51 protein-coding genes (2 of these 51 running past the window's edge) are annotated in these 57,671 nt (G+C 63.2%); 26 read left to right on the top strand and 25 right to left on the bottom strand.

All coding sequences use genetic code 11. From position 1 onward, the window contains the following. From BN2694_RS10195 to hjc, 5 genes are all read left to right on the top strand, one after another. Positions 1-1,241, top strand: the 3' portion of a protein-coding gene (locus BN2694_RS10195) for a hypothetical protein (protein ID WP_135664787.1). The gene continues 172 nt to the left of window position 1, outside the view; the window shows 1,241 of its 1,413 coding nt (coding positions 173-1,413); the start codon falls outside the window, past its left edge; it ends in the stop codon at positions 1,239-1,241. 34 nt (positions 1,242-1,275) lie between these two features. Then, a complete protein-coding gene (locus BN2694_RS10190; protein ID WP_135664784.1) occupies positions 1,276-1,707 on the top strand; it encodes a hypothetical protein in 432 nt (143 codons plus the stop codon). Between the two features lie 25 nt (positions 1,708-1,732). Beyond that, positions 1,733-2,176 (top strand): hypothetical protein, encoded by a 444-nt coding sequence (locus BN2694_RS10185; RefSeq protein WP_135664781.1) that lies wholly within the window; start codon positions 1,733-1,735, stop codon positions 2,174-2,176. Between the two features lie 184 nt (positions 2,177-2,360). Then, complete coding sequence (locus tag BN2694_RS10180) at positions 2,361-3,233, top strand: universal stress protein (RefSeq protein WP_135664778.1); 873 nt, start codon at positions 2,361-2,363, stop codon at positions 3,231-3,233. 69 nt (positions 3,234-3,302) lie between these two features. Beyond that, the gene (hjc, locus tag BN2694_RS10175; protein ID WP_135664775.1) at positions 3,303-3,743 is read left to right on the top strand and encodes a Holliday junction resolvase Hjc; all 441 of its coding nucleotides are present in this window, start codon (positions 3,303-3,305) and stop codon (positions 3,741-3,743) included. Positions 3,744-3,747: 4 nt separating this feature from the next. On the opposite strand, the gene BN2694_RS10170 is transcribed toward hjc, so the two are convergent. Then, complete coding sequence (locus BN2694_RS10170; RefSeq protein WP_244605400.1) at positions 3,748-4,458, bottom strand: SWIM zinc finger family protein; 711 nt, start codon at positions 4,456-4,458, stop codon at positions 3,748-3,750. Between the two features lie 169 nt (positions 4,459-4,627). Here BN2694_RS10170 and BN2694_RS10165 point away from each other — a divergent pair, with 169 nt between their 5' ends. Continuing rightward, positions 4,628-4,873: a DUF7472 family protein gene (locus BN2694_RS10165; protein ID WP_135664772.1), complete on the top strand. Its 246-nt coding sequence runs from the start codon at positions 4,628-4,630 to the stop codon at positions 4,871-4,873. Here the strand turns inward: BN2694_RS10165 and priL are convergent. The 7 genes from priL to BN2694_RS10130 form a co-directional block, all read right to left on the bottom strand. Continuing rightward, positions 4,870-5,958: a DNA primase regulatory subunit PriL gene (priL, locus tag BN2694_RS10160; protein ID WP_135664769.1), complete on the bottom strand. Its 1,089-nt coding sequence runs from the start codon at positions 5,956-5,958 to the stop codon at positions 4,870-4,872. The two genes, BN2694_RS10165 and priL, sit on opposite strands and share 4 nt — an antisense overlap. Before the next feature lie 64 nt (positions 5,959-6,022). After that, positions 6,023-6,628, bottom strand: coding sequence for a DUF7139 domain-containing protein (locus tag BN2694_RS10155; RefSeq protein ID WP_135664766.1), 606 nt, complete (start codon positions 6,626-6,628; stop codon positions 6,023-6,025). 162 nt (positions 6,629-6,790) lie between these two features. After that, positions 6,791-7,534 carry a DNA polymerase sliding clamp gene (locus BN2694_RS10150; protein ID WP_135664763.1) on the bottom strand — a complete coding sequence of 248 codons (744 nt, stop codon included), beginning with the start codon at positions 7,532-7,534 and terminating at the stop codon, positions 6,791-6,793. Positions 7,535-7,735: 201 nt separating this feature from the next. After that, positions 7,736-8,878 carry a sensor histidine kinase gene (locus BN2694_RS10145; protein WP_135664760.1) on the bottom strand — a complete coding sequence of 381 codons (1,143 nt, stop codon included), beginning with the start codon at positions 8,876-8,878 and terminating at the stop codon, positions 7,736-7,738. A gap of 23 nt (positions 8,879-8,901) precedes the next feature. Beyond that, on the bottom strand, positions 8,902-10,329 hold the full coding sequence (locus BN2694_RS10140; RefSeq protein WP_135664757.1) for a glycosyltransferase family 2 protein: 1,428 nt from the start codon (positions 10,327-10,329) through the stop codon (positions 8,902-8,904). A gap of 1 nt (position 10,330) precedes the next feature. Then, the gene (locus tag BN2694_RS10135; protein ID WP_135664754.1) at positions 10,331-11,455 is read right to left on the bottom strand and encodes a HEAT repeat domain-containing protein; all 1,125 of its coding nucleotides are present in this window, start codon (positions 11,453-11,455) and stop codon (positions 10,331-10,333) included. A 99-nt stretch (positions 11,456-11,554) separates the two neighbouring features. Further along, complete coding sequence (locus tag BN2694_RS10130; protein WP_135664751.1) at positions 11,555-11,932, bottom strand: response regulator transcription factor; 378 nt, start codon at positions 11,930-11,932, stop codon at positions 11,555-11,557. A 92-nt stretch (positions 11,933-12,024) separates the two neighbouring features. Between BN2694_RS10130 and BN2694_RS10125 the strand changes: the two genes are divergently transcribed. Next, the gene (locus BN2694_RS10125) at positions 12,025-14,283 is read left to right on the top strand and encodes a hypothetical protein (RefSeq protein WP_244605399.1); all 2,259 of its coding nucleotides are present in this window, start codon (positions 12,025-12,027) and stop codon (positions 14,281-14,283) included. A gap of 301 nt (positions 14,284-14,584) precedes the next feature. On the opposite strand, the gene BN2694_RS10120 is transcribed toward BN2694_RS10125, so the two are convergent. After that, complete coding sequence (locus BN2694_RS10120) at positions 14,585-15,967, bottom strand: ATP-binding protein (protein WP_135664747.1); 1,383 nt, start codon at positions 15,965-15,967, stop codon at positions 14,585-14,587. A gap of 428 nt (positions 15,968-16,395) precedes the next feature. Here BN2694_RS10120 and BN2694_RS10115 point away from each other — a divergent pair, with 428 nt between their 5' ends. After that, positions 16,396-17,166, top strand: a complete 771-nt coding sequence (locus tag BN2694_RS10115; protein ID WP_135664744.1) for a 23S rRNA (uridine(2552)-2'-O)-methyltransferase — start codon at positions 16,396-16,398, stop codon at positions 17,164-17,166. 22 nt (positions 17,167-17,188) lie between these two features. Here BN2694_RS10115 and BN2694_RS10110 read toward each other — a convergent pair whose 3' ends face one another. Both BN2694_RS10110 and BN2694_RS10105 read right to left on the bottom strand, forming a co-directional pair. Then, positions 17,189-17,890 carry a queuosine precursor transporter gene (locus tag BN2694_RS10110; RefSeq protein ID WP_135664742.1) on the bottom strand — a complete coding sequence of 234 codons (702 nt, stop codon included), beginning with the start codon at positions 17,888-17,890 and terminating at the stop codon, positions 17,189-17,191. Next, a complete protein-coding gene (locus tag BN2694_RS10105) occupies positions 17,880-18,056 on the bottom strand; it encodes a ribbon-helix-helix domain-containing protein (RefSeq protein WP_135664739.1) in 177 nt (58 codons plus the stop codon). Before BN2694_RS10105 ends, BN2694_RS10110 begins: the two co-directional genes overlap by 11 nt. Positions 18,057-18,298: 242 nt before the next feature. Here BN2694_RS10105 and BN2694_RS10100 point away from each other — a divergent pair, with 242 nt between their 5' ends. Further along, a complete protein-coding gene (locus tag BN2694_RS10100; protein ID WP_135664736.1) occupies positions 18,299-19,510 on the top strand; it encodes an inorganic phosphate transporter in 1,212 nt (403 codons plus the stop codon). 16 nt (positions 19,511-19,526) lie between these two features. Here the strand turns inward: BN2694_RS10100 and BN2694_RS10095 are convergent, their stop codons facing one another. Beyond that, positions 19,527-21,704 carry a twin-arginine translocase subunit TatC gene (locus BN2694_RS10095; protein WP_135664732.1) on the bottom strand — a complete coding sequence of 726 codons (2,178 nt, stop codon included), beginning with the start codon at positions 21,702-21,704 and terminating at the stop codon, positions 19,527-19,529. Between the two features lie 108 nt (positions 21,705-21,812). Between BN2694_RS10095 and BN2694_RS10090 the strand changes: the two genes are divergently transcribed. After that, positions 21,813-23,987 carry a twin-arginine translocase subunit TatC gene (locus BN2694_RS10090; RefSeq protein ID WP_135664730.1) on the top strand — a complete coding sequence of 725 codons (2,175 nt, stop codon included), beginning with the start codon at positions 21,813-21,815 and terminating at the stop codon, positions 23,985-23,987. A gap of 19 nt (positions 23,988-24,006) precedes the next feature. Here BN2694_RS10090 and larE read toward each other — a convergent pair whose 3' ends face one another. Next, the gene (larE, locus tag BN2694_RS10085) at positions 24,007-24,957 is read right to left on the bottom strand and encodes an ATP-dependent sacrificial sulfur transferase LarE (protein WP_135664725.1); all 951 of its coding nucleotides are present in this window, start codon (positions 24,955-24,957) and stop codon (positions 24,007-24,009) included. A 145-nt stretch (positions 24,958-25,102) separates the two neighbouring features. Between larE and BN2694_RS10080 the strand changes: the two genes are divergently transcribed. The 4 genes from BN2694_RS10080 (at position 25,103) to BN2694_RS10065 (ending at position 30,438) form a co-directional block, all read left to right on the top strand. Then, positions 25,103-26,131, top strand: coding sequence for an LLM class flavin-dependent oxidoreductase (locus tag BN2694_RS10080; RefSeq protein ID WP_135664722.1), 1,029 nt, complete (start codon positions 25,103-25,105; stop codon positions 26,129-26,131). A gap of 66 nt (positions 26,132-26,197) precedes the next feature. Continuing rightward, a complete protein-coding gene (locus BN2694_RS10075) occupies positions 26,198-27,985 on the top strand; it encodes a PAS domain S-box protein (protein ID WP_135664719.1) in 1,788 nt (595 codons plus the stop codon). Positions 27,986-28,118: 133 nt separating this feature from the next. Then, positions 28,119-28,334, top strand: coding sequence for a YgaP family membrane protein (locus BN2694_RS10070; RefSeq protein ID WP_135664716.1), 216 nt, complete (start codon positions 28,119-28,121; stop codon positions 28,332-28,334). 109 nt (positions 28,335-28,443) lie between these two features. After that, a complete protein-coding gene (locus BN2694_RS10065) occupies positions 28,444-30,438 on the top strand; it encodes a MutS-related protein (protein ID WP_135664713.1) in 1,995 nt (664 codons plus the stop codon). 16 nt (positions 30,439-30,454) lie between these two features. On the opposite strand, the gene BN2694_RS10060 is transcribed toward BN2694_RS10065, so the two are convergent. From BN2694_RS10060 to BN2694_RS10040, 5 genes are all read right to left on the bottom strand, one after another. After that, positions 30,455-30,850 carry a DUF7268 family protein gene (locus BN2694_RS10060; protein ID WP_210408938.1) on the bottom strand — a complete coding sequence of 132 codons (396 nt, stop codon included), beginning with the start codon at positions 30,848-30,850 and terminating at the stop codon, positions 30,455-30,457. After that, on the bottom strand, positions 30,843-31,766 hold the full coding sequence (locus BN2694_RS10055) for an ABC transporter permease (RefSeq protein WP_135664710.1): 924 nt from the start codon (positions 31,764-31,766) through the stop codon (positions 30,843-30,845). The genes BN2694_RS10060 and BN2694_RS10055 overlap by 8 nt, the downstream gene beginning before the upstream one ends. Further along, positions 31,763-32,776, bottom strand: a complete 1,014-nt coding sequence (locus tag BN2694_RS10050) for an ABC transporter permease (protein WP_135664707.1) — start codon at positions 32,774-32,776, stop codon at positions 31,763-31,765. The genes BN2694_RS10055 and BN2694_RS10050 overlap by 4 nt, the downstream gene beginning before the upstream one ends. A gap of 76 nt (positions 32,777-32,852) precedes the next feature. Continuing rightward, positions 32,853-34,583: an ABC transporter substrate-binding protein gene (locus BN2694_RS10045; RefSeq protein ID WP_135664704.1), complete on the bottom strand. Its 1,731-nt coding sequence runs from the start codon at positions 34,581-34,583 to the stop codon at positions 32,853-32,855. A gap of 120 nt (positions 34,584-34,703) precedes the next feature. Next, complete coding sequence (locus BN2694_RS10040) at positions 34,704-37,448, bottom strand: ABC transporter ATP-binding protein (RefSeq protein WP_135664701.1); 2,745 nt, start codon at positions 37,446-37,448, stop codon at positions 34,704-34,706. Positions 37,449-37,532: 84 nt separating this feature from the next. Here BN2694_RS10040 and BN2694_RS10035 point away from each other — a divergent pair, with 84 nt between their 5' ends. Then, positions 37,533-38,081, top strand: a complete 549-nt coding sequence (locus BN2694_RS10035; protein WP_244605398.1) for a DUF7529 family protein — start codon at positions 37,533-37,535, stop codon at positions 38,079-38,081. A gap of 89 nt (positions 38,082-38,170) precedes the next feature. On the opposite strand, the gene BN2694_RS10030 is transcribed toward BN2694_RS10035, so the two are convergent. Beyond that, positions 38,171-38,851, bottom strand: coding sequence for a TOBE domain-containing protein (locus BN2694_RS10030; protein ID WP_135664698.1), 681 nt, complete (start codon positions 38,849-38,851; stop codon positions 38,171-38,173). A gap of 157 nt (positions 38,852-39,008) precedes the next feature. Between BN2694_RS10030 and BN2694_RS10025 the strand changes: the two genes are divergently transcribed. The 3 genes from BN2694_RS10025 to BN2694_RS10015 are packed head-to-tail and all read left to right on the top strand — an operon-like array spanning position 39,009 to position 41,852. Further along, positions 39,009-39,968 (top strand): extracellular solute-binding protein, encoded by a 960-nt coding sequence (locus BN2694_RS10025; RefSeq protein ID WP_135664695.1) that lies wholly within the window; start codon positions 39,009-39,011, stop codon positions 39,966-39,968. A 28-nt stretch (positions 39,969-39,996) separates the two neighbouring features. Then, positions 39,997-40,830, top strand: a complete 834-nt coding sequence (locus BN2694_RS10020) for an ABC transporter permease (RefSeq protein ID WP_210408937.1) — start codon at positions 39,997-39,999, stop codon at positions 40,828-40,830. Continuing rightward, the gene (locus BN2694_RS10015; RefSeq protein WP_135664692.1) at positions 40,827-41,852 is read left to right on the top strand and encodes an ABC transporter ATP-binding protein; all 1,026 of its coding nucleotides are present in this window, start codon (positions 40,827-40,829) and stop codon (positions 41,850-41,852) included. Before BN2694_RS10020 ends, BN2694_RS10015 begins: the two co-directional genes overlap by 4 nt. A gap of 100 nt (positions 41,853-41,952) precedes the next feature. Here BN2694_RS10015 and BN2694_RS10010 read toward each other — a convergent pair whose 3' ends face one another. After that, positions 41,953-42,690, bottom strand: coding sequence for a beta-ketoacyl-ACP reductase (locus BN2694_RS10010; RefSeq protein WP_135664690.1), 738 nt, complete (start codon positions 42,688-42,690; stop codon positions 41,953-41,955). Between the two features lie 221 nt (positions 42,691-42,911). Between BN2694_RS10010 and serB the strand changes: the two genes are divergently transcribed. Both serB and BN2694_RS10000 read left to right on the top strand, forming a co-directional pair. Continuing rightward, positions 42,912-43,544: a phosphoserine phosphatase SerB gene (serB, locus tag BN2694_RS10005; RefSeq protein ID WP_135665544.1), complete on the top strand. Its 633-nt coding sequence runs from the start codon at positions 42,912-42,914 to the stop codon at positions 43,542-43,544. Beyond that, a complete protein-coding gene (locus BN2694_RS10000) occupies positions 43,541-44,551 on the top strand; it encodes an alpha/beta hydrolase (RefSeq protein ID WP_244605397.1) in 1,011 nt (336 codons plus the stop codon). The genes serB and BN2694_RS10000 overlap by 4 nt, the downstream gene beginning before the upstream one ends. A gap of 54 nt (positions 44,552-44,605) precedes the next feature. On the opposite strand, the gene BN2694_RS09995 is transcribed toward BN2694_RS10000, so the two are convergent. The 4 genes from BN2694_RS09995 to BN2694_RS09980 all read right to left on the bottom strand — a co-directional run bounded on the left by BN2694_RS09995 (position 44,606) and on the right by BN2694_RS09980 (position 49,284). After that, complete coding sequence (locus BN2694_RS09995; RefSeq protein WP_244605396.1) at positions 44,606-44,938, bottom strand: fibronectin type III-like domain-contianing protein; 333 nt, start codon at positions 44,936-44,938, stop codon at positions 44,606-44,608. A gap of 184 nt (positions 44,939-45,122) precedes the next feature. After that, positions 45,123-46,013 carry a class 1 fructose-bisphosphatase gene (locus tag BN2694_RS09990; RefSeq protein ID WP_135664687.1) on the bottom strand — a complete coding sequence of 297 codons (891 nt, stop codon included), beginning with the start codon at positions 46,011-46,013 and terminating at the stop codon, positions 45,123-45,125. 242 nt (positions 46,014-46,255) lie between these two features. Next, positions 46,256-47,551: an O-acetylhomoserine aminocarboxypropyltransferase/cysteine synthase family protein gene (locus BN2694_RS09985; RefSeq protein WP_135664684.1), complete on the bottom strand. Its 1,296-nt coding sequence runs from the start codon at positions 47,549-47,551 to the stop codon at positions 46,256-46,258. A 128-nt stretch (positions 47,552-47,679) separates the two neighbouring features. Then, the gene (locus BN2694_RS09980) at positions 47,680-49,284 is read right to left on the bottom strand and encodes a DNA-directed DNA polymerase II small subunit (RefSeq protein WP_135664680.1); all 1,605 of its coding nucleotides are present in this window, start codon (positions 49,282-49,284) and stop codon (positions 47,680-47,682) included. Positions 49,285-49,511: 227 nt separating this feature from the next. Here BN2694_RS09980 and BN2694_RS09975 point away from each other — a divergent pair, with 227 nt between their 5' ends. Beyond that, a complete protein-coding gene (locus BN2694_RS09975) occupies positions 49,512-50,534 on the top strand; it encodes a S26 family signal peptidase (RefSeq protein WP_135664677.1) in 1,023 nt (340 codons plus the stop codon). Here BN2694_RS09975 and BN2694_RS09970 read toward each other — a convergent pair. Then, positions 50,506-52,056 (bottom strand): Cdc6/Cdc18 family protein, encoded by a 1,551-nt coding sequence (locus BN2694_RS09970; RefSeq protein WP_135664674.1) that lies wholly within the window; start codon positions 52,054-52,056, stop codon positions 50,506-50,508. The two genes, BN2694_RS09975 and BN2694_RS09970, sit on opposite strands and share 29 nt — an antisense overlap. A gap of 1,533 nt (positions 52,057-53,589) precedes the next feature. Between BN2694_RS09970 and BN2694_RS09965 the strand changes: the two genes are divergently transcribed. The 5 genes from BN2694_RS09965 to BN2694_RS09945 all read left to right on the top strand — a co-directional run. Next, positions 53,590-54,231 (top strand): GTP-binding protein, encoded by a 642-nt coding sequence (locus BN2694_RS09965; RefSeq protein ID WP_135664671.1) that lies wholly within the window; start codon positions 53,590-53,592, stop codon positions 54,229-54,231. Positions 54,232-54,237: 6 nt separating this feature from the next. Continuing rightward, positions 54,238-54,624, top strand: coding sequence for a DUF2073 domain-containing protein (locus tag BN2694_RS09960; protein ID WP_135664668.1), 387 nt, complete (start codon positions 54,238-54,240; stop codon positions 54,622-54,624). Then, entirely contained in the window at positions 54,624-55,439 is an 816-nt protein-coding gene (locus BN2694_RS09955) for an OapC/ArvC family zinc-ribbon domain-containing protein (protein ID WP_135664666.1), read from the top strand. The genes BN2694_RS09960 and BN2694_RS09955 overlap by 1 nt, the downstream gene beginning before the upstream one ends. 63 nt (positions 55,440-55,502) lie before the next feature. Continuing rightward, on the top strand, positions 55,503-55,925 hold the full coding sequence (locus BN2694_RS09950) for a PPC domain-containing DNA-binding protein (RefSeq protein WP_135664663.1): 423 nt from the start codon (positions 55,503-55,505) through the stop codon (positions 55,923-55,925). Between the two features lie 63 nt (positions 55,926-55,988). Further along, on the top strand, positions 55,989-57,671 hold the beginning of the coding sequence (locus BN2694_RS09945) for a DNA-directed DNA polymerase II large subunit (protein WP_135664660.1). 2,448 nt of this gene lie beyond the right edge of the window; 1,683 of the gene's 4,131 nt are visible here — the first part of the coding sequence; the start codon lies at positions 55,989-55,991; the stop codon falls past the right edge of the window.

Genomic DNA, 57,671 nt, shown 5'->3' with positions numbered 1-57,671 from the left:
ATCTCTACATCGGGTCCAACCTCAAGAAGTTCAACTGGCTCGTGCTGTTGGGCAACGAGCGGGAATCAATGGCCGACGCACTCACCGGGTATGTCGAGGAAGCGACAGTCGATCGAAAGCAAAAGCGTGCGGCTCGCGAGTCGCTGAAAGATATCTGGTCAACGATCGAGGTCACATCGGAAACGAAAGCCTGGGAAGAAATCCGGAAGCAACAGGAAAAGCGAAAACGAGAGCGAGAGGACGATCGCTGGCAAACGCACAGTGGTGGTCGGCGGAGAAAACAGGAGCGTGAGAACGGACCGAAACACGAGAAAGAGGGGAAAACCACGTATTATGCGCTCGAAAGCGACAAATCGGCCGTTAAACGGACGTTGAAGGGTGCCGAGTCGAGGGTACGCAAATCGAAGGGCGTCCGAACGACCAGTGTGAGCGAGGAAGACGCGGCCACTCTATCAGAATTGTCGGATGTTATTGGCTCCGGCATGAAAGACGACGATACGGGCGAAACCGAGGAGGTTGAGCCAATGTGGCATCCGGATTCAACTCATGAGAAAATCACCGAGATCGCAGTGAACAGTGGGGCAAAACCAGGATCACTAGATAATGTGACCGCTTCTGACATTGGAGAGTGGTCAAAAATACCAGATAACGAGGAAAGAATGGATTACGATCCGGCTCCAGAGATCTTCCCAGACGATATATTTCCTGAAGAGAAAGCCCAGGCTTATGCTCACGCCTGGAATCCAGACCCAGTAGGACTACAGGCAGTAACTGGACCTGTGGGAGGTGGGCCAAAGTATACACAGAAATTTATGAAAAATGCGGAGGATAACTCTGGGGAAGATAGGTTCAAACAACTAGCGTTCGCAATGCATATCATCGAAGATCTAGCCAATCCGTTACATACCGGAGCGTGGTTTACTGAGACTGCCTGGCACAGATCGATACATAGAACATACGAGAAGAAAGTTGACAGCAGATTTGACGAATTATTCAAGGAAGACCTTGAAGACATTGAGAACCTCGAAGTCGTCACAGATCCGTGGTACGTGCTATCGAAGTACGATTATCACGCTAGAAAGCTTGGATCCGATACACACCCCTACGCGTCAGAAGTTGCGGTAGCAGTGCATGAGAACTCTCATCCATTGGAGCATGTGGGTGATAAAACGAAACAATGCATGGAATGGGCCGAGATGTACGCAGCTGGACTTGCTGCCGAGTTGACCGGATACACTTGAGGAATCAATAACAAAGCCATCATTCAAGGTGCCAATGGTAGAGAAATCAGTTCTTTTGGTGTTGGCAGTCGTGATAGCAGTGCCTATCACCACTGGCTGTCTTGGCCAAGACGCCCAGTCCCCGTCTGATTGGAGCGTTTCGTTCTCTGAGCCGAAAACGGGTATCGGGTTCTCCGACATGTACTACGGCGGATCGGAAGGTGGGCAATTAATCTACGGACTCCCAAACGTCACTGAAGAGAGCAATATATCGGAGATACTTGTGACACGTTACACGGAGAATAATGGAGAGTACAACAAGCACTCTGCAACAAAGGGGGGCATATATGAGAACTTTTCGCAGATCTATCTAGATGCACCCCTTAAATCATCAAAGGACCAGACATATCGATATTCGATTGTTGCGAAGAACGAAAGCGGCGCAGTCATTGACTCGATAAACGCCACAGTGACGCGGAACGAGTGATTGACGATAGACATCAATTCGACGGATGAAATTCAAATTCAGCTCGGTGTTGGTCTTGGTGGCCCTCGGAGTGACCATCGTTACCAGTGGCTGTTTAGGAGTCTTTACCAGTGACGGGCCGCCCAGTCAGTTCAACGTCACGTTCGAGGAGCCGACAACTGGCGTTGTCTTCTCGAACCTCTCTTATGCTGGACACACGCGCAACCAATTGTCATACCCGATCGAAAATATCTCAGGCGAAGAATCTCTTGATCGGATTCAGTATTACGAGAAACGGGACAATGAATGGGAGAAATTGCGTGAGAGAAATTATACAGTAGGATATTATTCTATTGGGCTCAATGGTCCTGTGAGCAAACCCTACACCCCGAGATGGTACCAAATCCAGGGATGGAACGAAACCGAGGGCGTCCTGGACACGATCAACGTCACGATCCGCAATGAAGGGAGCGGGGGACTGTTCTCTTGATGTCGTCATCGTGGACTGAAGTTCCGATGATCCGGTACAGGCCTTCTCGTAGTCCACGAACGGCGTGACCTCAGCGACGCAGGACCGCCGACGCGAAGATCCCAATGAAACGCGAACCACGAACGCGACTTCCACTGGCGGGATCGAATTTATCATGCTGCCGAGAAAACATCTACGGAGAGAGATGTACGACAAGATCCTCCTCCCCGTCGACGACACGACCGGCAACGCCGAGGTCCTCCATCACGCCGCCGAGATCGCCACCTACCTCGACAGCGAGATCCGACTGTTGCACGTCGCCGACACCGAACAGCACAGCGTCACCCTCACCGACCAGGGCGTCGTCGACGGCCTCGTCGGCCGTGGCGAGGGGATCGTCGCCGACGCGGGCGAGACCCTAGAGACCCTCGATGTCGAGTACAGTACCGACATCGTCCAGGGGGTCCCGGCCGAAACGATCGTCGAGTACGCCACCGAGTTCGGGTACGACCTGATCGTGATGCCGACCCACGGCCGAGAGGGGCTCTCGCGGTACCTGCTGGGCAGCGTCACCGAGAAGGTCGTCCGACTGGCGGACGTGCCGGTCCTGACCGCTCGGATGCAGGGGGAGGACACGTTCGTGTTCCCGTACGAACGGATCCTCGTCCCGACCGACGGCAGCGACCCCGCGGAGCGGGCTGGCGAGCATGCCCTGGCGTTGGCCGAACGAACCGATGCGGCGATCCACCTGCTGTCGGTCGCCGAAGTCCCGAGCGTCGGGCCGGACATGCAGTCGATGATGACTGACGAGGAGTTCCAGCGTGCCGAGCGAGCGGCCGTCGAGGCGATCGCCAGCAGGGCAGCCGAGCGCGGCGTCGAGGTTACGACCCACGTCGAGACGGGCGCGGTCGACGAGGGGATCCTCACAGCCATCGACGAACACGACTGTCAGGCGGTCGTGATGGGGACGACCGGCCGCCGCGGCGTCGACCGGGTCCTGCTGGGCAGCGTCGCCGAGAAGACGGTCAGGTCGGCTCCCGTCCCGGTCGTGACCGTCCGGGGCGACCGGGAAGCGTGACGGATAGACGACCCCCGACCGGGGATCAGAGCCGACGCGTTCAAGGTCGCAGCCAGCCAGACCCCGACAATGGTAGGATCGAACGCGAAGGGCGACCGCCGCGAGCGCGAACTCGTCAACGAACTCGACGATGCGGGCTTTGCGGTGATGCGCGCACCGGCCAGCGGATCGGCTACCGAACGGGAGTTACCCGATGTCCTCGCCGGCGACGGGGGAAACTTCTACGCGATCGAGGCCAAGTCCAGCGCCGGCGATCCGATCTATCTCGACGGGGAAGAGGTCGAGAACCTGGTCTATTTCGCGCGGAACTTCGGTGCCAAGCCGCGCATCGGCGTGCGCTTCGACCGCGAGGACTGGTACTTCTTTCACCCGGCAGACCTCTATACGACTGACGCCGGAAGCTATCGCGTCAAGAAGGAGACGGCACTCGCGGACGGGACCGACTTCGCGGAACTCGTCGGAGAGTCCGAACGGACGAGTCTGACGGAGTTCGACGGCGACGAGGAGTGACCGATCACTCGACGGGGAGGCGCATTCTCTCGTCGGTGGCCCCGCTGATCGGCGATTGTGCCGACCGCCCGCTCCGTTCTGCGTCCGAAAGCGTCCCGACCTGACGGCGTTCCAGCCGGGACAGCGGGAACGCGTAGCGCTTTGGATTCGTCTCCCGGGCCACGTCGGCGATGTAGACGGCCTCGACCACAAGGTCGTCGTCGGGATACGCGCGATTGGTGGGGTATTCCGCGACGGTACAGTCGGCCTCGGAGAGCCAGACTTCCTCGGCACGGTCGGCGCGGACGGCGACAACGTGTAACCAGTCGCCGGTCTCGCGGTCGACGACACGGTCACCGTGCTCCAGCCGGCAGTGGGGACAGAGGTGCGGTTCCGGGGCCTCCTCGTCGACGAACGTCTCCGTTCCACAGGCGTCACAGGCGACTCGACGCTGTCCGGGCGGCGGGACGCGGCCCAGAGTCACCTCAAGGGCGACCCTGCGGAGGTGTTTACAGCGTTGCTTGCGGATCTCGTGATCGGGACAGGAACACGTTCGACCGGGCAGGTCGACGACGTAAGTGGCACCGCTCGCACTGTCGACAGCGTAGCGGTCGTCGCCGAGCGATCGGACGGCCATCGCTTCGGTCCAGGCTCGCGCGGCCCGGTCATCCATCGAGCGAGGGTCCGGTGGGAGTGGAACTCTATCGCCCCGGACTGGATGGGCAATATCGGTCATAGGGGATCGGACGCTTGTCGTTTCTCATCTGCGTCCACCTGAAATTACGGTCTCGGGATGCCTAAATCACACGGCTGGCCGAGTCCGGAGTTCCGGTTTCGATAGTTTCGACGGTCGGGAACGCTTCGAAGCGCTTTTGCACCGGCCAACGGAACGATTAGCAACGATCATGGACAGGGAAACGCAGTTACAGGTTGTCGTCTCTTCCGTCGTCGTCGTGCTGTTTATCGGCGTGTTGGCCACGCTGAGTACGGTATTTTCGACGAGCGGCAATGTGACCCAGATCGGCGGGTACGCGCTGGTGACGGCGCTGTTCGGGTTCATCGTCACCATCTCCGCCGCGGGACTGCTGGTGACGCGCTACGGGGTCAACGATGACGAAAGCGGCAGTGACGACAAGGACGACGACAACTAGTCGTTACTCTCAGCCTCACGTTCGCGCCAGTCGGTCATCTCTTCTTCGTCCGCGTCTTCGAGTTTCGCCTCGTAGTAGCCCAGCGGATGAGAGATCTCCTCACAGAGATCGTCCATGTTGACGCAGTCGCCGTAGGACTGCATCGTGGCACAGGCGGGTGGAGAGTATTCCGTCGGCGAGGTCTCCCCGCGGATGTGGTCGGTCTGGTAGCGAGTCATCTCCTCGCCAAAGCCCGGGTTCACCTCGTAGAGATCGACGATCTCGTCAGTGGACATACCGATCGAGGCGAGGAAAGAGGTGATCGCAAAGCGGGAGTGATGAGCGAGGTGTTCGCCCTTCTGGACCTGATCGAGCAGCGCGGTCATACACGGTGGGAACAGCTCGGGGACGACCGCATCGATGTCCCGCGTCAGGTCGAGTTCGTCCAGGCGCCCCTCGATCGCCTCGACGTCTTCGGCCAGCGCCTCGGCGATCGTGTCGGGGACGGTCAGCGGCAGTCCCGAAAGGATCCGATTCTCGACGGCTTGCCGGAGGAGTTCGAGCAGTTCCTCGCGCTCGACCGGCACGCGACCGTCGGCCAGCGAGCGGTTGACTAACGCCCAGTCGTCGCCGTACTGGCCGGCGGCCAGTTCCAGATAGGGACCGACGGCCACCGAGAACCGGTCGGCCTCCGTGAGATCGACAGTCCCGACCGGTTCGACCGCGTCCTGACGGTCGAACTCGGCCAGCAACGTTGCGAGGTCGAGGCCGCGACGGTCGGTCGTTCTGAAATCGCTCGCTTCGAGGTCCTCCCGGAATCGCTCGTGGGCCGTCGCGGCCTCCCCCCGTGCGTAGCGGTGGGTGAGCGCCGGCTGGTCGATCAACGAGACGAGTACGCGCGCGACAGGATAGGAAAGCAATTCGACGCGTGGGCGTCGGTGTGTATCGCCGACCGAGCCCTCGAACAGCGCCGAGACGACCCGCTCGCGGCCGCGATCGACCGCGGGGCCTCGCTCGGCGACGACGGTCGCCAGGTCGACGTCGGCCGCCTCGACGGCCTCGCGGGCAGCCTCCAGGAACGGATAGCGCGCGTGCAACGGCTCCATCGACGCAGGGGTACCAACCGTGGGCGAATAAACCCTCGGGAGCAACGATGTCACGACGCCTGTGTCACTGCTCGTACTTCGATTCGATCTCCTGAATGACGCTTTCGTCCTCACCGCCGTCGCTGACCGCACGGGCGTAGCGCTGGTACTCGTCGCGACTCACCTCGACGGTCCGGGTTTCGCCCTGTCGGGTGAGACGTAGTCTGACCGTCCCGTGAGGGTTATTACGGACATGATAGCCCGCCAGCGCCGAGAAGACGAACCACAGTGCCAGACAGCCACCGAGGAAGTAGACCACAGCGGTGTGAAACGCCAGCGACGACTCGCTGGCCGTCCAGTGGGCGGGATAGGCGTGCCAGTACAGCGCGACGCCCGCGACGGCGACGAGCGCACCGATTCCGACACCGATCCGCTGGCGCCGTGAGGACGGCAGCCCGGCGACCACGCCCAGCAGCGCCGCGGGGACGCCCAGGCCGGCGATCACGCCAGCGATCCGGTACGTGCCGCTCTGCTCGAGGCCGAACGTGCCGGACAGCGGCGTCGCGACGAGGACGATCCCGGTGACGATGGCGATTGCGCCGGCAGCGAAGACAGCAATCCCCGCATAGACGGCACGTGGGTTGCGGTCGCCCCACCGGGAATCACCGTAGGCGTCACCGAGACTCGGCATACCCGGGAGTTGGGCATCATCACACAAAACGATACGTCAGACGAGCGCAAGACCAGTTGCGACAGCCAACCGAACTACCGTCGAAAACGAGCGGTGAGCGCGAGTCGTCGGGCGAGGTCGATCGCGGTCGGTCGAGACGGCTGACGGTCTCGAACGCGGGAGTCAGTCGCTCTGGACGCGCGGGGCGAGCATGTAGGTGACCGAACCCTGCCCCTCGGCGATGTCGAAGTGCATCTTCACGGGGAACTCCTCGCCCAGTTCCATCCGGACCTCGGCGTCGCTCGGGATCGCCTTGTTCATGTCCTTGAGATAATCCAGCGAGAACAGCGATCGGGCGGGTCCGGCCGTCAGGTCGATCAGATCACCGCGGTCGAGTTCGAGGTGGACGTCGTCAGTGTCGCCCTCGGCATCGACGTAGAACAGCTCGTCGGTCTCGTCGACCCCCAGTGCGATGTGGTCGCTCACCATGTCAGAGGCCGTGACGGCCCGATCGAGGTCACGGCCTTCGAGGACGATCTCGGCGGCGAGATCCAGGTCTGGCAGGTCGGGTTCCTGGCGGATCGAGTCGGGATCGATCAGCGCAAGCGTATATTCCAGACCGTCGATGGCGATCTCGAGTTTCCGGGTCTCCTCGTCGAGTTCGAGGTGGATCAACTGGTCGGTCTCGGCCATGCCAGCGATGTCTTCCAGTCGCGAGAGGTTGACGCCGATGACGCCGCCGTCGGTCTCGTAGGACTCGAAGGCCGCTGCCTCGAGGAAGAGGTCCACCATGCCCACGTTGGCCGGATCGACGGCCCGGATGTGCAACCCGTCGTCCTCGAGTCGTAGCTTGCACTCCTCGACCAGCACGCTGACCGAATCCAGCGCCGCCCGCAACGTATCCGCGCTCACGATGGCGTTAAACATCTTGACGCGGAGTACGATCGCATCATTTAAAAAGACTTCATGTTCCCGACGGCGACGGCCGCCCGTCTCCCGGCGGCACGGACGGCGATCACGGGCTGTTCGTCCAGCCTCGCGAACGGGACTCCGCCACGAGCAGAATGTGAATCAGGAAACCGGGTGTCACTGCCGATCTGTCACGGCCAACCAGTTCGCCTGGAGCGGTCACCGAGTCGGTGGGTTTGTCACGACCCCAACGTCTGAGAACTCGAATCGAGTGCCCGCCTCCGAGGAGTGGACCGAGCCACTCCAGCCATGGCCCGAGACGACGCGTTCGATAATCAGCAGACCCAGCCCCCGTCTCTGCTCGCCGTACGATCCACCGAACAACGAGTCGGCGATCGCCGGCGGGAGGCCCGGACCCGTATCTTCGACTGCGAACCCATCTTCGGTTCGTTCGACGGTCACTGCCACGTCAGTGCCGCAATGTTCGTCGACGTTGCGAAAGAGGTTCTCGAACAACTGCCGGAGACGAGACGCGTCTGCCTGGATGGTTCGGTCGTCGACGATTTCGAGTGACGCGGCGTCGGGTTCGACGGTGTCCCAGGCGGCACGGGCGATCACCGAGAGCTGTACCGATTCACGCTCCCCGACATCGACCCCCTCTCTGGCGAGCGAAAGCGTGTCTGTGATCAGCGTTTCCATCCGACCAAGCGAGTCCACGACGATATCGAGGTACTCCGCTTCGGGATCCGTGGCCGTCTCGGCCGCGAGTTCGGTGTACCCGAGTGCGCTGGTCAACGGGTTGCGCAGATCGTGTGCGAGCACCCCCGCAAACTCGTTCAAGCGCTCGTTCTGGGTGTCGAGGGCCTGGTAGTGTCGCTCGCGCTCGATCTCGTGGCTGATCCACTGGGTCAGCAGTTCGACGAACCGCTGTTCGTCTTCTGTGAACTCTACAGCACGCGGCTCCTCTCCCGAGAAACACAGCGTCCCGTAGGTGTCCCCGTCCACGGTGATCGGCGCGCCGATGTAACACTGCAGACCGGTCACTTCCCGTGCGATATCGTCGCTGTACGCCGAGTCTCCGGCGTCAGTGATTACCACCAACGCCTCCTGGCCGACGACGTGGCGACACCAGGTCGTCTCCAGTTCGTGGACAGAACCGGTCTGGTAGTCACCGCTCTGGATCGTCGATCCGATCACTTCGTACTCGCCTGCACCCGTATACGAGAGGACGCCGTAGTCGACGTCAAGCCGGTCCTGACCGACGGAGATGGCCCGTTCGATCTTCTCGTCCAGTGACGCCGTCTCATCCACCCCCAGTTCGTACAGATCCCGAAAGTAGTCCCGGACTTCCTGTTCGCTCATAATCTGCTATTCCACTGGAATTACTATTCGTCTTCGGTCGAAAACCCGGCTCGTTCCATCGCACCCCACGTATCGACGCCTCTGAGATACTCGAAGAGACCATGCCACGCGACGATTGTCTTCCACTGTCGGTAGCCGAAATTCTCCAGGACACCGTACCAGAGCAGACGGAGCACCTGCCAGGGGCTGTCGTAGCGGTTGAAGCTCCAGACCTCGCTGAAGACACCGAACCACGAGAGGAAGACACCGAACCCGGTCGTCAGCAAAAAGAACACGACGAAAAACTCGATGTCCAAAAACCCGAAGTACCACGCCAGCGGCAACAGGACGTATCCCAACCCTTCGAGCAGCGGACCGATAGCCTCTGCCGCGACGAAAAAGGGCATGACGAACGTGCCGACGTGGCCGTATCGCGGATTGAACAACATCCGCCGGTGGGTGACGACCGTCTCGACCATCCCGCGGTACCATCGACGGCGCTGGCGACCCAGCACGCGGCGGGTTGCCGGGACTTCCGTCCAGGCCACGGGCTCGGGGACGAAATCGACGGTGTACTCCCGGTCTGCCTCCTTCAGATAACGGTGGAGTCGGACCACGATGTCGAAGTCCTCCGTGATGGTGTCGTGTCTGTACCCGCCGATATCCCTGACTGCGTCAGTCTGAAAGAGGCCGAAAGCGCCGGAGATGAGGATGAGACCGTTGATCCGGTTGAGTCCCAGCCGACCAGAGTAAAACGCCCGAAGGTACTCCATGACCTGCAGGCCAGCCAAGCCGGTCTTCGGCAACTCGACATCTTTGACGACGCCGTCTTCGATCGTACACTCGTTGGCGACACGGATCACGCCACCAGAGGCGACGGCTGTCGTGGGCGCTTCGAGGAAGGGTCGAACCAGCGACAGCAGTGCGTCCCGATCGATAACCGTATCCGAGTCCACCGCACAGAACAGTCCCATTTCGGTCAGCCAGATGCCGGCGTTGAGAGCGTCGCTCTTTCCGCCGTTTTCCTTGTCGACGATCAGCAACTCCTCGTAGGTCGTCGATCGGTAGACGTCGTGGATCTCTTCTGTGGGGATGTCGAAGGGGATATCGGCGTCGACGACTTCGAGGTCGAAGTTCTCGATCAGACGGGAGAGCGTCGCGTCCGTTGAGCCGTCGTTGACCACGATCACCTCCAGCTCAGGATAGTTCAGCGACAGCATCGACTGGACACTCTCGACGATTGTCGCCTCCTCGTTGTACGCGGGGACGACGACACCGATACCGGGGTAAAAAGGACTGGCAAACTTCCTGAACGGCGGATCCCAGTGAGACTCCGCGACGTCCTCACGGAGTTCGAGCAACGCGAGGACGTGCAACAGTAGGTACCAGGTGTTGACCACGACGTAGTAACTGATGAGGAACAAGCCAAAGAGAGTCAGCCCGGTCGAGAGGACGTGTTCGATCGAGTGCATCTTATCCACCTACCTGTTCGCCGCCTGTCTCGCGAGCGAGGCGATCGTAGGTCGCGTGTTCGGCGCTCCAGTCCCAGGCATCGCCCAGTACTGCTCCGGCGTCGGTGTCGATCCGGTCGCGGCGTCCGACGAGCGCCGTCGTCCCCAGTGTGAGCGCTCGCGGGTGCTTCTCTTCGACGAGTGCGAACAGGAGTATCGAGAGCGCTTTCTGATCACCCCACGTCGCCAGCATCTGGTAGACGGCTGCTCGTACGCGTGGGGAGGGGTCGTCTGTCGCCCGCTCGAGGAACATCTGATCGCGGAGCGATGCTCGCCAGCCGAAGCTACCGAGTGCCTCGGCCGCGGCCGCGCGGATCGCCTCGTTTTCGGTCTCGAGGGCGGCCGTCAGCCAGTTCAGATCTCCATCGCGGACGCTCGTTTCCAGGTGTGCACACACCGCAAGCACCTGTGCCAGAAGGGGTTCCGGCCAGGCGTCGTACTCACTGCTTGCCGTCTGCAACAGCGGTCCCGGGTCGGCCCTCGCGACCCGATACAGCGTGTCCTGTCCGAACACGGTGAACTGCTCGTCGGTCCCGTCGAGCAGGATCGAGACGCCAGTTGCCGCGTCAGGCAGGCGATCACTTGACTGCAAGAGGGTCACCATCGCCGCCCGCTCGTTGGGCGTCGTCGGTTCGAACGACGACTCAAGGATGGGCTCCGGACGTTGCAGTATCGTCAGCCACGTGAGTGCGTCCAATCGCGTGTACATGTTTCTGTTTGAGAGCTGGCCAGCGGCACGCTCGGGTATGCCCAACGCCTCGCCGAGCCCGCGGAGCTGTGTGGCCTCCTGTCCGTCCAGTTCCCGGAGGTGTTCGTCGAGTAGGGACTCAGTGACCTCTCGCTCAACGTGGGATAACTCCTTGACCCACGCGCCCCAGTCGGGTTCTTCGGCGAACAGACGCTCGAACAGTTCCTCCCGGAGGACAGGGCGGACCCGATCACGCCGAGTTTCGTTGACCGACCGATAGACCGACAGCGAGATCGTGAGGAAAAACGAGATTCCGAGCGCGAGGCCGATGACCAGCGCGACAGCTACGAGGACCACCTCCAGCGGAACGGTATACCCGAACACGACCACGTCAGCCATCAATGGCCTCCCCAGTATGCGGACAGTCGGGTGTATGCAGGTGACACATAGCGGAGTCTAGGGGTGACAGATGCCAGGGTGAAGAGACAGCAAACAGGATTAACCATCGACGTGTCTCCGAATCCTGGCCAGTAGTTCCGTGCTCCGAAACGGTTTGGTGACATAATCATCGACGCCGGACTCGAACCCTTCGAGGACGTGTTCTTCCCGGCCTCGAGAGGTCAGCATCACGATCGGGAGATCTGACCTGACTGCGAGCTCTCCCCCGCGGATCATCCTCACGAGCCTGGTTCCGTCCAGCCGGGGCATCATCACGTCCAGAACAGCGAGATCCGGCTCGTACCCGCTGTCGAGCAGATCGGCAGCCTCGCGCCCGTCTTCACAGACGCACACGTCGTACCCGGCCGCGCTCAGGCGGTGGTCGACGAGCCGCCGAATCGTTTCGTCGTCGTCGACGACGAGGACGTTCCCTGTCATTAGCTTATAGATGATACCTAGTTGGATAAAAGCGCATCCCATAGCAACCCATCCCGCGAGGCGTTAATGGGGTTCGAGCCGCTCGATTGGATATGGATAGGCGTCGGTTTCTGGCGTCGGTCGGTGTCGGCGGGGTCACGGGTCTGGCCGGCTGTCCGGCAGGGTCGGAAGATGGGTCCCCGGACGAAACGAGCACAAAGACAGGGTCCGGGACGGGACGGACTCGTTCAACATCGACGGACCCAGATCCAGCGACGACAGCGCCACGAGAGGAGACTCACATCCCGTTTCGAGTCGGTGAAGAGGGCTTCGAACGGAGGACCGACGACGGCTACGTCCCGCTTACCGCCCGTGGGATCAATCTGGGAATGACGAAACCCGGCGCGTTCCCGGGTCAGGCGGCGATCACCCGCGAGGAGTACGACCGGTGGATCGCCGCGATGGGTGAGATCACAAACGTGGTTCGAACCTATACGATCCATCCACCCGAATTCTACCGTGCGCTTGCGGCCTACAACGAGTCGGCGACCGACCCGCTGCTGGTTTTGCAGGGAACGTGGGTCCCGACGCCCGCCCTCCTCGAAGCCGAGGACGCCAGTGAACTGTCTGCGACCGTCGATCGGGGGCTTCAGCGGACTGTCGACGTGCTCCACGGCGCGACGACACTCCCGGACCGACCAGGCCACGCAAGCGGGACATACGACGCCGATGTCAGTGACGCGACGCTCGGCCTGCTGTTCGGAATCGAGTGGCCGCCGGAGGTCGTCGTCGCAACCAACGAGGCCGACAGCGTCGAGTCGGCCGAGAGCCGCTACCTCCAGGCAGGAGGCGCGCCGGCGTTCGAGCGGTGGCTCGCAGGCCGGCTAGATCGGGCCATCGCCCACGAGATGGAGACGTACAACACCCAGCACCCGGCCGCGTTCGTCAACTGGGTGACGACCGATCCACTCTCCCATCCCTACGAACCGTTTCCTGACGAGGATCGAGTCGGTATCGACCCGGACGCGATCAGTGCCACCGACGACTTCAGCGCGGGGACATTTGCCGCGTATCACGCCTATCCGTACTATCCTGACCTGCTCAACGAGACGCCGAAATACGTCGAGTACGTCGACCACCGCGGCGAGCAGAACAGTTACGCGGGCTATCTGAACGATCTCGTGGACGCGACGGCCCATCCGCTCGTGGTCGCCGAGTTCGGCGTCCCGAGTTCCCGGGGTATCGCCCACCGACACGTTCACGGCCGCGATCAGGGCCGTCACACCGAGACCAGACAGGGCGAGATTGTCGCCGCGATGTACGAGGACATCCGCCACGCCGGTGCGGCCGGCGGGATCGCCTTCGCCTGGCAGAATGAGTGGTTCAAACGCACCTGGAATCTCGACGCCCGCTCGGTGTCGGGCCGTCGCCCCTTCTGGTCGAACATCGAGACGCCCGAGCAGCGATTCGGTTTGCTGGCGTTCGACCCGGTCGATGGCGTCTCCCTTGGCGGTACGGACGAGGAGTGGACCGACGCGAAGCGTGTCCCGGCGACCACGGTCACCGACGCCTCGGCCCGATCGCTCGAAGCCGTCCGCGTGACCCACGATTACGAAGGCTTGTGCGTCCGACTGGCGTTGGCCCGATCGGACGCGCCGATCGACTGGGCCGTGACCAACGCGATGGTGACCGTCGGGTTGACCGGTCGATCGACCACGCTTCCCTTCGGGACAGGTGTGACGGCACCAGCGGACTTCGTAGCTCAGTTGTCAGGCCCGGCCGATTCGAAACTCCTTGTCGAATCGTCCTACGACGCCTTCGCACGCGAGTTCGGCTCGCTGGCGGGGCTGGACATCGACGCCTATCGCAGCGGGGATGCCGGGTTCGTCCCGGTTCGTGAGCCGGTCAACCTCGGCTACACGGTCCCGGCGACCGACGAGCGGGTGCCGTTCGACGCGGTCGAGACGGGACAGCTGCGGTACGGCAACGGCGACCCGGACGCGGCCGCCTACGACTCGCTGACCGATGTCTACGCTGCCCCAGACGGCGCGGTAGTCGAACTCAAACTCCCGTGGACCCTGCTGAACGTTGCGGATCCATCGAGCAAGCGCCGGATCCAGACCGCCTGGGAGTCCGGGCTCGACCGCACGGCGTTCGATGGTGTCGAGATCGGCGTCGTGACCTATCAGACGGAAGCCGACTCCGCCCAGTCCGATGCCGTCGCCCTCGATAGCGCCGCCGCCGGGATCGACAGGGGGACACTCCGGACAACGACCTACGAGTGGGACACTTGGAATCAACCCAGCTACGACGAGCGACTCAAGGAGTCCTACGAGGTACTCCGCCGATCGGGATGGGCCGGGAGTCTGTAACCCCCAGAGAGCGGATATTGTGGTGTATTCCCCGATCCGGTACGGGCACAGGCGAACTCACGGACTCTCGCCGACGCTATGCGATGTCCCTTTCCGCTTTGACGGCGTCTCTTCGTGTATGAACGTCGATTCGCCCGCGATCTCCATCCAGCAGATGGGACGAATTCCGGTGAGCATCTCATGAGTGGCAGAGACGAGTACTACAACTACTCGGCCCGGTAACTACCAACTGAACGCGTCAAATCGACGCCGGCAGTCACTTTCCAGAAGGAACGAGTACCGACTACTCGTGGCCCCGGGATCAAAACGCGGTGACGATATCTTCTATCGAAAAGAGGCGGAGGTCGTCGCGCTCTTCTGCGGCCTCGATAAGACTCTGATTGAAGCCGTTCAGGGAGAACAAACAGAACTCGGAGGCGACGTCGCCCCCGCCCTGGGGCGTCCAACGGATGTCCGCCACGTCGTGTTCGAGGTTGGCCAGTACGTCGTACCCCATCGGCTGGCTAGTGAACTTGCACTCGCCAGCGACCATCGTTTCGCCAGTCGTCAGTCCGACCACGTCGATCTCCTGCTCCTGATACCACCAGCGGCCCACGCGATTGAACGTGTACCCGTCATAGAGGTTGTACACGGCGGCTCGACACAGTTCCTCGAACTTCGGACTGACCGCGTCCGCGAGGTACGGTTCGATCAGCTCCTCGTAGGCATCGGTGCCTGCCCGGTCGTACTTCTCACCCTGTCCGTAGACGAATCGGAACCAAAATCGGAACAGCGCATCCGTCAACACGTACTGCCCGCGCCGGGATTGCGCGGGGTTCTCGGTCACCGGCACCTCCCGGTCGACGATTTCTAAGTCCTGCAGGTTCTTCAGGTAGTGACTGATCTGGTCGGAGTCGATGCCAGCTGCCTGCGCGATCTCGTTCGGAGTCGCGTTCCCGGCGGCAATCGTCTTCAGAATCGAGAAATAGCGATTTGGATTCTCCAATTCGGTGCGCAGTACGTACTCGGGTTCGTCGTGGAGAAACCCCCGCTTGGAGAGGACGGCATCCCGAATGTTGTCCCGCAGTGGCCGGTCGTCGTCAACGGCCTGCAGGTAGTGTGGCGTCCCGCCAAAGACGCCCCACGCCAGCACCGTCTCTTCGAGGTCGTAGTCGGGGACGAACTCCGTGGCAGCATCGAACGGCAATTCCTCCAGCTGGAGGCGCATATCAAACCGGCCGTGAAGTGGGCTCCCGCCACTCATCACCGACTCCTTCATCATACTAATCGACGAGCCGACGAGCACCAGCGTGGCACTCCTGTCTTCGACCTCGTGATCCCACAGCCGCTGGATGACCGAAGGGAGGCCCTCGTCGCTTTCGATGAGGAACGGAAACTCGTCGAGGACGATCAGCGCGTCCTGCTCGAAAAGGTAACCGAGGACATCTTCCCACTCGCGGCGGATGCGCTCGATGCCCGAGAAGGTTCTCGCCGCCTCCGCCACGAAATCGTCGAGTTGCACCTGTTTCGTCGTTTCCGTGGCCTGGTAGTAGACGACATCGTCCCGGCCACGAATGGAGTGTTCGACCAGTTCCGTCTTTCCCACACGCCGGCGGCCCCAGACGGTGATCAGCGACGGCTCGTCGGTGTCGTACCGCTCTTTGAGAGCTGCAATGTCCGCACCGCGGTCGACGAACGCATCCATATCCCCACAATCTGGGGCCACCGCAATAACAGCGTCGGCTAAGGTAGATTAAGATAGGGTATTTTAGAATACCTTATTTTGAACTACCTAACCTGGAACTTCCGGTGAGTGGGGCGATAATTATCCGAAGCCACTGCCGTCGTCGCCATATGCCAGGTTCCCAGTTCGACTCCAGCAAGGACGGCAAAGGCGCGCTGGTCACAGTTCATGGAGTCAGACGATGAGAACGGCTGTGAGACAACTGTATTCACACAGGTGCAACGGTATTGTGATTTCACGATTCGGTCCTTGCGTGGCGGCGCGCCGAGGCTGTCGTCGCCGACGCTATCCGATGTCCCTTTCCGCTTCGACGGCGTTTCTTCGTGTATGAACGTCGATTCGCCCGCGATCTCCATCCAGCAGATGGGACGAATTCCGGTGAGCAGCTCATGAGTGGCAAAGACGAGTACTACAACCGCGCAAAGCAGGAAGGCTACCGCGCCCGCTCGGCGTACAAACTCCGGCAGCTCGACGAGACGGCAGACTTACTGGGAACCGAGCGGACCGTCGTCGACCTGGGGGCGGCCCCCGGCGGGTGGCTCCAGGTCGCCGCCGAGCGCCTCGGGGATGGCGGCCGCGTGGTCGGCGTCGACCGCCAGCGTATCGGCCCCCTCGAAGACCCAGACGTTCCCGTCGAGACGATCCGGGGGGACATCACCGAAGAATCGACAGTCGAGGCCATCACCGAGGCCGTGGGGTCGGCCAACCTCGTCCTCTCGGACATGGCCCCGAACGTCACCGGCGAGTACGATCTCGATCACGCCCGGTCGGTTCACCTGGCCCGGCAGGCGCTGGACGTGGCACTGGAAATCCTCGACGCGGGCGGCGATCTCGCAGTCAAGGTCTTCGACGGCCGGGACCTCCAGGACCTGAAAACGGATGTCGAAACGGAATTCGAGTACGTCCGGGAGGTGCGTCCGGACGCCTCGCGTGATTCGTCCTCGGAGCTGTATCTGGTCGGCAAGAGTCGTCTGACGGCACCCGTTCGAGAGGGCGACACGATAGAGGTCGAGATTGTCGACGAGGGGAGTGAAGGCGACGGCATCGCGAAGGTCGATGGGTTCACGCTGTTCGTCGCGGGCGCAAGTGAGGGCGAGACCGTAACGGTCCGGGTTGACGACGTCAAACCGCAGTATGCGTTTGCCCAGCTACTCGAGTGAGAGACAAAGTTCGGGGGGCCGATCAGTCGCCCATCACGGGGGAGGGCGAGCGGTCGTGACGGCGGACGAACCCGACGACGGTATAGACGAAGGGCGTATCAAGCAGCGCGACGCCGAGTTTGACGAGATACTGGCCGACCATCAGTCCGAGCGCGTCGCCGACGGGCATGCCTTGGAAGGCGATGAACGCGACCGTAATGAAGATCACCGTGTCCACGGCCTGGCTGGTCAACGTCGACCCGATATTGCGCAGCCACAAGAAGCGACCGTCCGTACGGTCCCGCAGCCAGTGGAAAGTGACGACATCGAGATTCTGACTGACGAGATATGCAAGCATACTCCCGACGGCGATGCCCGTACTCGAGCCCAGCACCTTTGCAAAGGCCGACTGGCCGACAGGAGACTCCGCAAAGATCGGGGCCTCGATCGCGAGCCAGACCAGCGCCAGCAGGACGAAGTTCATCGCGAACGCGACGTTGACCAGCCGCGTCGCGTCCCGGCGACCGTACAGTTCGGCGTAACAATCGGAGGCGAAAAACGTCACCGCGTAGGCAAAGGCCGCTGCGGGAACGAGTATTGTCGGCCCGGCGAGCGGGATCGAAACGGGGAGGTCGATCCCGACGATCTTGCTCGCAGTGACCTGTGACGTGACCAGGGCAGTGACGAACACCGCGATCAAGCCGAGCCGCGGGAGCGGTAGTGGTGAAGACCGATTAGTGCTCATCGTCGAACCTCCCCTGTCGTTCGTCGATCTCGTCGAGGATATCCAGTGTCTTGCGGATCGACGCCCGGATCGCCTCGCTGCGGTTGACGAACTTTCCGTCCTCGCCGACATGAGTATCCAGGTCCGCGATCAGTTCCGCGGGCACCTCGACGCTTATCTTGGGCATACCGAGAGATTATCCCTGGAATACTTCAGCGTCGCGTTTTCAGCTGAAAGACTTGCCGGCCAGACAATCTTTCGAATGGCTTGAAACGTGACGGATAACGAGATCTCTTGGACAGGAATGAACGAGAGCCAGAGCGTGAAGATGGCCAAGCGGTTCATCGAACGGGGCCACCGCCGTGACCGAGCGATTGATGGCATCGAGAGCAGTATCGACTGACGAAACGAACACTGAAAGGTGAGAGTATGGTCGAGACACTACTCGTCGTTGGGGTTCTGATCGCCAGTTTCGTCGCGTACAACGTCGGTGGCGCGACGACCGGGCCGGCGTTCGGGCCGGCCGTCGGCGCGGGTGCGATCGGAAAGGTCGCCGCCGCCGGGCTGATGTCGGTGAGTTTCTTCCTGGGTGCGTTCACCATCGGTCGCCGGGTCGTAGACACACTGGGGCGAGACCTGCTGACCGATCCGGGCGTGTTCACCCTGCCGGTCAGCATCGTCGTTCTCTTTTTCATCGGCGGGGCACTCTTGCTCGGCAACGTCTCGGGTGCGCCGGCCTCGACATCGATGACGGCCGTCGGTGCGATCGCCGGCCTGGGGGTGGCCTCCGGGACGCTCGACTGGGCGGTCGTCGGCGGGATCGTCTCCTGGTGGCTCGCCTCGCCGATACTCGGCTTCTGGATTTCGGCGGTGATCGGCCGGTACTTCTACCCGCGCTTGCGACGGTTGATCTCGATCGATCAGTCCGACGGGCCGCTCGTGGTCTTCGAACGAGAAGGTGTGCTCCCGCGCCCGGTCGCCGGACCAGGAACAAGTCGCCGGGAGTTCGTCGGGACACTCGTCCTCGTGGCGATCGGGTGTCTGATGGCCTTCTCCTCGGGGACGAGCAACATCGCCAACGCGGTCGCGCCACTGGTCGGGTCGGGCGAACTCGACATGGACGTCGCCATCGTCGTCGGGTCGGCAACGGTGGCGATCGGGGCGTTCACCATTGCCCGCCGGACGATGGAAACCCTGGGCAACGACATCACCGACCTGCCGCTGACGGCGGCGATCGTCGTCGCAGTCGTCGCGTCGTCGATCGTCATCGCGTTGTCGGCGGCGCGTATCCCCGCGAGTTTCGTGATGATCGCGACGACCTGCATCGTCGGACTGGGCTGGGGACGGGCGACCCGGGCTGTCGCACTCGAAGACGCCGTCAGGGGATCGGAAACGCCACAGGTGTCCGTGGGTGCGCTGGCCGCAGACGAGGACGAGGCCACCGTCGGCGAACCTGGCCTGTCCGACCCCGACCACGCGGAACCCGAGCCGATCGAGGAGGGAGATGGCGAGGATATTCCGGACGCCTCGGACCTGTTCGACCCGAAAACGACCGGGCGGGTCCTTCTCATGCAGAACATCGTCCCCGTACTCGCCACAGTCGCCTCGGTGGTGACGTTCGAACTCGTGTTCGCGCTGTGAGTCGGTCGGCGACGTCTCAGCCTGCGACGTCCGGCTGCCGGCCGCTGCCCCGACGGCCGCCGAGGGTGACGACCGAGAGGACGGCAAGTCCGAAGAGATATGCCAGGGAGGCCGGAACCGCCAGCAGTAGCATCGAGAACATCCCACCCGGCGTCATGAGCGCAGCCACTGCGAAGAACGCGAGCACGACCACGCGCCAGCGCTCACGCATGATCCGGTAGGGGACGATACCACCGCGGTCGAACAACAGCATCGTCACCGGAATCTCGGCAAGAATGCCGATCCCGACGGTCGTGAAGACGACCAGCCAGCCGAAACTGTTGATTCGGTAGGCGACGACCATGTGTGCCCCGAGAGCGTCGGCGGCCAGCCAGGAGATGACCGATGGAGCGACGTACGTATAGCCGACGTAACTCCCGGCCGTCAGGCCAAGGACGATCGAGCCACCCCAGACGAGCAGGACGCGACGGTCCCCGGTAGCAACGCCGCGGTCCTCCAGGGCCGGCCAGACGTAGTACAACACGAGCGGGAGGACGGCGACGATCGCCAGCAGCGTCGAGAACTTGATCTCGAAGATGAGATGCTCGACAGGGTGTAGCGCGACGATGTCGACGTCCATAGCCATCTCGGGCGGGAGACGGGAGACGAAGTCGTTTCGGATCTCACCGATCCCACCCGAGTAGAGGTACATGAACGACGCGGCCAGGACGGCTCCGAACAGGGCCACGATCCGGAACGCCTTCGACCTGAGCGAGTTGACGATGAACCGGAGATCATAGAGGTACCCGCCGATGTCGTCCTCGGTCGTCTCCTCCTCGGTGAACGCGTCGACGACACCCGCAGTCGTCTCCGAGACGACACCACCTTGGGCTTGCTCGTCAGCAGTGTCGCTGTCAGTGCCCTCGCTGTCGGCCCGTTCGGCCGCCTCGTCGAAGCGCTCGAGGATGATCTCTGCCTTCTCGGCTTCGCCCTCGTCCATCGCCCGCTGGGCGTGTGCCAGGGCGTCTTCCTCGGAGAGCGATTCGAAGGCCTCGGGCGGTGCAGCTTCGACGCCGGCCCGGTCTAAGTTGTCCAGATCGATCGAACTCGGGTCACCCAGTGCCCGTGCGGCGGGGCCGGCCAGTTCACTGAGTTGCCGGTTGACGATCCGATACCCCAGCCAGGCGACGACGATCAGCGCGACGAGGGCCCCGAGAACGGCGGCCACGACGTCGTTTGGCAGACCAGTGAGTTCGCCCAGCGTCGGGAGAGAAATCGAGAACGGGAGTGCAGCGAGGCCATTGTTGAGGGCCGCGATACCGCCGCGGGCGAAGAAACCGAAGACGAGTGCGAACGCGACCAGCGCGCCGGCCGCCAGGACGTTCCAGCGGTCTGCGAGCGCGGCCGTGATGTCGATGCGTTCACTGGAGCGCTTGGCGACGACGACCAGCCGGGTGATCCGGAGGCTGATCGCGTACAGCCCCACCAGCGGCGTTGCCCACATGAGCTGGGTGAGCGGATCCGGCGGCGTGAAGACGGCCCCACCGGCGTACAGCCCGAGGACGGCGTACTTCCACTTATCGCGGAAGGTCTCGTAGGGGACGATCTCGCTGTAGGCGAGGGTACTCATCACGAGCGGGAGCTGGGCCGCGATGCCGAACGAAAGCGCGAGCAGGAAGACGAACTGCGCCCATTTGACGATGTGATAGGTCGGCGTCAGCCCGGCGTTGAGCGCATTGTTCGCCAGGAACGCGAACATGATCGGGAAGAAGACGGTGTAGGCGTAGAATATCCCGCCGACGAACAGAAGCACCATCGCCAGCGCCAGGGCGAGGAGTTTCCAGCGGGCGATCGGTGCCTGGGGCCACCAGCCCCGGCGTCTGAGCGCGCCCCGCGAGAAGTAGATAAAAAGCGGGAGGGCGAGCAAGATGCCGACGGCGAGCCCGATTTTCACCTGTAGGAGAATTACGTCGAAGGGTGTGACGGCGATGACGCGGGTAGCCTCGCGGGTCTCGACGCCCATCTGGGCGAACAGATCGGCCTTTAGTCGGTCCCAGACGAACACTCGCAAGACCCAGACCGAGCCGACGAGCCCGAGAACGAACGCGATAAAGACCTTCTGGAGGTCCTTCTGGGCCGAGCGAAGCATCGCACCCAGAGTCTCCCGACCACTGGCGAGCGTGCGGCGGGTCCCGTCGTCGAGCGCGCCGGACATGGCGTTCGGTATGGTTAACAGAACCCCCGTTATCAATTTATCCATCGGGGCGCCCGCGAACCGGCGAAAAGAAGGCTTACAATAGGCGGGGGCTAACCCGCCGGAACGATGACCGACGGCGACGGCTCCGGGGACCGCGACGAGGACGTCGAGACCCCTGGGGAAGGGTCGGAGGGGGCCGCCGAATCCGAGGGGGACGTCGCCAACGAGCCGACGAATGCGAATGCATCCGATTCCGGTGAGGGCGACGGTGAACCCGACGAGAGCGGCAGTGACCGTCCCGTCGACTCGAACGAAGAACAGCCGGACGGAACGGAAACTGACGGGGATTGCGACGGGAACGACGACGAAGAGACGGTTCCAGACAGCGACGAAAGGACGACCGATGGGGATATCACAGACGGTGAAGTGGAAGTTGCAGAGGACAGTCCAGAGCCAGCCGAAAACGACGGTGAAAGAGCGGTTGCAGAGGACAGTCCAGAGCCAGCCGAAGACGACGATGAGCGATCGGGTGAAGAGAGCGGAGAAAGTGCGGACGACGAGGCCCAAGATCGGGGGGACGGGGACGGGAAACATGGTGCGGACGAAGACGGCCAGGGGGAGGCGACCGAGGCCGAGAAGAGCATCGAGCGACTCCAGGAGCGGTACGATGAGGAAGGCGCCGGCGAATGGGATCCGAACGATCCCAACATGGAGGCAGGCGGTGGCTCCTACACGGACAGCGACGATGACGGGGATGCGGATGGCGGCAACGAGGCCGACGCCGACGACACCAGCGGGGACGGAGAGACCGGCCCCGACGACGGGGCCGAGAGTGGCGAAACGGACGCCGAGGGGGCGAGCAACGACGGCGAAGGCAGTGTCCAAGAAGGTCCGGGCGATCGCGACCCTAGTGGCGAGAGAGCGACCGGAGCAACACCGGTAGTCGGGGCTGAAGAGGAACACGCGCCGGATGACGAAGAGATGCCTCTGGCGGACCACGTCGAGGAGATGGTCCGTCGACTGGGCGTCGTCCTCGTGTTGATGGCCGGCGTGAGTGCGGTGATCTTCCCGTTCGGCGAGCAGATCATCAACGTGATCTGGTACTCGTTCCTGCCGGGCACCTACCAACTGTGCCCGACGACGAGCCACGTCCCCACCGATCCCGCCAGGGTGCTCACCGCCGCGATGGTCGACATCGGGGCGGGCCCCGGCGTCGCGATGGCCGAGGGGGCGACGATCAAACCGGCCTGTCCGCGCGTTTACCAGCCCCTAGCGACAATATTCGCCCGTTTCAAGGTGGCAACGCTGGCTGGGTTCGTCGTCGCGCTGCCGGCGTTCGTCTACGAGACGTACCTGTTCATGCGTCCCGGTCTCTACCCCCGAGAGCGCCGGTACTACCTCGCCGCAGTGCCGACCAGCCTGGTTCTGGCGACAATCGGGATCGCTTTCGCGTACCTGCTCGTCCTGCCGGCGATCTTCACGTACTTCCTGTACTACTCGGAAGGTGCGGCCGACATTGCCTTCGGCCTGACCCAGACCTTCGACCTGATGGTCCTGATGATGGGCTTTTTCGCCGCGATCTTCCAGATCCCGCTTTTCATCATGCTCGCGATCATGATGGGCGTCACCTCCCGACAGTGGCTGGCCGACCGCCGGTTGCTGTTCTGGGCGGCCTTCGCCGGGATCGCGTTCATCTTCAATCCCGATCCGACCGGGATGGCACCGTTCATCGTCGCGGCGACGATGATCGCGCTGTTCGAGGGGACGCTACTGCTGCTGTCCTGGACGGGTAGCGAGGGACTGCTTCCCTCCCCGGACGCTGTGGCTGCCCGCCGGCCGTACGCCTGGATACTTGCCGGTGTGGCCGGCTACCTCGCCAGCGACGCGCCGCTTCCCGAGGGGTACTACGACCAGCTCCCCGGCTTGCTCCGTGGATTCATCGAGGGGAACGACCTGCTCGGGATGACGCCGATAGTCGTGGGCGGACTGCTCATCGCCGTCTACGAGGCGACCGTGTTCCTGCTCCGGCGGTACCTCCCTGTGGGATCGTGGCGCCGGAAACTGTTCTCCGGCCGCGTGTCGCTGTTCCGCCTCCGTTCGCCAGTCTGGATCGTCTCGCTGGTGATCGGCTATCTCGCCAGTCCGAACCCGTTCCTGCTGGATCGGGCCGGGGCTGTCGGGCTCGCCCCCATCGAGGCAGGGGCACTGACGGTCGGCCTGATCGTCGCCTTCGAGGCCCTGTTGGCGCTATGGAAGTTCCGCAGACCGGACGAAGACGAACGATTGCCGCTCGAACGGTGAGCCACGGCTCGGCCGTCGACTACTGATTTTGAGTCGTCGGATACTCCGCCGAAAAGATGTCCCCAGCGGTGTCGGAAGTCTCTCTGCGGTCGACCTCGCTGCTCGCGGTTTCACCGCTCCCTCGATTCGAGGGCTCACTCCGTTCGTCCTCCCGTGCCGGGCTGACGCTGCCCGTCCGGTACCCCTCGAGGTCGAGCGTGACATGTTCGAAACCGAGGTCGCCGATGTGTTCACGAGCGGCGCGGACGAACTCCGGGTCGAGGGCCGCCTCGAGTTCTTCCTCGCCGACCTCGATCCGGGCGATGCCTTTGTGATCGCGGACGCGGAACTGCTCGAAGCCCCAGGTCCGGAGGACGCGTTCGGCCTTCTCGATGCGTGTGAGTTTCTCTTCGGTCACTTCGAGTCCAGTGGGAATACGTGAGGACAGGCACGCCATCGACGGTTTGTCGGCCACGGAGAGGTCGTAGTGGCGGGCGATTTCACGGACCTCTGCTTTCGTGATGTCGTGTTCGAGCAGCGGCGAATAGGCGTCCAGTTCCTCGACGGCCTGCAATCCGGGACGGTGTCCCGCGCCGGGATCGGAGGCGTTCGTGCCGTCACAGACGGTTTCGATGCCGAGTTCGCGCGCGCGGTCGAACATCGCCGAGAGACGCATTGACCGGCAGTGATAGCACCGGTCGCCGTCGTTTTCGACGAAGTCCTCGCTGTCGAGTTCCGAGAACGTCACGACGTCGTGGCGAATCCCGATCTCCGCCGCCACGCGCTCGGCCTCCTGCAGTTCGGCCTCGGGAAGCGTCTCGCTTCTGGCCGTGCAGGCGACGGCGTCCTCGCCGAGGGCCTCGGCGGCGATCGCAGCGACGACGCTGGAGTCGACGCCGCCCGAAAAGGCGATCAGGACACCGTCACGGTCGGCCAGGTCGGCACGGGCCGCCGCGAGTTTCTCGGTGACGGGCCGCTGACTGGAGTCCATCGCCGGTCGGTAGGGAACGGACGCGCAAAAGCCCGTTGTCCCGGGAGGTGTCTCGAGGCGCATCCGATCGCACGATCGTTCTGATCCCCTGCCCCAAATCTGCTGGTAGCCGAACGGTTACCCCGCGGCGCCCCCGAATTCGACTATGGATCTCTCACTTGTCGATCTCTCGCCAGTCCCCGACGACGGGGCTGCCAGCGACGCCTACGAGAACACGGTCGCCGCCGCACGGCAGGCCGAGGAACTCGGCTACGACCGGTTCTGGGTAGCCGAACATCACGCGATGGGCGATACCCTTGCGGGAACCACGCCCGAAGTGCTGCTGGGGAACCTCGCCGCCGAAACAGCGTCGATCAGGCTGGGATCGGGTGCCGTCCTGCTCAACCACTACAGCCCCTACAAAGTCGCCGAAGTATTCGGCGCACTGGACGGTCTCGCGCCGGGCCGTATCGACGCCGGCCTGGGCCGGGCGAACGGCTCGCCGGCCGCCGATCGCGCGCTGGGAACCGATCGCCGCGTCGAGAACCCGGACGAGGATCACACGGAGAAAATCAAAGCCGTCATCTCCCACCTCTATGAGGAGTATCCTGACGATCACCCCTACAGCGACCTCGAAATTCCCCGATCCGGCGAGGAACCGCCGGTCCCGTGGGTGCTCGGATCGAGTCCCTCCAGCGCGAAGATTGCCGGAAAACTCGGCCTGCGGTACTGTTTCGCGGCGTTCATCCGGCCGGGATTTGCGACCCGGGCCTTCGAGACCTACCGCGAGCACTTCGAACCCTCGACACTCGGCGGGGGCCTCGAGGCACCCGACGGGATGGTCGCGGTCAACGCGATCGCCGCCGAAACCGACGAGAAGGCAGCACGCAAGCGGGCGGTCGCCGAGGCGTCCTTCCAGCGGATGGCACGCGGCGTCGTCGGCTCGACGCCCTCGGTCGCGGACGCCATCGAGGAACTCGGCGGCGTTCCCGACCCGACGCCGGCCACGCTCGATGACGGGGAGTGGCCGCGGGCGATCTCGGGAAGCCCGGAGACGCTGGCGGGACTGTTCGAGCAACTCACGGATCGGGTGGGCGTCGAGGAGGTAATGGTCCAGCAGGTCGTCGCCGACCACGACGACGCGCTTCGCTCCCACGAACTCATCGCCGACGGCATTGGACTCGACTCTCGGTGACTGGATCGACGGGTGAGCGTCCACCCGAAGCAATACTTAAACAAGTTCCGACACTCAGGACATCTAATGGTTTCCGAGGACGAAGTTGCCCGGGAGGCCTTCGAGAAGGCCGCCACGATCATGCTGATCCTCGGGGTCGACGGGACGGTCCAGCGGATCAACGACCACGGCTGTGCGGTGCTGGGCTACGACCGGGCGGAGCTGCTTGGCACGGACTGGTTCGAAACGGTGGTTCCAGAGGAGAGTGACGTCGGCCTCCAAGCAGTCCTCGAAGATGTCAAAGAGAACGACGAGGCCGACGTCCACGAGAACGTGGTCCGGACAGCGGATGGCGAGATCCGACATGTCAAGTGGCACGTCTCCGGACTCCGTGACGACGCGGACAAGGTCACACACCTGCTGGTTTCGGGATCGGACATCACCGACCGTATCGAAACCGAGTGTCGTCTCCGCCGGTACGAGCAGGCCGTCGAGAGTTCGACGAACCTGCTTGCGGCCGTCGATCGCGAGTACCGGTACGTGTTGACCAACCACCGCTACCGGGACCTTTACGGCATCGACGAGGGCGTTCCGGCGGACGAGCGACTCGCGGATGTCCTTGGGAGCGAGCGCTTCGAAGCGATCAAACCGTACGTCGATCGGGCACTCGCCGGCGAGTCGGTCGAGTACGAGACCGAACGAACGCGACCGGACGGAGAGCAGCGGTCGTTTCACGTTCGGTACTTTCCGCTCGAAGACGCTGACGGGACGATCCAGGGCGCTGTGGCGTCGTTGCGCGACGTCACCGAGCGCCGGGCGCGCGAACGGGAACGCCGGGAGACGATGGAGACCTTCGAGGGACTCTTTGACGGGATCAACGACGCCGTGTTCGTCCACAGACTCGACGGCCAGTTTCTCGCCGTCAACGAGACCGCCTGTCAGCGCCTGGGCTACGATGAGGGCGAGTTGCTCGGGATGACACCGTGGGATCTCGACGTCGACGAGGCGGTGAGAAAGATCGACGATCGCATCGAGACGATCCGGGAAGAAGGTGGAGTGACCTTCGAGACCGTGCACGTCGGGAAAGACGGTGAACAGATCCCGGTCGAAATCACGTCGAGCCTCGTTACGTACTTCGGGGAGACGGCGATTCTGAGCGTCGCACGGGACATTACCGACCGCAAGGAGCGTGAACGACAGCTCAGGCGGGAGATCGATCGACTCGCCGAGTTCGCCGATGTCATCTCTCATGATCTCCGCAATCCGCTGAACGTCGCCCAGGGGCGACTCGCGTTGCTCGGCGAGGATTGCGGGAGCGAGCACCTCGAACCGATCGAACGCGCGCTCGATCGCATGGAGGGCATCGTCGAGGACACGCTCACGCTCGCCCGCCAGGGCGAGACCGTCGGCGAAACCGAACCCGTCCGCGTCGCCGACATCGTCGGACAGTGTTGGGACGCCGTGGCGACGGGAACGGCGACACTCGAAATCACCGAGGAGTTCACGATCCGCGCCGATCACGACCGCCTCCGGCACGTCTTCGAGAACCTGTTCCGGAACGCCGTGGAGCATAGCTCCACGAGCTCTGACTCGCAAGCTCGTCAGGACGCCGTCGAACACGGCGGCGAAACCGTCACCGTCCGAGTCGGGCGGTGCGAAGCGGGTTTCTACGTGATGGACGACGGCCAGGGGATCGACTCCGAACACCGCGAATCCGTCTTCGAGCCTGGGTTTTCGACCCTGGAGCATGGAACGGGCTTTGGACTCACTATCGTCCGCCAGATTGCCGAAGCCCACGGCTGGGCCGTGACAGTGGCCGACGCCGAGTCCGGCGGCGCACGCTTCGAGTTCGCCGATGTCGAAGTGATCGAGTAAGTCGGACTGGCGACGGGACCACGGGTACTTCGAGACGAGCTGATTTATGGGCAGGAGGCCGTGACATTCTTGTATGAAAATAGCAATACTACCCACAACAGGTAACCGTCTCGGTGTCTAAGATGCTACCATCATGGAGCAAAACGTCGGCTCGGTCGATCGCACCGTTCGCATCGTCGCCGGCCTCGTCCTCGGGGCCGTCGGACTCGCCGTCTTGGCAGGTTTTCTATCGGCACTGGGGACAGTTATCGCCGCGTTAGCGCTTGTCGTCGGAGTCGTACTGCTCGGGACAGCCCTGACCCGGCAGTGTCTGCTCTATGAGTTGGTCGGCATCGACACGAGAGAGTAAACCCGAGTACCGCAGTGGGAGAATCGTCTCGACCTCCCCGGGTGAGTCTCCGCAGCACTCGATAGGTGGGCGTGAGGTTTTTTCTCGCGGGGCGTCGTGGCTCCGGTAGATGGAGCTCCAGGCGATCCCCGGCGTCGGTACGAAGACGGCCGAATCGCTGGCCCAACTCCAAGACCCACAGGAGGCGATCGAGAACGGTAACGTCGCAGCCGTCGCGCGGGCACCCGGCATCAGCCAGGGTCGAGCCGCCCGGATCGTCCGGGCGGCGATCCGGAAACGACACGACGACGAGCGGGAGTTTCTCGCGACGCCTCGTGCCAGGGAGGTGTATCAGGATATCCAGGAACTGCTCCAGGAGCGTACTGTCACCGACTACGCGGCCGCCCGTCTGGAGACGCTGTATCCCAGCGCCAGCACCTCCCGTATCGGGGAGGTCCGGGCATTGAGCGAGCGGGCGATGGAACGCGATCCCGACCAGGCGGTTCGACGGGCACTCGGTGACGTCGACCCGCTCGAACGACCCGGAGACATCCGGGTGCGTGACAGGTGTCTCGCGACGACCGACGGCGAGACCTACGCCAGTGCGCGAGAGGCGATCCCCGAGTTGAGTGTCGAAGTGGTCGATGACAGCCGCGATCTCGCGGAACTGGCCCGTGGCTACGCGACGGTGGTGGCGCTGGACGATTCGTTCGCGGGCGTCGACGTCGACGGTGACGTCCGTGTCGAACCCGACGCCCTCCAGGATCCGGTCTCGGTCGTCCCGGAGCGGCCGCTTGCGTTTTTCGCGCACAACCGCGAGCGCCTGCTCGCGGCGATCGCCGTCCACCGGGCGGCCGATCTCGATGCCCCCTGTGATCTGGCGGCACTCGAAGCCGCGCTGGATCGACTCGACGCGGAAGGGACGCCGACCGGCGACGACGAATTGGAGCGGCTCCAGACCGCCGTCGACGACCTTGAGGCCGTCGTGAGCGAGGCCGAATCGGTCGCAAACGATCGTCTCCGTGCGGCCATCGAACAACAGGACGTCACCATCGAGGGGGCGGACCTGCTGTCGCTGGTCGAGCGGGGCGCTGGCGTCGACGAGGTGCTTTCGAGAGAACTGGCCGCCGAGTACGACGACGCCGTCGAGGCGGCCCGCGAGCACGTGATCGAGACGCTGTCCCTCCGGGACGTCGCTGACGTCGCCAGACGGGTCGTCCCGGACGAGCCGACGTTTCCGGTCGAGCGAGAGGAGACCGTCGTCTCACGGCTCCGGGAGGAACTGACGACCGCCCGCGATCGACGAGCCGAGCGGCTCAAGACCGAACTAGCCGACGACCTGGCCGCGATGCGCGGGCCGGCCGAGCAGTTGGTCGAGGCGGCCCTGGAACTCGATGTCGAACTCGCTATCGCTCGCTTCGGTGCGGACTTCGAGGCGACGATGCCCGACCTCGATGGCGACGGCATCGCGATCGAAGGTGGGCGCTCACCCCTTCTGGACGTGGCGTTCGACGCTGTCGATCCAGTCGACTACGAAGTCGACGGCGTTAGGCTCCTCTCGGGCGTCAACAGCGGCGGGAAGACCTCGACGCTGGATCTGCTTGCGCTGGTAGTGATCCTGGCACACATGGGCCTGCCAGTCCCAGCCGAGCGGGCCCGCGTCGGCCGGATCGATGCCTTGCACTACCACGCCAAGACCCAGGGAACCCTCGATGCGGGGGCCTTCGAGAGCACGCTACGATCCTTTGGCGAGTTGGTCACCGAGGCGGCAAGCGACGGCGAGACGCTGGTACTAGTCGACGAACTAGAGAGTATCACGGAACCGGGGGCGAGCGCGAAGATCATGGCCGGTATCCTCGAAGCACTCGCCGAGCGCGACCAGACGGCCGTGTTCGTCTCTCACCTCGCCAGAGAGATCAGGGCGACGGCCGACCGCGAGATCGGCGTCGATGGGATCCAGGCGCTGGGGCTCGAAGACGGCGAGTTACAGGTCGATCGCACGCCACGGACGGACACGCTGGCTCGCTCGACACCGGAGCTTATCGTCGAGAAACTCGCCGATGACGATGACCACGGGAACGGTAGCGGCGACTTCTATGCGCGACTGTTGGGGAAGTTCGAGTAGGGATCTCCGGAGACGGTCAGACGCCAAACGCGATCGCGGTCCCGACAGCACCGAACAGCCACCCGCTACCGAACCACGTCAGTGTGGCGAAAGCGCGTCTGGCACCCGCCTCGGTCCACCCCGAGTCGGTGTCGGCGTACTCGTGCATGCGCTCGATCGTCTCGCCCAGACCGACCGCGCCGGCCCAGGTCGTGAGGCCGAATCCGAAAATCAGCGCGCCGAGCGCGAAGGCGGTGTCGGTCGCGCCCTTCGGCGTATCGACGGCCAGCAGCGCCAAGGACGCACCGATACCGACGGCGATTCCGGCCAGGACGATCCGGGCAGCGGCACGCACCGACCGGCCGGGGTCTCGGGCCGCATCGTGTCCGGACGAGGAGTCGGCGGTCGGATCCACGGCGGTACGATCAGTCAACGGTCTCACGCATGCGCGGGTCGAGAGCATCGCGCATGCCGTCACCCAGGAGGTTGAACCCGAGCACCGTCAGGGCGAGCACGAATCCGGGGAAGAACGACCACCACCAGATGCCCGAAAACAGGCCGAACTCGACACCGTTCGAGAGCATCATCCCCCAGGTCGGTTCACCGGGACTGGCACCGAACCCGAGAAACGAGAGGGCCGCGATGTCGATGATCGCTAGCCCGAAGTTCAGCGTCGACTGGACGGTGATCGGCGCCAGACAGTTCGGGAGGACGTGCCGGACGAGCAATCGGGGGTCGGTCGCCCCGAGCGCGCGGGTCGCCTCGATGTATTCGTCTTCGAGAACCTTCAGTGCGGCCCCACGGACGACGCGGGCGAACCGTGGCGTGTAGACCAGCGTCAGCGCGGCGACCGCCCGCCAGAGGCCCAGTTCCTCGGGGAAGATCGTCACCAGGGCAAGCGCCAACAGTAGTGACGGGAACGACAGGAGGACATCCATCGTCCGCATGATGACGTTATCAGCGAGGTCGCCGTAGTAGGCTGCGAGGATGCCAAAAGAGATCCCGAGCACCGTCGAGGCCAGGACGGTGACAGTTCCGTAGAGCATCGCGTACCAGGCGCCGTAGATGACTCGCGGGAAGATGTTCCGGGCCTGGCCGTCGGTTCCGAACCAGTACTCGGCGTTGGGCGGGACCTCGGCCGGATTGACCCCGTATCGGGTCGCCATCAGGCTCTCTAAATCGTATGTGAACCGCGCATAGATCGCCAGTATCGCGACGAACGCGATGATCGAGAGCCCGATGACTGCGAGTCGGTTGGCCAGTAACTGAGAGAGGAACGGACTGGCGCGCAGTCGTTCGAGAAGCGAGCGTTCTGCGTCCGTCGATGCATTGGCTGTTTCGGTACTCATTGTTCGATCCGTGGGTCAAGAACCGAGTAGGTGAGGTCGACAACCAGGTTCACCAGCGTGTACAGGACCGCGAACACCAAGACAGTCGCCTGTACGACCGGGTAGTCACTCTGGTTGATCGCGTCGACCAGGAGGGTGCCGATGCCGTTGATCTCGAAGACCGTCTCGGTTAGGACGGCCCCGCCCAGTAGCGTCCCGAACTGGATACCGACGATCGTGATAACGGGGATGAAAGCGTTGCGGAGACCGTGTTTCATGACAGTAATCTTCGCGCCCTGGCCTTTCGCCCGGGCAGTCCGCATATAATCCTGGCGCAGCACCTCGATCATCGAGGAACGCATCATCCGGGAGATCAGCGCCATCTGGTAGATGCCAAGCACCATGACAGGCAACAGCAAGTGGGTCGCCGCGGAGACGAACGCGTCGAACTCACCCATCGCCAGCGTATCGACCAGGATGAGGCCGGTGACGGGTTCGAGGAAATACTCGGATCCGATCCGTCCGCTCGTTGGCAACAGACCGAGAAGCTGTGCGAACAGCAGAATGAGCAAGGGGCCACTCCAGTAGATCGGAATCGAGATGCCGCTGAGTGCGCCGATCCGCGTCAGGTGATCGGTCACCGTATCCTGTTTCACCGCCGAGAGGATGCCTAACGGCAGCCCGAAGACCAGCCCGGCGATCTGGCCAAGGACCGCGAGTTCAATCGTGATCGGGAGTCGCTGGGCCAGGATCGAACTGACGGGCGTCCCACGCTGGATCTGGTAGGACTGCCCGAAGTCGAAGGTCACAACGTCGCCCAAAAACCGGACGTACTGTTGCCAGAGCGGATCGGCCAGCCCCAGGTCCGAGCGGACCTGGTCGATGAACGCCTGGCTGGCGCGCTGGCCGGCGATCGCGACCGCAGGATCGCCCGGGGAGAGGTGCAGGATGGCGAACACGAGCGTCGAGACGCCGAACAGCACCGGCACCAGCAGGAGCAGGCGTTTCGTGACGAACCGCTTCGATACCATTGTTGGATGAGGACACGTCGACGGATAAAAAGGTCCCGTCGTGTATTTCTACGTATGGGTCGATTGATATGTTAGCTCACTCGACAGTGACGTTCGTGAGGTACGGGCCGCCGATTGCGGCGACGGTGTACCCCGAGACGGTCGAGGCGACGCCTCGGACCTCCTGGGCGTAATCGATGTAGACCCACGGGGCTTGCTCGTGGGCGACGGCCGCAGCCTGATTGTACAGGTCGGCGCGTTCGCCCTGGTCGGCGGTCGTCTGGGCGTCCTCGACGAGGCTCATGTACTCACTGTTGGCCCACGCTGCGTAGTTCGACGTGTTGAAGCCCTCAGTGTCCCAGGAGACCCAGTCCTGGCCCTCGGGAACCTCACACTGTGGGTGCAACAGGACATAACAGAAGTTGTCGGGGTCGGCGTTGTCGGTGTACCAGCCCGACAGCGTCGCCTGGTGGCGTCCTTCGCTGGTGTAGGTGAGGTAATCCGAGAACGGCCGGTCGTCGATAGTCACCTCGATGCCGATCTCGGCGAGGTTCGTCCGGATGGTCTGGGCGGTCCGGATCGGGGCCGGGTTGTACCCTCGGGGATTCTGGAAGGTCGTCAGCGAGAACGAGAAGCCATCGCCGTAACCCGCTTCCTCGAGCAGGGACTGGGCTCGTTCACGGTCGGTCTCGTAGGGACTAAGGTCGTCGTTGTGGCCGAACAGGGCCGGCGGGATGGGTTGGTCAGCCTGGGTGGCGATACCCTCGTAGATATTCTCAACGATTGCCTGGGTGTCGATGGCGTGGCTGATCGCCTGCCGGACACGGCGGTCGCGGAACGCCTCGACCTGGGACATGTTAAAGGCCATGTACCCGATGTTGATCCCCTCGATCGTGCGGATTTGGGCACTGTCCGAGCCGTCGACGATGTCGATACTGCTGGGATCGAGCCCGTCGATGATCTCCATCTCGCCCTCGACTAAGGCCTGGGCGCGCGTGTTGTTCTGGCCGCGAGTCAGGAACAGCACCTCGCCGAGTTCGGGACTCTCGCCCCAGTAGTCGTCGAACGCCGTCAGCTGAATGCGGTTATTGGCGTCGTCGAGATTGGACAACTCGAAGGGGCCCGTTCCGACCATCTCCTCGTCGAGGTTGACGTCGCCCTCGATGGCCTCCTTCGAGATAACGACAGAGGGGAACATCGCCAGATTCCGCAGGAAGGGGGCGTACGACTGGGTGAGTGTAATTTCGAGTTCGTAGTCGTCGGCGGCCTCGACGCTGTCGATCCAGTTGCCCAGCGTGAAAGGCCCGTACGCGGAGGCGTCCTCGAAGTAGTATTCGTAGTCCTCGTCGACGAAGCGGCGATAGGTTGCAACGAAGTCAGCGGCGGTGAACTCGGTTCCGTCGTGGAAGGTCACACCCTCACGCAGAGTCAGCGTGACCGAGTCTCCCTCCATCGACCAGTCGGTGGCTAAGGCCTCGGTAAGGGTGGCCTCGCCGGGCTGGAAGGCGATCAGTCCCTCGTAGGCCTGGTTGGTCACTTTCGCCACCTCGCCGCTGGTGGTGTTCTGGGGATCGAGCGTTGCCGAGTGAGCCCCCCGTCCGTACCGGAGGGTCGCACCGCCGGGTTCGCCGTCGGACCCGGTGTCGCCGTCGGCCCCAGTGTCGCCGCCGGTATCGGTCCCGTCGGCGGAGTCCCCGTTGTCCTCCGTCGGGGTATCGTCGCCGCCCAGACAGCCGGCGGTCGCGCCGGTGGCCATCACCGCGACTGTCGCCGTCCCGGCTGCTTGTAGGAATTCACGTCGTGACCGTTCATCGTCACTGTGTGCCATGTGTTCACACTAACAATCGACCCTCTTAATAGTGACGCAGCCGGTAGACGGTAGCGCACGAATCCACGATATTTCTTGATTATCGGCAACAATAAACCAGGTAGCGCCGGACGTTACTGACTATTCGTCCACGGCAGTGTGAAGATGACAGGCGGCAGGGTGGGCATCGTCTTCGGGGAGCGCCGGTTCCTTGCGTTCACAGACGGTCCCGAAGGACTCCCGGAGAAGATCGGCGGCGGCCGCCCAGTCGCCGTCGCGAAGGTGATCGACGGACTGCTCGACAGTCTCCCTGACCTCGCTCGGGAGCGGCCCCTCGAAGAACTGCTCGAGGATGATCGCCCGGAGGTCCTCGCCGCCGTCCGGGACGGCCTCCGATCCGGTCCCGGCACCGCCGGCTCCGACGACCGCGGCCTCTTCCCGGAGCGCGTCGAGGTCGATGTCGCGGTCCTCGACGCGCTGGCGGTAGAACATCAACTCCCGGAAACGCTTCTGGTCGATATCCAGATCCTCCGGGGGGATGACTGCCGGACACCGCGTCCGGAATTGACACCCCGAGGGCGGGTCGATCGGCGAGGGAACATCGCCCTTGAGAATCGTCCGATCGTCGGTGTCGGCCAGCGGATCGGGTTCGGGGATAGCAGAGAGCAGCGCCCGGGTGTAGGGGTGTTTGGGGTTCTCGAACAGCGCCTCGGTCTCGGAGACCTCGGCGATTTTGCCGAGATACATGACGGCGACGCGATCGGAGATGTGACGGACGACCGAGAGGTCGTGGGCGATAAAGAGGTAGGTCAGGCCGAACTCCTCCTGGAGGTCCTCCATGAGATTGATGATCTGGGCCTGGACGGAGACGTCCAGCGCCGAAACGGGCTCGTCGGCGACGATGAAATCCGGATCGACCGCCAGCGCGCGAGCGATGCCGACCCGCTGGCGCTGGCCGCCGGACATCTCGTGTGGGTACCGATCGTACTGGCCCGGTTCCAGCCCGACAGCCTCCATCAGTTCGACAACGCGCTCGCGGCGTTGCCCCTCGGCGAGGTCGTGGATCTTCAGCGGCTCCATGATCGTCTGGCCGACCGTCATCCGGGGGTCGAGACTCGACATCGGGTCCTGAAAGACCATCTGCATGTCCTTGCGACGCTCGCGTAACTCAGCCTTCGAAAGGTTACCCAGATCGTCGCCGGCGAAGACGACCCGGCCGTCGGTGGGCGGATCGAGGGACAACAGCGCCCGGCCAGCCGTGGACTTGCCACAGCCGGACTCCCCGACCAGCCCAAGGGTCTCGCCCTCCCGGACAGTCAGATCGATCCCGTCGACGGCCCTGACGCTAGGTGTACCGCTCCCCCACACCCGATCGAGGAGCCCGGAATCCTGCTGGTAGTACTTACACATGTCCTCGGTTTCGAGTAGCACGTCGCCGATCTCGGTGTGGGTCTCGGAGTCGACGCCCGCAGTGCCGTACTCGTCGCGGTCGAAGTCCTCCAGAATGCACTTCGAGCGGTGATCGATGTCCCCAGGACCGTGCTGGCGGAAGTCGATCTCACCCGAGCGACAGGCCTCCTCGGCCCAGGGACAGCGCGGCGCAAAGTGACATCCCTCGGGCATGTCGATGAGGTCAGGGACGTTGCCCTCGATCGGGGTCAGCCGGTCGGTGTCCTCGGTCGGGATCGATTCCAGCAACGTGTAAGTGTAGGGATGGCTGGGATCGTGGAAGATCTCCTCGACGGGTCCCTCCTCGACGATCTCGCCGGCGTACATCACCGCGACACGATCACAGACCTCGGCGATGACCCCCAGGTCGTGAGTGATCATCAGCACCGACATCCCGAGCTCGTCTTGGAAATCGTCGATGAGATCGAGGATTTGGGCCTGGATGGTCACGTCCAGGGCGGTCGTGGGCTCGTCGGCGATCAGCAGATCCGGCTGACAGGCCAGCGCGATCGCGATCAGCACGCGCTGGCGCATGCCGCCGGAGAACTCGTGAGGGTGCTCCTCGGCGCGGGCGGCGGCTTCGGGGATACCCACCTCGTCAAGCATCTCGATGACTTCGGCGGCCACCTCCTCGTCGTACTCACGGCCGCCGAGTTTCGGGAGGATCTCCCGGATGCCGTTGAGCCAGGTGTCCGGCTTGCTCCCGCCATACTGGTGGAGGCGCAGAGACTCGGCGACCTGCTCGCCGACGGTCACCGCGGGGTTCAGCGACGTCATCGGGTCCTGGAAGATCATCCCCATCTCGCCGCCACGGACCTCCCGCATCGCAGACTCCGGGGCGGCTGTCAGGTCGACGATCCCTGTCTCGATTGTTACATCCGCGGGATCGGCCCCCGATCGGAGCCGTTCGCGGGCGGCGTCGTCGACGTAGACGTAGCCCGAAGCGGCTGACTCGATCGCGGCGTCGAGATCGGCGGCGACAGCCGTCGGATCGGACTCCGCCGCGAGGTCGTCGACCGACGTCCTGACCGCTTCCGTCAGATCATGGGGATCGTCCCCAAGGTCGGCCAGCGTCCCACGCAGTCGCTCAGTGAGTCCCTCGACACGACCGTCGGTCCGCAGAGTGTCGACGCAGTCTCGAATGGTTCCGATAGGTTCCGACGGGTAGGGGACGAGAGCGGACCTGTCGGTCGCCAAGAACTCCGTCGCGAGGGCGTCGTCCCGGAAGGTGACCCTGCCGGCCGTAACCTCACCCGGATCGTCGACCAGGCCCATTGTCGAGAGAGCGGTGACGCTCTTTCCGGAGCCCGACTCGCCGACCAGACCGACCGTCTCGCCCTCCGCGATCGACAGGTCGATCCCGTCGACGGCCTTGACGGTACCACGTTCCGTCTCGAACTGTGTCCGCAGGTTCGAGATCGATAGGAGATCGGTCACTGAGAAGAGTTGGCAGAGCGGCGGAAAAATACCTTGCGGGAGCGGACGAGCAATGTTTTTCCCCACGACCGTCCGTGTAGGCACATGCCCAACGGTTCGGCGGACGACGACCCGCCCGGCAGGGCGAACGAGGAGTCACTGGATGGAGCGACCGACGATCCGACGGTGGACGGAGTCCCGCGGAACGTCCGTGCAAGCGACGGCTGGCAGGCCGTCCTGGACGAGCAGGCGGCGACCGCCGAGTCCTACCGGTCGGAAGACTGGGAGACACTGGAGCTTCACCCGGGGGATTCAGTGTTCGTGGACAACGAGTCCCGGACCGGTTTGGATGTCCTGTTGTCCGGCCCGGAGTACGAGGACCTGGAGACACTCACCGACGCCTACACCTTCAGGGAAGTCGAAGTCTTCCGTGCGAGCGACGGATCGACGGTCTACCTCCTGATCGTCGAGCGGGCCCCTGCCGAGAACGTCGCCGTGTTGATCCCGGCCTATTACGACCGGACCCAGGCCGGCGAGACGTTGCAGGCCGTCCGGACCGCGGGGGAGATCCGACTGTTCTGTCGCCGGTTGAACGACGAGTACGTCGAATTGCGTCACGACGACCCCGCACCGTTCCTGCCCGCTGAGGAGTGAGCCGGCAGGCGAGGCCAGTCCCCAGCACGGTATCGTGAGGGACGATACCGCTCTGGTCGTTCGGTGTCCGGGCCGGCACTGGCGGGCGATCAACGCGGGACCGCGCGGGTCGCGGTCGCCTTGAACGACGCGACGACCGGCGTCCCCGATTCGAGTTCGAGCATACTGATGCTATCCTGAGTGACGGTCACCCGTAGCGTCAGATCGGCGGCGACCGCGACGTCGACGTGAGCGATCGCCTCGCCCGACGCGACGCGCTCGACGATGCCGTCGAATCGATTTCGAGCGCTGGTATCAGTGGCCGACGGAGATGTCTCCGGGCGGTGGAGCGTGATGGCGTCAGCCCGGAACAGCACCTCGACCGCAGTGACGTCCTCGAACAGCAACGCCCGGACCGTCCCGGCCGGCGTCTCGACAGTGGCCAGTTCCCCGTCACGGTCCCGAACCTGGCCCTCGATAGCCACCTCGTCGGTCCGAGCCGAGTCCGAAAGAACCGCCTGAAGGCGGTCGAACCGATCCAGCAGATCCCGGCCCTTCGAGGTGAGCTCACTGCCGCCACCCTGGCGGCCGCCCCGGCTGCGCTCGGCGAGGGATCCCAGGACCGATTCCAGTTCTTTCAGGCGATCGTGGGCCCGCGAGTAGGATCGACCGAGCGCCTCGGCCGCCGCGTTCAGCGACCGGTGTTCGTCGATCGCGGCAAGCAGTGCTGCGTCCGACGCGTCGAAGCTCACGCCGTCGATTCGGAGATGGGCCTCGAAGCCCGCGTCCATATCCCCGCTTCTCCGGGGCGACGCATAGCCCTGTCGGCGACTGGGACAGAGCCACACTCTGACCCCTGGAACCACTCGCTGGCAGCGACCAGTCTCGCACCGACTGCGTTCGGCACAACCGTTATGTCCAGTCGGGCATATCGACGGGATAGAATCGATGGGCCAACAGACGCCAGCACCGGCAGAGCCAACCCGTCCGGTGACCATCACCCGCCGGGCGTTTCTCGCGAGCGTCGCTGGGGTCGGGGCGGGAGCGCTGGCGGGCTGTCCCGGATCCAGTGATCCGACCGCGTCGGTCCTCGCGGCGGGGAGCCTGGCGAGGGTGTTCGAGAACGTGGTCGGGCCGGCGTTCGGGGAGCATTCGGCCTACGACTACCAGGGGGAGTTCCACGGCTCCAACGCAGTCATGCGAATGGTCGCGGACGAACAGAAACGCCCGGACGTAGTCGTCAGCGCCGACGCCTCGCTGCTCCGGGAGCGTCTACAGCCCGAAATCACCACCTGGGACGTGGCGTTCGCCTCGAACGCCGTCGTCATCGCGTACGACCCCCGAACACAGCTCGGATCGCGGCTCGATTCGGGCGAGCGATGGGACAACGTGCTAACGAGCACTGACGCGGCGGTCGGGCGGACTGATCCGGATCTGGATCCACTGGGGTACCGCGCCGTCCAGCTGTTCGAACTTGCCGCGCGGTACTACGACCGGCCCGAGCTAGCCGCGCGCCTGCGGGCAAACACGACTGTCGATCCCGGGGAAGCACAGTTGCTGGCGGGCGTCGAAGCCGGCGATCGGGCGGCCGCGATAGCCTACCGGAATATGGCCGTCGATCACGGACTGGCCGCCCACACGTTGCCACCCGAGTTGAACTTTGCCGAACCGACGCTGGCCGACCACTACGCACAGGCGTCCTACACGAGCGACGAGGGACGAACGATCGTGGGGACGCCGATCGTCTACAACGCGACGGTTCCAGGGGATGCCTCCCGTCCCGAGGCCGGCCGGGCGTTCGTCGGCTTTCTCGCGGAGCGCCCCGATCTGCTCACCGATAACGGCCTCGTCGTGCCCGAGTCTGTCCCCCGTGGCCACGGATCTGTGCCCGAGGGGGTACTCCCATGAGTGAGACGTCTACTCTCAGGTGGTCACAGTGAGTTACGCCGATCGCCTCCGGAAGTTACGGGTCGGGCCGGACCGGAAGTGGCCCAACGCACGCACCCAGCGACTCGCCCTCGGAGTCGTCGGTGGACTCCTGGCCGCAGTGTTGGTCGTTCCGGTCCTGTCGTTTCTCGTGGTCGTCGGCCTCCCCGACCTCGGATCGTTTACCGATCCCGACGTGCTCTCGGCAGTACGAGTCTCACTGCTGACTGCACCGGTCGCGACGCTGGTGGCAACGCTGTTTGGCGTCCCACTGGCGTACGTACTCGCCCACGAACGGTTCCCCGGCAAGCGCCTGGTGGAGGCACTCGTCGTGCTCCCCCTCGTGACGCCGCCAGTGGTTGGTGGCACGATGTTGCTGACTGTCGTCGGGCGATACACACCCATCGGGGGCGCGGCGGCAGCCCTCGGCGTCAACCTGACAGGTGGGTATCTCGGCGTCATCGTGGCCCAGACGTTCGTCGCCGCGCCGTTTCTGGTCGTGACCGCCCGGTCGGGGTTCGCCGCGATCGACGAGGACATCGAACGGGCCGCCCGTAACCTCGGGAAGGGACCGATCGAAACCGTCCGGACGGTCTCGCTGCCGCTTGCTCGCGGGCCGATCCTCGCCGGGGTCGTGCTCACGTTCGGGCGGGCACTCGGGGAGTTCGGCGCGACAATGATGGTCGCCTACCAGCCACGGACGTTGCCGACCCAGATCTGGACCGCCTACATCGCGGGCGGAGTCGAGGCGACGGCTCCGCTGGTCGTCGTACTCCTGACTGCCGGACTGGGAGTCGTCGCGGCGCTGCAGTACGTCGGCCAGTCCATCGGGTTCGATACATGACACTGAAGATCACCGATGTGACGGTCGATTATCCCGAGACGACGATCGGCCCACTCGCGCTGACAGTCGACCCCGGCGTGACGGCCGTGCTCGGTCCCTCGGGGGCAGGCAAGTCGACGCTACTGGCGGCGATCGCTGGCTTCGAGAGTCTGCAAAGCGGCACGATCGTCCTCGACGGGCAGCGACTCGACGGCCATCCCCCCGAGGATCGCAACGTGGGATTAGTGTTCCAGGACGGGGCGCTGTTCCCCCACTTGAGCGTCCGCGAGAACCTGGCGTTCGGAGCTGCCCCCGGACGGGACGTGCCTGCGGTGGCTCGTCGCCTCGACATCGCGGACCTGCTCGACCGGGCACCGGAGACACTCTCGGGAGGCGAACGGAAGCGAGTCGCCCTCGCGCGGACGCTCGCCGCCGATCCGGACGCACTGTTGCTCGATGAACCGCTGGCGAGCCTCGACGCCCCGATCAGACGACGACTCCGTCTCGAACTCCGGGACGTCCTCGCTGCTCTCGATGTCCCGGTTCTGTACGTGACTCACGACCGCGAGGAGGCGATGACAGTCGGCGATCGCCTGGCGATCCTGCATGGAGGGACGATCGGCCAGACCGGTCCGGTCGAAGCCATCTTCGACGCCCCCGCGAGCCCCACCGTCGCGGAGTTTATCGGTTTTCAGACCGCCATCGAAGGGATCGTCCGCGGACGGGCAACAGAGCGAACCCGCGTGGACATCGGCCCGACCGAACTGGTCGTCCCGGCGGAGACCGATGCCGACCGGGTTGTCCTCGCGGTCCGACCGGCCGATCTGACCGTCGATCCAGATGATCCCGCGATGGCGATCGAGGCGCGAGTGGCCTCGATCGCGGTTCGGCCGACCGGTGCAGTCTGTACGTGCGAGTGGGGCGGTGGGGAACCACTCCGGGTACGGATCGACCGATCCGCAGCCGACGGACTCACGGTGGGCACGCCCGTCACCCTTGGCATCGATCCCGGTTCGTGTCGGCTGCTCCAGCGAGACGGCTGATTGTGAGGGTCTGTTCGAACGATCACTGCTCGGGACGGGCAGATAGCGTCCCGGACGGGGTGCTCCGTCGGCTGTCGCCCACGGTACCGAGTGGAGTGGATTAGAGATCCATGCCGCCGTTGACGTCGATGATTTCGCCGGTGATGAACGACGAGCGCTCGCTGGCGAGGAAGGCAACCACGTCGGCGACTTCTTCGACATCTCCGATCCGGCCAAGCGGCGTGTCCGCCTCGACCTGTTCGATGATCGAATCCGGCAGGTCCGTCACCATGCTCGTCTTGATGAACCCTGGTGCGACGCAGTTGGCCGTCGATCCCTCGCGAGCGAGTTCCTGGGCGAGGGTGCGGGTAAAGCCGAAGATGCCGGCCTTGGCGGTGGCGTAATTGGCCTGCCCGAGGTTGCCGCCCTTGGCGACGATGCTTGAGATGTTGATCAGTCGCCCGTCCTCGGCTGCGGCGATGTCGTCGTAGAACGTCTGCGTACAGTGGAACGTCCCGTCCAAGTGAACATCCAGCACCGTGTCCCACTCCTCGTGGCTCATCTCCTTGAAGAAGACGTCCTGGTTGATCCCGGCGTTGTTGACCAGCACGTCGACCGGTCCGAAGGCGTCCTGGACCTCCGTGGCCATCTGCTCGACCTCGTCAGGTTCGGTCACGTCGGCCTGGACGGCGAGTGCTGACCCGCCGGCGTCTTCGATCGTTTCGACGACCTCGCGGGCGGCTTCCGCTGAACTCCGGTAATTCACCGCGACTTCGCACCCAGCCTCGCCGAATCGCTCGGCGATCCCACGCCCGATGCCGCGCGATGCGCCCGTCACGACACAGGTTTTCGGTTCCATGTACCGGGTGAGGCAGGCAGGCGACAAATTCCTTCGGCGTGACGCAATATTGGCCGGGCCGGAACGACCACGATTGAGAGGGTCGGGTTGTTGGTCGGGACCCCCGTCGACCCACAGGGCACTGGGGCCTTGAGCGAGTAGTGGATGGCGAGAAGCGACGACCGAGAAGACCACTCCGTCGAACCGCGCCTTTTGAAAGGATGGCTCGCAAACCCGAAGCTATGCTAGTCGCCTTCGACTTCGACGGGACGCTTTCCGGAGACGAAATGACGACCTTTCTGGCCGAGAAGGTCGGCGTCGTCGAGAAGATGGATGCCATCACCGAGCGCGCAATGGCCGGCGAGATCGAGTACGCCCAGAGCCTTCGGGAGCGGTGTGCGTTGCTGGAAGGGCTGGACGACGAAGCGACCCGAGACGCCTTTTCGCGGGTTCAGCTCCGACCCGGTGCAGCCGACGTGATCGGGGCGCTGAACGATGCCGGCGTGACGACGGCGGTCCTGACCGGGGGATTCGAGCGCGGGGTCGACGCCGCCCTCGAGGACGCCGATGTCTCGGTCGACCGGATCGTCTCGAATCGGCTGCCCGTCGCGGATGGACAGCTCACGGGAGAGGTCGAAGGACCGCTGATCGAGGGCACCAAAGACGACGCCCTGTCGGACCTCGCCGAGGCATACGGCGTCGAAATGGACCAGACGATCGCCGTCGGCGACGGCGCCAACGACCTGCCGATGCTGGAGGTCGCCGGGCTGGCCGTCGGATTCGACCCGAAACCGGCCGTCGGACCGGCCTGTGATGTGGTGGTCGAGTCGATGGACGAATTACACGACGTCCTCGAGGCGGAGGGCGTGTTGTGACGGGGGCCGACGCCGCGGAGCGCGAGGGTCTGCCGTCCGTCAGGATCGAGAAAGGCGTCACGTACGCCCAGCGCGATGCGGGCGCGATGAAACTCGATCTGTACGTCCCCGAGACGGACCGAAAACCGCCGCTTTGCGTCTACGTCCACGGTGGTGGCTGGGTGATGGAGACGCGCGAGAACGCACCCGATCTCGACCGGTACGCGGCCGAGTGGAGTGTCGCGTTCGCGAGCGTGAGTTACCGCCTCGCGCCGATCCCCGCAGGTGCCGACCCCGAATTTCGTCCGGACCCCGACAACCCGACGCCGAACGGCATCTTTCCCGACCAGATCCTCGACGTGAAGGCGGCGATCAGGTGGCTGCGGGCCAACGCGGGAACCTACGGGTTCGACGCCGGGGACATCGCCGTCTGGGGAGCGTCGTCGGGGGGACACCTGGCCAGTCTCGCCGCCACGCTCGAGGATGTCGCGGACCTCGAAGGGGAAACGTACCCGACGCAGGCAGTCGAAAAGCAGGTCGCCCCAGAGCGATCGGGTGCGGTCCAGGCCCTCGTCGCTTGGTACCCCGTCATGGACTTTCGGAACCTCCCGGACCGTCCGGATAGCGTCGAGTCGCTCCTGCTCGGCGGACCGATCGCCGAGAACCCCGAGAGAGCGAGACTTGCGAGTCCGCAGGCGCACGCCACGCCCGATAGTCCGCCCACGCTTCTGATGCACGGACGCTCGGACGAGGTCGTCCCGATCGGCCAGAGCAGACGCTTCTACGACGCACTGACTGAACGAGGGGTCGACGCGACGCTGTACGAACTCGACGAGCGCGGACACGTCTTCGATCAGACGTCCGAACGCTCGGCCATGGATGGGCTGACGAACGAGCCGCGGCCGGGCCAGGCCGTTCTGGCGAGCGCGCACGACGAGGAAGGGTCGACCGCTGAGGTACTTCTCGACACCGTTCCGCCGGCCGGCCCCGACGCGATCGAACAGTTCCTGAGACGGACCATCCACTGACCGAAAACCGACCGGAACAGCGGCAAGAATCAACAGAAGGCTGACGGCGGACGCTTACCTGTCGAGTACAGTCTCGCTGAAGTACGTGCGGGCACTCCGGGCGAGTTTCCGCGGTTCGCCGACGATCTCGAAATCGCCAATAGTTCGGATGTCGGCGGCCGAGGACCCGACGCGGAGTTCGTACTCACCGGGTTCGACAGTCAGGTTCATGTCACAGTCGTGGAACGCAAGCTGGGTGGCGTCGATCGCGAACGTGACCGTGGCGGACTCGCCGGGGTCGAGGTGAACGCGCTCGAAGGCCCGCAGTTCCTGGACTGGACGGGCCTGGGGGGCCGGCGCTGGTGGTATAGACCTGGCAGACATCTCGCTTTCGTCCTCGACATCCATCCAGCGTGGCGGCACGGATTCGAGCTAGGCGACCTGCTCCGCGACGGTCATCCGTGAGAGGGGGTCCTCGACGTGTCGATCCACCGGCAGGGACGTGTCTCGATAAGAGGGGGAGATCCGAGTTATCCATGTCACGAACCTCGACCGGGATCAGTGTGGGTGTTGTGACCGTTTACGCGACAAGTCACCGCGAGGCTTCGAAACGCTCGACCAGCGACTCGTTGCCGATCGCCAGCGGCGTCCGAGCGTGGAGTTCATCGACGGAAGAGCGCAGCAACGAGCCGGTCTCGTCGGAAGAGCCGCCCCCGGCAGCCTCGACGATGTAGCTGATCGGGACCGCCTCGAACTGGTGGCGCGGCTTACCGTTCGGGTAGGACTCGACGGCGGGATAGGCGTAGATGCCGCCGTTGGTGAGGATCCGAGGCAAATCCGCGATCACGGCACCAGTATAGCGGAGTTTGTACTCGTCTCGTAGTTCGTTCGCGAATTGCTGGAAGCCTTTGTCCCACTCCCACTCCCGGCCGCCGAGCGCGAAGATCTCGGGGTCGTCAGGAATAGACACGTCGGATCGAAGGACCGTCGGTACCCCGCCTTCAAGGAGATACTCAGTTACGGTGTCGTTTCGCGCCGTGATCATCACCGTTATCGGGCCGAAAGTGACGACCGCCGCAGCGACCAGATCGCCGCCCGCAGCTGGAAGGGGCGCATCGTAGATACCGAGGACGATCCCCAGGCTGTTGTTCGAGGCGAGGTTCCCGGAACCGTCGAGCGGATCGACCGCAACGGATAGTCCGTCGCCGTCGCCGACCACATGTTCTCGCTCCTCGCTCGCGTAGGCACTCACTCCCCCGAGGGCGAGCAGTCGCTCCTCGAGTACCTCGTCGGTGAACGTGTCCGCAGCCAGTTGCGTCTCGCCACTCGGATTCACGGACCCGACAGCGTGGCGGCGCGAACCCAGCGCGTCCCTGATCGCCGGAGTGGTCGCGGCGATTGTAGTCAGTATCTCCGTGACGGCACGGCCCGCCCCATCCCCACCCGAATCCCTGTCCTGAGCTCCGGCGTCGATAACCGGCATCCTACCTGTTGGGTGTGTAACCGTAACTATGAGCCTTCCGAAAAGTAACTAAATAACCCATTTGGGGAAGTGCTTGTCTGGCGGTCTGACGCCATCGAAATCGACAGTTGATCAGCCTATATTCGTCTCTGTGCAGGCACGAAATCGAAAGATATCGAGAGTGTCCAACCGGCAATGGAGCGGCTGGGCGGGAATCAGAGAACTACGGGCCGCCCCACTCAACGCGTTGCCCAGCGCCCTACTTAATGCGTTGCCCAGGTGATCGCCTGGTCGAGATCGTCGATGATGTCCTCGGTGTCCTCGACGCCGACAGAGAGCCGAACCATGTCGTCGGTGACGCCCGCGGCAGCCTTCTCCTCGTCGGTGAGTTGCTGATGAGTCGTCGAGGCCGGGTGGATGATGAGCGTCTTGGCGTCGCCGACGTTCGCCAGCAGGCTGGCGAGCTCCGTCGACTCGACGGTGTCGCGTGCGGCCTCGTAGCCCGCTTCCAGGCCGAAGGTGATCATCCCGCCGTAGCCGCCATCGAGGTATTTCGTGGCTTCCTCGTGGGTTTCGTGGCTCTCCAGGCCGGGGTAGTTGACCCAGGAGACGTCATCGTGGTCTTCGAGGTACTCGGCGACGGCCTGTGCGTTCTGGCTGTGGCGCTCCATCCGCATGGGGAGTGTCTCCAGGCCCTGGATCGTCTGCCAGGCGTCGAATGGAGCCTGCTGGTTGCCCAGATCGCGCAATCCGCGGGCGATTGCGGCGTAAGTGAACGCGGCGTCGCCAAAGCGCTCCCGAAAGTTGACGCCGTGATAGGCGGGGTTGTCCCCCGCAATCTCCGGGTACTTCTCGGCGTACTCGTCCCAGGGGAACGACCCGCCGTCGACGAGAATCCCGCCGATTGTCGTCCCCGAGCCGTGGATCCACTTCGTCGTCGAGTTCCAGACGAGATCGGCGCCGTGTTCGAGTGGGTTGCAGAGATACGGCGTCGCAAAGGTGTTGTCCACCAACAGCGGAACGCCATGGTCGTGGGCGATGTCGGCGATCCGCTCGATGTCAGGCGTCACCAGTGCTGGATTACCGATGGTTTCGAGATGGACGTAAGCAGTGTCGTCGTCGATGGCTTCCTCGTAGGCGTCGTAGTCGAGCGTATCGACGAAGCGCGCCTCGACACCCTGGCGGGGGGCCGTGTGGGTGTAATAGGTGTAGGTGCCACCATAGAGGGCCGAGGCGGTGACGACGTTGTCACCGACGTCCGCGAGCAGGAACGTCGCGAGATTGAGCGCGGCCATCCCTGAAGCGGTGGCAACAGCGCCGATACCGCCCTCGAGTTTGGCGAGGCGCTGCTGGAGCAGCGAGTTGGTCGGGTTCATCAGCCGCGAGTAGATGTGACCCTCCTTCTCCAGGGCGAACTGTGCGGCAGCGTCTTCTGCGTCCTCGAAGACGTAACTCGTCGTCTGATACAGCGGCGGGGCCCGAGCCCCAGTCGCCGGGTCGGGGTCTTCCTGCCCGACGTGCAGTGCGTCCGTATGGAATCCGCGGTCGTCGTCGCTCATGGCGAGCGAGTCTACGACACCCGACGTTGTATAAGTGGGGTTCCGTCACCTGGACTCGCCTCCGTCGGTGACAGCCGTCGAGATTCGCCGGTATCGAAACGGCCCAGGAAAACGCAGCTCGGCCGACGCTACCCGAAACTCCGGATCGTCAGGAAGTCACTGGCGTCACTCTCATCGAGTTTGTCGAGATGGACGATCGGCGCGTAGCCCACGTCGGGGTCGATGTTGACGCTCTCCTGGAAGCTCGTCTGGCGCTGCCAGCAGGCACTGTTGATCGTCAATACGTTGTGGTAAGTGCCGTAACCCAGTTTGTGGACGTGGCCGGTGTGGAAGACGTCAGGGACGTCCTCCATGATGAGGTAATCCCGTTGTTCCGGGGCGATCCGGGTGTGGCCGCCGAACTGCGGGGCGACGTGACGTTTCTTCAGGAGTTGTCCCATCGCCTTGTGCGGGTCGTCGTAGCTCGCTTTCTCCTCGGGCAGTTCGGCGATCACCTCGTCGAGGCTGACGCCGTGGTACATGAGGATATCGACACCCTCGACGGTCACCGTCGAGGGATTCCCCGTGATCGTCGCATCGTGAGCAGACATGATCGAGCGGAGTTCCTCGTCGAAGGCCGGCTGTGGTTCGGCCAGCCGAACCGCGTCGTGGTTGCCCGGGATCATCACGATCTCCAGGTCCCCGGGGACGTCCTTGAGATGCTCCGCGAAGGTCTCGTATTGCTCGTAGATGTCGACGACGTCGAGTTCCTCGTCCTGATCGGGATAGACGCCGACGCCCTCGACCATGTCGCCAGCGAGGAGGAGATATTCCACGCGCTCGGCCTCGGGGGTGTGGAGCCACTCGGCGAAGCGATTCCAGGCCTCGGCGTCGAACTCCTGGCTGCCGACGTGGACATCGCTGATCAGCGCCGCACTGACTTCCCGGTCAGCGGTAGAAGGCTCGAACGTGCGGGGAACGTCCGGGAAGTGGATCGCGTCGGCAAAGAGGATCCCACCGTCGTCGGCGAGTGTTCCCTCGATCGCGATGACCTCGTCGTAGAGTAACTCCTCGACCAGGTCGGCGATGTCCCGGTCTTTCATCACCAACGCCGGGAACGTACCGGTAGTGTCCTCCAGTTCGACCAGCCAGTGGCCGCTGGCCGTCGAACGGATGTCGGCGACCATTCCGACGATCGTCGCCTCGCTCCCGCCGGGCATCGACTCGACGGCGGTCGCCGGTCGGTGGTTGACCCGCCCCCGGAGTTTTCCCGAGAGTCGCTCGTAGCGGTCCCGAAACACCGCCAGGAAGTCCGAATACTCGCCGGTGCCGGTCGACCGACCAGTCACGTCCCCGGCGATCGTCGGTTCCGTGGGAGCTCTGCCGCCCTCGCGTTCGCCCGTAACCCCCTTCGTTTCACCTGGAGAACTCGTTTCGCCATGGAGTGATTCCGAGTCGTTACTTCCAGTTGAAATAGAGGGGGTCGGATCACCCGTCGATCCGGACGACGATTCCGTCGGTTCCCCGGGGGCGGTGGGTGCCGGCGGATTCGACTCGAGTGATTCGGTTTCGACAGCGTCGCGTGCGTGTTCGACAGAGAGTTTGAGCGCGCCTTCGGGGACGGCTTCGAGTGCGCGTTCGATCGCCGCCTCGGTGTCGGCTGCCCCCGCGAGGATCGTAACGGCTTCCCGCTCCGCGTTGTACCCCCGACTCGCGAGTTCGTCGACGATCCTTGCGGGCGTCTTGAGAGGCACACTACGTCTACAGCGAATGCCCCAGCAAAAGCATGGCGGTCGCCGCGGACGGGACTCCGGCCATCAGCAGGTATGGTCAACGATCAAATCCAGGAAAAGCGGACCGATCTGTCGTGACGATCCGGAAGTACCGCTCGAACGTGGGAGTCGAACAGCGCGAGTTCGGCCCGTAAGAGACAGTACCGGAAGCGAAGAGTTGTAACTGTCCGGGTGGAACGGACGAGCGAATGAGTGATCCCCACGACGAACAACAGTCGTCCGAACGGGACGATCCGCCGTCGTCCGGACGACCTGACCGAGAACGGGATCAGGACCGACAGCCTGTCGAACGAGAGCCCGCCGGGACACCCGATGGACTCGATCGCGGGACTTCCTCGAACCGAGATACACCGGATGGAGAGACGGCACCGGGCCGAAGTTCACCGGATCAAGAGACAGCAGCGGGCCATCAAGAGACAGCAGCGGGCCAAGACGATTTCGATCGAGTGAGAACTCGTGACGATCTCCGGACAGACCGGGGACCGCCGCCCACCAGAAGCGGATCGACGGACGACTCCTCCCGTAACGGGCTCGTGCTGTACCTGTTCGACATCGCAAGCAGCGTCCTCATCGTCGCGGCCGTCGGTGGGTTCCTGTTTGCCGCCAGCGGCATCTGGCCACCGCTGGTCTCCATCGAGAGCGGCAGCATGGATCCACACATCCAGAAGGGTGATCTCGTGTTCGTTATGGACGAACAGCGGTTCCCGGGTACCGGGGCACACGGAGACACCGCCGTCGTGACTACGCATGCGGGCGAAAAAACGGGTTATCAGATGTTCACGGAATACGGCGACGTGATCGTCTATGAACCCGACGGGAGTGTCGACCGGACGCCAATCATCCACCGGGCGAGGTTCTGGGTCGAGGAAGGTGAAAACTGGTACGAAAAGGCGGATACAAGCTTTGTTTCGACTGCAGATTCCTGTAGCGAACTACCGAACTGCCCGGCCCCCAACGCCGGCTTCATCACGAAGGGAGATGCGAATGACCGTTACGATCAAGTGATGGGGCTCACCAGCCCAGTCAAACCGGAGTGGGTCAGAGGGACCGCCGAAGTTCGAGTTCCGATCCTGGGGGAGATCCGATTACTTACCGGCCAGGGCGACGCCAAAGCTAACAGTGGACGAACACAGAAGCCAGTCGCAGTCGGTCCTGATCGGTCTCAATACGAGTCCGATCCGCTCACTGCTGGTCGAAGCGCGCCTGGATGAACGGCTGGACGTCCTCGATGTCGCCGAGTCGCGAGTCCGAGTGCAGTACCGCCTCCGTCTCTTCTAAGGGGACCGAGAGACTGATCTCCTTCGTGCGGCCGTAGCGACCCTTCGAGACGACGACGGCATTGACGATCCCCAGCATGTCGAGTTCTGAGATGAGATCTGTGACGCGGCGCTGGGTAAGGACGTCGGCGTCGATCTCCTCACAGAGGCGCTTGTAGATGTTGTAGACTTCGCCGGTGTTGATGTTGTGGACGCCGTTCTGTTCCAGCAAAATGATCGCAAAGAGGACGAGTTTGCTCTGGGTCGGGAGCGTCCGGACGACCTCGACGACCCGGTCGAGTTCGATCTTCTCTTGGGCCTGCCGGACGTGATCTTCGGCGACGAGGTCCGTCTGGTCGCGTTCGGCCAGTTCTCCAGCCGTCCGCAAGAGGTCCAGTGCCCGCCGGGCGTCACCGTGTTCCTGAGCGGCGAAGGCCGCACAGAGAGGGATGACGTCATCCGAGAGTGCGCCGTCCTTGAATGCGACGTTCGCTCGCGCCTGGAGAATGTCCCGGAGCTGATTGGCGTCGTACGGCGGGAAAACGATCTCCTCTTCGCCGAGACTGGACTTGACACGAGGGTCCAAAAAGTCGGTGAACTTCAGGTCGTTGGAGATCCCCATGATCGAGACCCGCGAGTTCTCGAGTTCCGAGTTCATCCGCGAGAGGTTGTACAGCGTGTCGTCACCGCTCTTCTCGACGAGTTTGTCGATCTCGTCGAGCATGATCACGACGACGCGCTCGGTGTAATCGACCGCGTCGAAGAACGTGTTGTAGACGCGATCGGTCGGCCAGCCGGTCATCGGAACCTCCTCGAACTCCGCGAGGTCGCTCTCTAAGGAGTCGATCTCCGCCTCGACATCTTCAATCGACTCGAAATCGGTGTCCCCGAGCGCATTCGACTCGGTTTCGGCGGCGTCAGCGAGGTCCCGGAGGTCGTCGATCCGCTCGTTGATGTGGGTCTCGTTTTGCTCGATGAACGTGTTGGCGAGTTGAGCAAGAACGCGATACTGAGTGTCGGTCACTTCACAGTTGATGTACTGGACCTCACAGGGCACCTCGTACTTCTGGGAAGTGCGCTCGAGTTCCTCACTGACGAACTTTGCGCTGGCGGTCTTGCCGGTCCCCGTCTTGCCGTAGATGAGAATGTTCGACGGCGTATCGCCCCGGAGCGCGGCGACGAGGATCGTCGCCATGTTGTTGATTTGTTCTTCACGATGAGGGAGTTTCCGCGGGGTATAGGAAGGGCGTAGTACCTCCTTGTTCTCGAAAATGGGCTCCCCGCTCAGGAGGTCGTCGAACAACCCACGTGAGGCTTCGTCTGCCTCCGAGTTACCGTCCTCGAAAACGATGTCGTCGAGTAACTGCCCGTCCCGATCGCGGTCGTGGTCCGTAAACGACGACGGTCGCTCCGAGGGTTCGAGCTCCCACTCGTCTGTCTCAGTCGCGTCAAGGTCAGTTTCGTCCGTGTCTGGCATGTGCGTTCGTGCCCCCCTTTTCAGGTGGAGATCCGCCCGCAAATCCGATATTCCGGCCTGAGACGGTCGATAGTGGCGATATCGAGAGATCCCAGACGGACGGCAGTGTCCAGTTGAACCACAACAACGGGTGGGTGAAAGAGTATTAAAAATTTCGGTTCGGGTGATCGGGGCCAGGCACCATTCCCTATCGATGGATCGACGTTCGATTTCCGGAGAAACGAGCCAACGAATCTTAGCCCATTTCTGGAGTTCCCTACCTCAGAAACTCCGCTGCTGTCCGATCAAACGATCTGACCGAGTACAAGCCTCTCGAAAGCGTATACCGTCCGTTTGATCGTAATCATTCTCAGAAGACAGCACATATTCGACACACGCAAATGAAGTGCCGTCAGAGTACATCCGACCCCATCTACCATCAAGATTTTCTCTACCATCAAAACCCCCATCGAATGACATTAAACATAGTGAAAAACAGGGTACCGACAATGAATCTTTACGTAAAAAGATTTTATAATCAGTTCAGTTTATAGATAGCCGCACGGGTTGTTCCTTCGACTCTTCGAGACTCTCGGACGTACTGCTAACTTTCTGCGGGGATAGCAAAGGGACCCCCACACCCCTTTGTTTCGGGTGGAATAGACCAAAAGAGGGGTAGGGGGGTCCCTGCTGCAAGAGGTTGATCTAGAAAACCAGTGGTTTTATTACTAATACCATTAAACCAAAACCGTACGCTATCATATATTACTCTCTATAGGTAGTATATAATCTAGATATTCCTAGCTGTAGCCAGCTATCGGTGCTGACACCAGAGTACGGACGCCTCGGAGTTGGCCCGTGTTGACCTTCTGTTCATCGAGGGTCCTTCTCAGTCTGAGACTGAAATCTACATCAGTCGTGCCAGTACGGTATCGTCCAGCAGATGGGTCGTCATCTGACCCGATCGTTGGATCCAACAAGTCTGCGTTCGACACTCCTGTATCGTTCTAATGGACGCCCAGCATCGTTCTAATTTGTTTTTCACACGGGATTCGATTGAACGTCTTGTTTCCAGATCCTAATCTGGCTTGTGTCGGTTTTCACGGCCTGTGCTCGTCGAATATCGTTGTACTTCTTTGGGAAGTGTCCCATGGAGAAAGGACTCTCTAGCTTCATTCTAGATTTCGATTACGTTCTTTGAGTCATCAACGCGGGATACTGAATTGCCGTAGTTACTCGGCCGATAATCGGTGGTCTCGGAATCTCGTCACCTGTTTCTCAGCATGTTCCACCTGAAACAGGGGGGTGGGGGGTGTCCAATCTCGGCTGTGTTTGTTATTTTCTCTCGAGAGAGACTTCGATCCGGGACGATCGACGGGCCACATCTCTGATCCTGCTCGGGCAACGTGCTCGGCAGTGGGCGGGGGAAGCAGATGGTCTTGCTATGAGGTGCCAAAATATAGTTATATTTATATATGTCTGACATACAGTTAAGTGGATTCGCCGTGCTACATCGTTCAGATGCCCCGATTCGCTCGGGCGCGGGAGGATAGGATGGGACTGCTCACAGAACTCAGAGATAGCATATCACGCGCGGCATCGAGCCTGTTCTCCGAACAGGACCCTAAACGGATCGGCATTTATGGCCCGCCGAACGCGGGGAAGACGACGCTGGCCAACCGGATCGCCCGGGACTGGACCGGCGACGCCGTCGGTCCGGAGAGTGCGATCCCACACGAAACGCGGCGTGCCCGCCGTAAGGAGAACGTCGAGATCGAACGCGACGGCAAATCCGTCCAGATCGACATCGTCGACACGCCTGGCGTAACGACGAAAGTCGACTACACGGAGTTTCTCGATCACGATATGGAGAAAGACGACGCCGTCCGTCGCTCCCGTGAGGCCACCGAGGGTGTCGCCGAGGCGATGCATTGGTTGCGGGAGGACGTCGACGGCGTCATCTACGTCCTCGATTCGACGGCGGACCCGTTCACGCAGGTCAACACAATGTTGATCGGCATCATCGAGAGCCAGGACCTGCCCGTGTTGATCTTCGCGAACAAGATCGACCTCGAGGAGTCAAGTGTCAAGCGCATCCGCAACGCTTACCCGCAACACGAGACCGTCCCGCTGTCTGCGCTGGAGGGTGACAACATGGATGAGGTCTACGATAAGATCGCGGAGTACTTCGGGTGATCGAGGATGGCTGAAGTCACAAACAGATCACACGATGGCGTCCAGATCGACCTCATCAGCACCGAGCGGATGGACGGGTTGGCCAGCATGGAGAAGATCCGAATAATCTTGGATGGCGTCCGAGATGGTAACATTGTCATCCTGGAAGAGGGTCTCACGCCGGACGAAGAGTCACGCCTCATCGAGGTGACGATGACCGAAATCAGCCCCGACGAGTTCAACGGAATCGAGATCGAGACCTATCCCCGTTCGGAGACTGCCGATCAAAGCTTTCTCGATCGCCTCATGGGCCGGGAGTCGACAAAGAAGCTCACGGTCATCGGGCCAGCCAACCAGATCGAGACGCTCCACAAGGACGAAACCCTCATTAGCGCCCTCGTCTCTCGGAAATAATGCCCCACCAGTGTACGGACTGCGGGACGACATTCGCTGACGGCTCGACCGAGATGCTCTCGGGTTGTCCTGACTGTGGCGGCAACACGTTCCAGTTTCTCCCCGAGAGTGGTGCCAACGGGTCGGACCCGGCTCCGCAGCCTGGATCCGAATCAGCCCCCGCTACCGAGTCGAAACCGAATGCAGGGACGGAATCGACCGACGAGCGATCGAACCGTTCGACACCGGGCGACTCTGTCGCCAAGACGGTCGGCAACGCGGCCAAGACGGTCCGGGACATCGTCGCGAGCGATCCCGACGAACCCGGGACATCCCCCGAGGCGGCCGATCCACTCGAACCCTGGCCGGCGGATACCGCGGATGTCGACGACACCGATCCGGCAGACCCGACCGAGTCCAGCGGTTCCGAGACCCCCCCGACGGGTCGCGACCGCCCCCGGGAGGACTCAGCGACATCTGACGAAGATATCGCCCAGACTTCGGCACGGTCGGCCGTCGTCACTTCGGAGGAACTGCCGGAATCGGGTGCCGCCGAGATCTCTACCGGTGGCCAGTCACCTGCCGATCATCCCACATCCTCCGACACCGCAGACGGCGAATCAACTGCTGAATCGACCGACGCAGACGGAACTGACAGTCCCGATCTCGAGGAACTCCGGGCGGAACTCAACGCTCAGTTCGAGTCCATCCGGATCGTCGAACCCGGGCAGTACGAACTCAACCTGATGGAACTGTATGAGCGCGAGGAGTACATTATCGCGCTCCAGGAAGACGGTCGCTACCGGATCCAGGTCCCCGAGAGCTGGCAAGATTGAATCTGCTCCGGCTCCTTCGCCCGCACAGCAATCCTTATCGGAGTGCCTGCCCTGGCCCCGTACATGCACTACCGGGAAGTCTCCGGCGACCGCGAGTTCGTCGCTCGTCTGGCCCACGGCGAGGACTGGCGCGCCCAGATCGAGGACTTCGCCACATCGGAAGGGATCGATGCGGCTTTCTTCGTCGGCCTCGGTGCCGTCGAAGACGCCACCATCTGGTACTACGACCAAGATCGTGAGGCGTACGACGCGGCCGAGTTCGACGAACCTCTGGAGGTGGCGTCCTGTGTCGGCAACGTCTCGCTGCTCGATGACGAACCGTTCGCGCACACGCATGCGGTTCTCTCGAGACGGGACGGCACTTCCTTCGCAGGTCATCTCGATGCCGCTACGACGTTCGCTGGCGAACTGTACGTGAGGGCCTTCGAGGAGTCCCTTGAGCGCCATCACGACGACGTGACCGACCTGGATCTCTGGGAGTTGTAGATGTCGATATTCACCCACGCACGAACCACAGGATGGAACTGGAGCCGAAGCCGGGAGCGATAGATGCGCGACGCGGACGAACGCTACTTCGAACGGCTGGAAACCGGCCTCGACGACGCTCTTGCCGTCGCTCGACGGGCACGCGAACGTGGCGACGACCCCTCCACTGACGTGGAGATTCCGGTCGCGAAGGATATGGCCGACCGCGTCGAGAACATCCTCGGGATCGACGGCGTCGCCGAGCGCGTTCGGGACCTAGAGGGTGAGATGTCACGCGAGGAGGCCGCCCTCGCCCTTGTCGAGGACTTCGTCGAGGGGTCGGTCGGCGACTACGACACAAAGGCCGGCAAGATCGAGGGGGCCGTCCGGACGGCTGTCGCCCTGCTTACCGAGGGGGTCGTCGCCGCACCGATCGAGGGGATCGACCGCGTCGAAATTCTCGACAACGACGACGGCACGCAGTTCGTCAACGTCTACTACGCCGGGCCGATCCGCTCGGCCGGCGGGACCGCCCAGGCACTCTCCGTACTCGTCGCTGACTATGCACGAACCCTCCTAAATATCGACGAGTACCACGCCCGCGAGGAAGAGATCGGCCGGTACGTCGAAGAGATCGAACTCTACGACGAGGACACTGGTCTCCAGTACTCGCCGAAGGACAAAGAGACGCGCCACATCGCCGAACACATGCCTATCATGCTCGACGGCGAGGCCACGGGCGACGAGGAAGTCTCGGGGTACCGTGACCTCGAACGGGTCGACTCCAACAGTGCTCGGGGCGGCATGTGTCTGGTGATGGCCGAGGGGATCGCGTTGAAGGCCCCCAAGATCCAGCGGTATACGCGCCAGCTAGATGACGTCGAGTGGCCCTGGCTCCAGGATCTCATCGACGGGACGATCGGGACGGACGAAGCGGAGAGCGAGGAGGACCCATCAGACGGCGAGGAAGAAGAGGCGAATGACGACGACACTCCAGGCGAAACAAAGGGGGTTGGTAATGGTGACCAAACCGACAGGCCTCCTCGGGCTGATCCGTCGAAGAAGTACCTCAGAGACCTCATCGCCGGACGCCCTGTCTTCTCACATCCGAGCGAACCGGGTGGGTTTCGACTGCGGTATGGCCGTGCGCGCAATCACGGTAATGCCACTGCGGGCGTCCACCCGGCGACGATGCACCTCGTCGACGACTTTCTCGCAACGGGCACCCAGATCAAGACCGAGCGTCCCGGGAAGGCGGCGGGGATCGTTCCTGTCGACACCATCGAGGGACCGACGGTCAGACTCGCCAACGGAGACGTTCGACGGATCGACGATCCGGCGGACGCTCTGGAGGTCCGCAACGGCGTCGAGAAGATCCTCGACCTGGGTGAGTACCTCGTCAACTACGGCGAGTTCGTCGAGAACAATCACCCGCTTGCGCCGGCCTCTTACACCATCGAGTGGTGGCGCCAGGAGTTCGCCGAGACCGACGCGGACGTCCAGGCGATGGCGGACTCAGCTGCCATCGACCTCGCGGATCCTGATCCCGAGGAGGCCCTCGAGTGGGCCCGTGAGTATGACGCGCCGTTGCATCCGAAGTACACCTACCTCTATCACGACGTGAGCGTCGAGGCCCTCGACGCGCTGGCGGGAGCGATCGCCGACGGCGAGGTCGTCACCGGTGACGGGGCGGCGATGGCCGGCGGCCGCCCGGGAGACGTGACGACGGGCGACCTCATTGTGGCAAACGACGATTCCGTTCGCAAG

Origin of the sequence: Halorhabdus rudnickae (assembly GCF_900880625.1) — an archaeon.
Classification (GTDB): Archaea; Halobacteriota; Halobacteria; order Halobacteriales; family Haloarculaceae; genus Halorhabdus; species Halorhabdus rudnickae.
This window is presented reverse-complemented; position numbering and strand designations above follow the sequence as displayed.

Excerpts from the sequence above, each read along its gene's own strand:
- BN2694_RS10130 (WP_135664751.1), bottom strand. The coding sequence starts at position 11,932 with ATGACAGGGAACGTCCTCGTCGTCGACGACGACGAAACGATTCGGCGG.
- BN2694_RS09970 (WP_135664674.1), bottom strand. The coding sequence starts at position 52,056 with ATGCCAGACACGGACGAAACTGACCTTGACGCGACTGAGACAGACGAG.
- BN2694_RS10070 (WP_135664716.1), top strand. The coding sequence starts at position 28,119 with ATGGAGCAAAACGTCGGCTCGGTCGATCGCACCGTTCGCATCGTCGCC.
- BN2694_RS09975 (WP_135664677.1), top strand. The coding sequence starts at position 49,512 with ATGAGTGATCCCCACGACGAACAACAGTCGTCCGAACGGGACGATCCG.
- BN2694_RS09990 (WP_135664687.1), bottom strand. The coding sequence starts at position 46,013 with ATGCCGGTTATCGACGCCGGAGCTCAGGACAGGGATTCGGGTGGGGAT.
- BN2694_RS10075 (WP_135664719.1), top strand. The coding sequence starts at position 26,198 with ATGGTTTCCGAGGACGAAGTTGCCCGGGAGGCCTTCGAGAAGGCCGCC.
- BN2694_RS10110 (WP_135664742.1), bottom strand. The coding sequence starts at position 17,890 with ATGAGCACTAATCGGTCTTCACCACTACCGCTCCCGCGGCTCGGCTTG.
- BN2694_RS10100 (WP_135664736.1), top strand. The coding sequence starts at position 18,299 with ATGGTCGAGACACTACTCGTCGTTGGGGTTCTGATCGCCAGTTTCGTC.
- BN2694_RS09950 (WP_135664663.1), top strand. The coding sequence starts at position 55,503 with ATGCACTACCGGGAAGTCTCCGGCGACCGCGAGTTCGTCGCTCGTCTG.
- BN2694_RS10125 (WP_244605399.1), top strand. The coding sequence starts at position 12,025 with ATGGATAGGCGTCGGTTTCTGGCGTCGGTCGGTGTCGGCGGGGTCACG.
- BN2694_RS10105 (WP_135664739.1), bottom strand. The coding sequence starts at position 18,056 with ATGCCCAAGATAAGCGTCGAGGTGCCCGCGGAACTGATCGCGGACCTG.
- BN2694_RS10140 (WP_135664757.1), bottom strand. The coding sequence starts at position 10,329 with ATGCACTCGATCGAACACGTCCTCTCGACCGGGCTGACTCTCTTTGGC.
- BN2694_RS10030 (WP_135664698.1), bottom strand. The coding sequence starts at position 38,851 with ATGGACGCGGGCTTCGAGGCCCATCTCCGAATCGACGGCGTGAGCTTC.
- BN2694_RS10080 (WP_135664722.1), top strand. The coding sequence starts at position 25,103 with ATGGATCTCTCACTTGTCGATCTCTCGCCAGTCCCCGACGACGGGGCT.
- BN2694_RS10115 (WP_135664744.1), top strand. The coding sequence starts at position 16,396 with ATGAGTGGCAAAGACGAGTACTACAACCGCGCAAAGCAGGAAGGCTAC.
- BN2694_RS09960 (WP_135664668.1), top strand. The coding sequence starts at position 54,238 with ATGGCTGAAGTCACAAACAGATCACACGATGGCGTCCAGATCGACCTC.
- BN2694_RS10150 (WP_135664763.1), bottom strand. The coding sequence starts at position 7,534 with ATGTTTAACGCCATCGTGAGCGCGGATACGTTGCGGGCGGCGCTGGAT.
- BN2694_RS10170 (WP_244605400.1), bottom strand. The coding sequence starts at position 4,458 with ATGACCGATATTGCCCATCCAGTCCGGGGCGATAGAGTTCCACTCCCA.
- BN2694_RS10155 (WP_135664766.1), bottom strand. The coding sequence starts at position 6,628 with ATGCCGAGTCTCGGTGACGCCTACGGTGATTCCCGGTGGGGCGACCGC.
- BN2694_RS10135 (WP_135664754.1), bottom strand. The coding sequence starts at position 11,455 with ATGGCTGACGTGGTCGTGTTCGGGTATACCGTTCCGCTGGAGGTGGTC.
- hjc (WP_135664775.1), top strand. The coding sequence starts at position 3,303 with ATGGTAGGATCGAACGCGAAGGGCGACCGCCGCGAGCGCGAACTCGTC.
- BN2694_RS10095 (WP_135664732.1), bottom strand. The coding sequence starts at position 21,704 with ATGTCCGGCGCGCTCGACGACGGGACCCGCCGCACGCTCGCCAGTGGT.
- BN2694_RS09955 (WP_135664666.1), top strand. The coding sequence starts at position 54,624 with ATGCCCCACCAGTGTACGGACTGCGGGACGACATTCGCTGACGGCTCG.
- BN2694_RS10145 (WP_135664760.1), bottom strand. The coding sequence starts at position 8,878 with ATGAGCGAACAGGAAGTCCGGGACTACTTTCGGGATCTGTACGAACTG.
- BN2694_RS10055 (WP_135664710.1), bottom strand. The coding sequence starts at position 31,766 with ATGAGTACCGAAACAGCCAATGCATCGACGGACGCAGAACGCTCGCTT.
- BN2694_RS10035 (WP_244605398.1), top strand. The coding sequence starts at position 37,533 with ATGCCCAACGGTTCGGCGGACGACGACCCGCCCGGCAGGGCGAACGAG.
- larE (WP_135664725.1), bottom strand. The coding sequence starts at position 24,957 with ATGGACTCCAGTCAGCGGCCCGTCACCGAGAAACTCGCGGCGGCCCGT.
- BN2694_RS10120 (WP_135664747.1), bottom strand. The coding sequence starts at position 15,967 with ATGGATGCGTTCGTCGACCGCGGTGCGGACATTGCAGCTCTCAAAGAG.
- priL (WP_135664769.1), bottom strand. The coding sequence starts at position 5,958 with ATGGAGCCGTTGCACGCGCGCTATCCGTTCCTGGAGGCTGCCCGCGAG.
- BN2694_RS10015 (WP_135664692.1), top strand. The coding sequence starts at position 40,827 with ATGACACTGAAGATCACCGATGTGACGGTCGATTATCCCGAGACGACG.
- BN2694_RS09965 (WP_135664671.1), top strand. The coding sequence starts at position 53,590 with ATGGGACTGCTCACAGAACTCAGAGATAGCATATCACGCGCGGCATCG.
- BN2694_RS10165 (WP_135664772.1), top strand. The coding sequence starts at position 4,628 with ATGGACAGGGAAACGCAGTTACAGGTTGTCGTCTCTTCCGTCGTCGTC.
- BN2694_RS10025 (WP_135664695.1), top strand. The coding sequence starts at position 39,009 with ATGGGCCAACAGACGCCAGCACCGGCAGAGCCAACCCGTCCGGTGACC.
- BN2694_RS10090 (WP_135664730.1), top strand. The coding sequence starts at position 21,813 with ATGACCGACGGCGACGGCTCCGGGGACCGCGACGAGGACGTCGAGACC.
- BN2694_RS10185 (WP_135664781.1), top strand. The coding sequence starts at position 1,733 with ATGAAATTCAAATTCAGCTCGGTGTTGGTCTTGGTGGCCCTCGGAGTG.
- BN2694_RS10180 (WP_135664778.1), top strand. The coding sequence starts at position 2,361 with ATGTACGACAAGATCCTCCTCCCCGTCGACGACACGACCGGCAACGCC.
- BN2694_RS10190 (WP_135664784.1), top strand. The coding sequence starts at position 1,276 with ATGGTAGAGAAATCAGTTCTTTTGGTGTTGGCAGTCGTGATAGCAGTG.
- serB (WP_135665544.1), top strand. The coding sequence starts at position 42,912 with ATGCTAGTCGCCTTCGACTTCGACGGGACGCTTTCCGGAGACGAAATG.
- BN2694_RS09985 (WP_135664684.1), bottom strand. The coding sequence starts at position 47,551 with ATGAGCGACGACGACCGCGGATTCCATACGGACGCACTGCACGTCGGG.
- BN2694_RS10010 (WP_135664690.1), bottom strand. The coding sequence starts at position 42,690 with ATGGAACCGAAAACCTGTGTCGTGACGGGCGCATCGCGCGGCATCGGG.
- BN2694_RS10065 (WP_135664713.1), top strand. The coding sequence starts at position 28,444 with ATGGAGCTCCAGGCGATCCCCGGCGTCGGTACGAAGACGGCCGAATCG.
- BN2694_RS09995 (WP_244605396.1), bottom strand. The coding sequence starts at position 44,938 with ATGGATGTCGAGGACGAAAGCGAGATGTCTGCCAGGTCTATACCACCA.
- BN2694_RS10045 (WP_135664704.1), bottom strand. The coding sequence starts at position 34,583 with ATGGCACACAGTGACGATGAACGGTCACGACGTGAATTCCTACAAGCA.
- BN2694_RS10050 (WP_135664707.1), bottom strand. The coding sequence starts at position 32,776 with ATGGTATCGAAGCGGTTCGTCACGAAACGCCTGCTCCTGCTGGTGCCG.